Source organism: Streptomyces sp. NPDC058375, assembly GCF_042723425.1.
Classification (GTDB): Bacteria; Actinomycetota; Actinomycetes; order Streptomycetales; family Streptomycetaceae; genus Streptomyces; species Streptomyces durocortorensis.
Map to the genome: position 1 here is coordinate 1 of NZ_JBHXJG010000013.1, position 51550 is coordinate 51550.

Annotated in this window: 39 protein-coding genes; 17 read left to right on the top strand and 22 right to left on the bottom strand. The window is 71.9% G+C overall.

All coding sequences use genetic code 11. The annotated features are described in order from the left end of the window. Positions 1 to 28 precede the first annotated feature (28 nt). The 7 genes from ACFWM7_RS04175 to ACFWM7_RS04205 form a co-directional block, all read right to left on the bottom strand. The gene (locus ACFWM7_RS04175) at positions 29 to 2659 is read right to left on the bottom strand and encodes an amino acid adenylation domain-containing protein (protein WP_383254855.1); all 2631 of its coding nucleotides are present in this window, start codon (positions 2657 to 2659) and stop codon (positions 29 to 31) included. A 37-nt stretch (positions 2660 to 2696) separates the two neighbouring features. Further along, positions 2697 to 3545, bottom strand: a complete 849-nt coding sequence (locus tag ACFWM7_RS04180; protein WP_383254936.1) for an SDR family oxidoreductase — start codon at positions 3543 to 3545, stop codon at positions 2697 to 2699. A gap of 116 nt (positions 3546 to 3661) precedes the next feature. Further along, positions 3662 to 4402, bottom strand: coding sequence for a thioesterase II family protein (locus tag ACFWM7_RS04185; RefSeq protein ID WP_383254858.1), 741 nt, complete (start codon positions 4400 to 4402; stop codon positions 3662 to 3664). A gap of 64 nt (positions 4403 to 4466) precedes the next feature. Further along, positions 4467 to 5768 (bottom strand): M18 family aminopeptidase, encoded by a 1302-nt coding sequence (locus ACFWM7_RS04190; RefSeq protein ID WP_383254861.1) that lies wholly within the window; start codon positions 5766 to 5768, stop codon positions 4467 to 4469. Beyond that, the gene (locus ACFWM7_RS04195) at positions 5765 to 11557 is read right to left on the bottom strand and encodes a MupA/Atu3671 family FMN-dependent luciferase-like monooxygenase (RefSeq protein ID WP_383254864.1); all 5793 of its coding nucleotides are present in this window, start codon (positions 11555 to 11557) and stop codon (positions 5765 to 5767) included. The genes ACFWM7_RS04190 and ACFWM7_RS04195 overlap by 4 nt, the downstream gene beginning before the upstream one ends. Beyond that, positions 11554 to 14682: a type I polyketide synthase gene (locus ACFWM7_RS04200; RefSeq protein WP_383254866.1), complete on the bottom strand. Its 3129-nt coding sequence runs from the start codon at positions 14680 to 14682 to the stop codon at positions 11554 to 11556. The genes ACFWM7_RS04195 and ACFWM7_RS04200 overlap by 4 nt, the downstream gene beginning before the upstream one ends. Further along, positions 14627 to 16009, bottom strand: a complete 1383-nt coding sequence (locus ACFWM7_RS04205) for an MFS transporter (protein ID WP_383254937.1) — start codon at positions 16007 to 16009, stop codon at positions 14627 to 14629. Before ACFWM7_RS04205 ends, ACFWM7_RS04200 begins: the two co-directional genes overlap by 56 nt. 82 nt (positions 16010 to 16091) lie before the next feature. Here ACFWM7_RS04205 and ACFWM7_RS04210 point away from each other — a divergent pair, with 82 nt between their 5' ends. Further along, a complete protein-coding gene (locus tag ACFWM7_RS04210; protein WP_383254869.1) occupies positions 16092 to 17093 on the top strand; it encodes a LuxR C-terminal-related transcriptional regulator in 1002 nt (333 codons plus the stop codon). A 56-nt stretch (positions 17094 to 17149) separates the two neighbouring features. Here the strand turns inward: ACFWM7_RS04210 and ACFWM7_RS04215 are convergent, their stop codons facing one another. Then, complete coding sequence (locus tag ACFWM7_RS04215) at positions 17150 to 18820, bottom strand: fumarate hydratase (protein WP_006127248.1); 1671 nt, start codon at positions 18818 to 18820, stop codon at positions 17150 to 17152. A 179-nt stretch (positions 18821 to 18999) separates the two neighbouring features. Here ACFWM7_RS04215 and ACFWM7_RS04220 point away from each other — a divergent pair, with 179 nt between their 5' ends. Both ACFWM7_RS04220 and ACFWM7_RS04225 read left to right on the top strand, forming a co-directional pair. Further along, positions 19000 to 19695 carry a DUF1707 domain-containing protein gene (locus ACFWM7_RS04220; protein ID WP_383254873.1) on the top strand — a complete coding sequence of 232 codons (696 nt, stop codon included), beginning with the start codon at positions 19000 to 19002 and terminating at the stop codon, positions 19693 to 19695. A gap of 165 nt (positions 19696 to 19860) precedes the next feature. After that, the gene (locus ACFWM7_RS04225; RefSeq protein ID WP_096627193.1) at positions 19861 to 20232 is read left to right on the top strand and encodes a WhiB family transcriptional regulator; all 372 of its coding nucleotides are present in this window, start codon (positions 19861 to 19863) and stop codon (positions 20230 to 20232) included. A gap of 123 nt (positions 20233 to 20355) precedes the next feature. On the opposite strand, the gene glpX is transcribed toward ACFWM7_RS04225, so the two are convergent. Next, positions 20356 to 21387: a class II fructose-bisphosphatase gene (glpX, locus tag ACFWM7_RS04230; RefSeq protein ID WP_010063347.1), complete on the bottom strand. Its 1032-nt coding sequence runs from the start codon at positions 21385 to 21387 to the stop codon at positions 20356 to 20358. A 158-nt stretch (positions 21388 to 21545) separates the two neighbouring features. On the opposite strand from glpX, the gene ACFWM7_RS04235 reads away from it, so the two are divergent. Continuing rightward, complete coding sequence (locus ACFWM7_RS04235) at positions 21546 to 22094, top strand: DUF4245 domain-containing protein (protein WP_383254877.1); 549 nt, start codon at positions 21546 to 21548, stop codon at positions 22092 to 22094. 80 nt (positions 22095 to 22174) lie between these two features. Here the strand turns inward: ACFWM7_RS04235 and ACFWM7_RS04240 are convergent, their stop codons facing one another. From ACFWM7_RS04240 to ACFWM7_RS04255, 4 genes are all read right to left on the bottom strand, one after another. Further along, positions 22175 to 22765: a malonic semialdehyde reductase gene (locus ACFWM7_RS04240; RefSeq protein ID WP_030580134.1), complete on the bottom strand. Its 591-nt coding sequence runs from the start codon at positions 22763 to 22765 to the stop codon at positions 22175 to 22177. A gap of 195 nt (positions 22766 to 22960) precedes the next feature. Continuing rightward, positions 22961 to 23206: an exodeoxyribonuclease VII small subunit gene (locus tag ACFWM7_RS04245; protein ID WP_383254880.1), complete on the bottom strand. Its 246-nt coding sequence runs from the start codon at positions 23204 to 23206 to the stop codon at positions 22961 to 22963. 66 nt (positions 23207 to 23272) lie between these two features. Beyond that, positions 23273 to 24496, bottom strand: a complete 1224-nt coding sequence (gene xseA / locus ACFWM7_RS04250) for an exodeoxyribonuclease VII large subunit (RefSeq protein ID WP_383254883.1) — start codon at positions 24494 to 24496, stop codon at positions 23273 to 23275. 380 nt (positions 24497 to 24876) lie between these two features. After that, complete coding sequence (locus ACFWM7_RS04255; RefSeq protein ID WP_383254890.1) at positions 24877 to 26313, bottom strand: APC family permease; 1437 nt, start codon at positions 26311 to 26313, stop codon at positions 24877 to 24879. Positions 26314 to 26406: 93 nt separating this feature from the next. Between ACFWM7_RS04255 and ACFWM7_RS04260 the strand changes: the two genes are divergently transcribed. Together ACFWM7_RS04260 and ppgK are read left to right on the top strand one after the other, a co-directional pair. Beyond that, on the top strand, positions 26407 to 27396 hold the full coding sequence (locus ACFWM7_RS04260) for a 4-hydroxy-3-methylbut-2-enyl diphosphate reductase (RefSeq protein ID WP_383254893.1): 990 nt from the start codon (positions 26407 to 26409) through the stop codon (positions 27394 to 27396). Between the two features lie 38 nt (positions 27397 to 27434). Continuing rightward, complete coding sequence (gene ppgK / locus ACFWM7_RS04265) at positions 27435 to 28187, top strand: polyphosphate--glucose phosphotransferase (RefSeq protein WP_383254895.1); 753 nt, start codon at positions 27435 to 27437, stop codon at positions 28185 to 28187. A 67-nt stretch (positions 28188 to 28254) separates the two neighbouring features. Here the strand turns inward: ppgK and ACFWM7_RS04270 are convergent, their stop codons facing one another. Continuing rightward, on the bottom strand, positions 28255 to 28821 hold the full coding sequence (locus ACFWM7_RS04270) for a DUF6542 domain-containing protein (RefSeq protein WP_383254939.1): 567 nt from the start codon (positions 28819 to 28821) through the stop codon (positions 28255 to 28257). A 340-nt stretch (positions 28822 to 29161) separates the two neighbouring features. On the opposite strand from ACFWM7_RS04270, the gene ychF reads away from it, so the two are divergent. The 3 genes from ychF to ACFWM7_RS04285 all read left to right on the top strand — a co-directional run bounded on the left by ychF (position 29162) and on the right by ACFWM7_RS04285 (position 31443). Then, entirely contained in the window at positions 29162 to 30250 is a 1089-nt protein-coding gene (gene ychF, locus ACFWM7_RS04275; RefSeq protein ID WP_383254897.1) for a redox-regulated ATPase YchF, read from the top strand. Between the two features lie 528 nt (positions 30251 to 30778). After that, on the top strand, positions 30779 to 31030 hold the full coding sequence (locus ACFWM7_RS04280; protein WP_383254900.1) for a type II toxin-antitoxin system VapB family antitoxin: 252 nt from the start codon (positions 30779 to 30781) through the stop codon (positions 31028 to 31030). Beyond that, entirely contained in the window at positions 31027 to 31443 is a 417-nt protein-coding gene (locus ACFWM7_RS04285; protein ID WP_383254903.1) for a PIN domain nuclease, read from the top strand. Before ACFWM7_RS04280 ends, ACFWM7_RS04285 begins: the two co-directional genes overlap by 4 nt. Before the next feature lie 486 nt (positions 31444 to 31929). Here the strand turns inward: ACFWM7_RS04285 and ACFWM7_RS04290 are convergent, their stop codons facing one another. The 5 genes from ACFWM7_RS04290 to ACFWM7_RS04310 form a co-directional block, all read right to left on the bottom strand. Next, complete coding sequence (locus ACFWM7_RS04290; RefSeq protein WP_383254906.1) at positions 31930 to 32715, bottom strand: ArsR/SmtB family transcription factor; 786 nt, start codon at positions 32713 to 32715, stop codon at positions 31930 to 31932. Positions 32716 to 32822: 107 nt separating this feature from the next. After that, on the bottom strand, positions 32823 to 34028 hold the full coding sequence (locus tag ACFWM7_RS04295; RefSeq protein ID WP_383254913.1) for an ABC transporter permease: 1206 nt from the start codon (positions 34026 to 34028) through the stop codon (positions 32823 to 32825). Between the two features lie 56 nt (positions 34029 to 34084). After that, on the bottom strand, positions 34085 to 34798 hold the full coding sequence (locus ACFWM7_RS04300; protein WP_383254915.1) for an ABC transporter ATP-binding protein: 714 nt from the start codon (positions 34796 to 34798) through the stop codon (positions 34085 to 34087). Beyond that, positions 34795 to 36108, bottom strand: a complete 1314-nt coding sequence (locus ACFWM7_RS04305; protein WP_383254917.1) for a peptidoglycan-binding protein — start codon at positions 36106 to 36108, stop codon at positions 34795 to 34797. The genes ACFWM7_RS04300 and ACFWM7_RS04305 overlap by 4 nt, the downstream gene beginning before the upstream one ends. Positions 36109 to 36193: 85 nt before the next feature. Further along, positions 36194 to 36787 carry a hypothetical protein gene (locus ACFWM7_RS04310; RefSeq protein ID WP_383254918.1) on the bottom strand — a complete coding sequence of 198 codons (594 nt, stop codon included), beginning with the start codon at positions 36785 to 36787 and terminating at the stop codon, positions 36194 to 36196. 110 nt (positions 36788 to 36897) lie between these two features. Between ACFWM7_RS04310 and ACFWM7_RS04315 the strand changes: the two genes are divergently transcribed. Next, positions 36898 to 37638, top strand: a complete 741-nt coding sequence (locus ACFWM7_RS04315) for a response regulator transcription factor (RefSeq protein ID WP_383254920.1) — start codon at positions 36898 to 36900, stop codon at positions 37636 to 37638. Position 37639: 1 nt separating this feature from the next. Next, a complete protein-coding gene (locus ACFWM7_RS04320) occupies positions 37640 to 39454 on the top strand; it encodes a sensor histidine kinase (RefSeq protein ID WP_383254922.1) in 1815 nt (604 codons plus the stop codon). An 88-nt stretch (positions 39455 to 39542) separates the two neighbouring features. On the opposite strand, the gene ACFWM7_RS04325 is transcribed toward ACFWM7_RS04320, so the two are convergent. Beyond that, positions 39543 to 39848 carry a winged helix-turn-helix transcriptional regulator gene (locus ACFWM7_RS04325; RefSeq protein WP_383254941.1) on the bottom strand — a complete coding sequence of 102 codons (306 nt, stop codon included), beginning with the start codon at positions 39846 to 39848 and terminating at the stop codon, positions 39543 to 39545. A gap of 175 nt (positions 39849 to 40023) precedes the next feature. On the opposite strand from ACFWM7_RS04325, the gene ACFWM7_RS04330 reads away from it, so the two are divergent. From ACFWM7_RS04330 to ACFWM7_RS04350, 5 genes are all read left to right on the top strand, one after another. After that, positions 40024 to 40863, top strand: coding sequence for an SDR family oxidoreductase (locus ACFWM7_RS04330; RefSeq protein WP_383254943.1), 840 nt, complete (start codon positions 40024 to 40026; stop codon positions 40861 to 40863). A 289-nt stretch (positions 40864 to 41152) separates the two neighbouring features. Then, the gene (locus ACFWM7_RS04335) at positions 41153 to 41590 is read left to right on the top strand and encodes an NfeD family protein (protein ID WP_383254925.1); all 438 of its coding nucleotides are present in this window, start codon (positions 41153 to 41155) and stop codon (positions 41588 to 41590) included. 67 nt (positions 41591 to 41657) lie between these two features. Continuing rightward, positions 41658 to 42773, top strand: coding sequence for an SPFH domain-containing protein (locus tag ACFWM7_RS04340; RefSeq protein WP_383254927.1), 1116 nt, complete (start codon positions 41658 to 41660; stop codon positions 42771 to 42773). A 260-nt stretch (positions 42774 to 43033) separates the two neighbouring features. Then, on the top strand, positions 43034 to 44296 hold the full coding sequence (locus ACFWM7_RS04345; protein WP_383254929.1) for a hypothetical protein: 1263 nt from the start codon (positions 43034 to 43036) through the stop codon (positions 44294 to 44296). Further along, positions 44286 to 45272 carry a hypothetical protein gene (locus tag ACFWM7_RS04350; RefSeq protein ID WP_383254934.1) on the top strand — a complete coding sequence of 329 codons (987 nt, stop codon included), beginning with the start codon at positions 44286 to 44288 and terminating at the stop codon, positions 45270 to 45272. Before ACFWM7_RS04345 ends, ACFWM7_RS04350 begins: the two co-directional genes overlap by 11 nt. A 96-nt stretch (positions 45273 to 45368) precedes the next feature. Here the strand turns inward: ACFWM7_RS04350 and ACFWM7_RS04355 are convergent, their stop codons facing one another. Next, the gene (locus ACFWM7_RS04355) at positions 45369 to 48017 is read right to left on the bottom strand and encodes a glycosyl hydrolase family 65 protein (RefSeq protein ID WP_383254945.1); all 2649 of its coding nucleotides are present in this window, start codon (positions 48015 to 48017) and stop codon (positions 45369 to 45371) included. Positions 48018 to 48538: 521 nt separating this feature from the next. Next, entirely contained in the window at positions 48539 to 49660 is a 1122-nt protein-coding gene (locus tag ACFWM7_RS04360) for a threonine synthase (RefSeq protein ID WP_383254947.1), read from the bottom strand. A 229-nt stretch (positions 49661 to 49889) separates the two neighbouring features. On the opposite strand from ACFWM7_RS04360, the gene ACFWM7_RS04365 reads away from it, so the two are divergent. Beyond that, entirely contained in the window at positions 49890 to 51479 is a 1590-nt protein-coding gene (locus ACFWM7_RS04365; protein ID WP_383254935.1) for a S8 family peptidase, read from the top strand. Positions 51480 to 51550 lie beyond the last annotated feature (71 nt).

Genomic DNA, 51550 nt, shown 5'->3' on the forward strand with positions numbered 1-51550 from the left:
GCCGCGGTGATCCCCGGCCGCCCCCTCGTCAGGTCTCAAGGGCCAGCGCCTCGGACAGCGCCCCCAGCGTCGGAGTCAGATACAGCTGGCGCAGCGGAACCTCGGGCAGCCCGCGCTCCCGGGCGAGCGTGCCGATCCGGATCGCGTACAGCGAATTGCCGCCCAGGTCCCAGAAGTCGTCGTCCGGGCCGACCGTCTCGACACCGAGCACGTCCCGCCAGATGGAGGCGAGGACGGCGTCCGGGGCGGTCTCGCGGGACGCTCCGTGAGGCGCTGCGGCCTGTGCGGGGGCCGGCGCCTCGGCCTGTGCGGCGGCAGGCGCCGCGGCCTGACTGCGCTGTGCTCCGGGTACGGGCAGCCGGGCCGGGTCCAGCTTGCCGTTCGCGGTGAGGGGGAGCGCGGGCAGCACGGTCACCGTCGCGGGCGCCATGTGCGCGGGCAGCAGCCGGGCCGCCCGCTCCCGTACGGGCCCGGGGTCCTCGCCCGCCCCAGGTGCCGGAACCACGTACGCGTCGATCCGCACGGCCGCCGCGTCCCCGCCCCCGCCGCCCGTCACGGTGACCGCAGCCGCCGACACCGCCGGGTCCTCCAGCAGCACGTGCCGGATCTCGCCGGGCTCGATCCGGAAGCCCCGCACCTTGACCTGGTCGTCGATCCGGCCCAGGTGTTCCAACGTTCCGTCGGGGAGCAGCCGCCCCAGATCGCCGCTGCGGTAGAGCCGCCGCCCCGCCGGGTCCAGGGGGTCCGGGACGAAGCGTTCGGCGGTCAGGTCGGGCCGGTTCAGATAGCCGAGCGCCACGCCCGCCCCGCCCACCACGATCTCCCCGGGCACACCCGGCGGCACCGGCCGCCCGCGTGCGTCCAGTACCCGGACCGACCAGCCGGGCAGGGGCCGCCCCACGGACCGGGATCCGGCGAGCGCGTCGCGCCGGGTCACCGTGGCCGCCGTGACATGGACGGTGGTCTCGGTGATCCCGTACATGTTGACCAGCCGGCAGCGGTCCTCCGGGTGCCGGTCGAACCAGCCCAGCAGCGGGCGGGCGTCGAGTGGTTCGCCGCCCAGCACCACCAGCCGGACGCTCACGGGGTCCTGCGCGGTCCGGTCGGCTGCCGCGAGCTGGGTGAACGCGGACGGGGTCTGGCTCAGCACGCTCACCCGCGCCCGTACCAGCAGGGCGTGGAAGTCCTCCGGCGAGCGCGTGGTCCAGTGGTCCACGACCACCAGCCGGCCGCCCGTCAGCAGCGCCCCCCAGATCTCCCACACCGAGAAGTCGAACGCCGCGGAGTGGAAGCACGTCCAGGTGTCGTCGGGGGAGAGGCCGAAGTCGTCGCGGACGGCGTCGACCAGGGCGGTCACGTTGGCGTGCGGGACGAGGACCCCCTTGGGGCGGCCGGTCGAGCCCGAGGTGTGGATGACGTACGCGGGTGAGCCGGGCTCCCCGCGTGGTGCGGTGGGGCGGGGCGGGTGGCCGGTGAGGGCTGCCGGGTCCGTGACCGTCAGCCGGACTCCGGCGTCCCGCGCGGTGCGCTCCCGCCGCTCCGCCGGATGCTCCGGATCCAACGGTACGTGGACCGCGTCCGCCTTCAGCACGGCGAGCATCGCCGCCACGAGGTCCGTCGAGCGGGGCAGGCAGAGGCCGACGAGGTCACCGGGGCGGACACCGTGGGCGTACAGACCATCGGCCAACACCTCGGCGCGGCGGTCGAGTTCGGCGTACGAGAGCGTGGTGGGCCCGGCGGTGAGGGCGGGGGCGTCGGGGCGGGCGGCAAGCTGGGCGGCGAAGGCGTCGTCGATGCGGAGGGGGGAGGCCGGGGGCGCGGGGCGGGCTCCGAGGGCCAGTTGTGCCGCCGACTCGGTCTCGGTCAGCGGATTCAGCTCTGACAGTGGTGTGTTGGGTGGGAAGGCAAGCAACTGTCCTTTCACGTACTCCACTTGATGGGCCGGGGCCGGGGCCGGCGCTGGGAGCCGGTCCGGCGTGTTGGGCAGTGCGGCGGCCCCGCCCTCGTCTCCCGGCACCAGCCACGTCGTCGGCGGCTCCTCGCCCTCCGCCGGGGCGGCCGGCTCGGTGGCCAGCAGCTCCGCGACCGTACGGCCGGGCGACAGGTCCGCCGCGAACACCGCGTACCCGTCGAGCGCCCCCAGCGCGTACGGTGGCCGGTCCCGCGCCGGTACGGGGACGGCGACGCGCACCGAGGACTCGCCCGTGTACCGGCCGACCGTCACCGCGAGCGCCGAGGCGAGGCGCCGGGTCTCCTCGTCGAGGCGCAGGTCGGGGGGGAGCGGCCCGGCGAGCGGTGTCACCGCGTCCGGGGCCAGGTCGCCCCGCACCACCTGGGCGACGAGCCGCAGCGAGTGGGCGTCGAGCGCGGACGCGTCGGCGGTCAGGACGACCTCGGCCCGGTGGCCCTCGCCCGCGTACCGCAGCAGCACCGCGCGCAGTCGGTGGCCGGGGGCGAGCGGGCGGCGGGCCTCGGCCTCGCGCCGCCGGGCCGCCGCGTCGGATGCGGCGGGGGCCGGCACGAACTCCGTCCACAGCCGGGGGCGGCGGCGGTCCCCGGGCCACCACAGCTCCGCCGCCGTGGTGAGGGCGTCGGCGAGGGCCGTGTCGGAGACGGTCGGCGGCAGGCTCACCGTCAGGGCGTGATGGGCAGGCGGCACGTGCGCAACTCCTCGTAGGGGACAGCGAAAACGGGCGTCAGCGGGCGGTGAACCCACCGTCCACGGTGACCACGCTGCCGGTCACCTGCCGGGACTCGTCCGTCGCCAGCCAGAGCACCGCGGCCGCCACGTCCTCCGGCTCCACCAGCGCGTTCATCGGCTGGTCCCGGACGAAGGCCGTCTCGTGCTCGGCGACCGGCACCTCCAGCGAGCGGGCGATCTCCGCCAGCATCCGGCCCTCCATCGCCCCGTCGTCCCGCACCGAGCCCGGACAGACCGCGTTGACCCGGACCTTGCGGGGCGCGTAGTCCAGGGCCACCGCCTTCGTCAGGCCGACCAGCCCGTGCTTGGCCGCGACGTACCCCGCGAAGTGCCGGTAGCCCACCAGACCGGCCGTCGAGGCGACGTTGACGATCGAGCCGGATCCCTGGGCGACCATCCGGGCCCCCACCGCGCGGATCGCCCGCCACGCGCCGCCCAGGTCCACATCGATCATCAACTGCCACTCGGCCTCGGTGATCTCGTGCGCCGGACGGCCCGAAGGGGCGGCGATGCCCGCGTTGTTGACCAGCACGTCGATCCGCCCGAAGCGCTCCTCCGCTGCCTCCGCCGCCTCCTGGAGCGCCGCCAGGTCCCGGACGTCGGCCTGCCGGGTCAGCACGGCGGACCCGGCCTCGCGGCAGAGCTCCGCGGTGTGCGCGAGCTGCGAGGCCGAGCCGAGCGGATACGGCACCCCGGGCAGCTCGCCCGCCACGTCCAGCAGCACCAGGCCCGCGCCCTCGCGGGCGAACGCCAGGGCGCAGGCCCGGCCGAGACCGCGCGCCGCACCCGTGATCACCGCCGTACGTCCGGCCAACCGCCCCGCGCCACCAGTACCGCCGGTCACCGGTCCCGTGCCCGCACCGTCGCCGGTCACCGGTCCCGTGCCCGCACCGCCGCCGGTCACCGGTCCCGTGCCCGCACCGCCGCCGGTCACCGGTCCCGTGCCCGCACCGCCGCCCGTCACCAGCCCCTCGCCGCGCGTATCTCGGCGGCCACCAGCTCCAGCACCGCGTCCGGTCGTTCGGCGAGATACATGTGCCCGCCGGGCGGTTCGGCCACCGTCAGCTTCCCCGTCGTCGCCCGGCCCCACTCGGCCGCCTCCGCCGCCCCGACCAGGGTGTCCTCCCGCCCCCGTACCGAGACGACGGGCACGCTCAGGGGCCGGTCCGTGGACGGGGTGTACGTCTCGTGGAGCCGGACGTCGGCCCGGAGCGCCGGCAGCAGCAGCTCCCGCATCTCCGGGTTCGCCAGCGCCGGGTGGTCGTACCCGGCGAACGCCCGGACCCGGGCGGCGAACTCCTCGTCCGGCAGCCCGTCCGCCCGGTCCGTGCGCGGCGTCCAGGGCCCGGGCGCGCCGCTGACGACGAGCGCGGCGAGGCGGACCGGCCCGCCCGACCGCTCGATCCGGTGCGCCAGCTCGTACGCGAGCACCGCGCCCATGCTGTGCCCGAACAGGACGACCTGGCCGCCGCCCCCGGCTCCGTTCTCACCGTCGAGCGCCACCGTCACCTGCGCGTACGCGTCGTCGACGGCCGGGGCCGCCGAGGTGTACGCGGGCTCGGGGAACCTCTTCTCGCGGCCCGGCAGGGAGACCGGGAGGATCCGCATCCCCTCCGGCGCCCGTTTCTGCCAGGGCGTGAAGAAGGAGGGGCCCGCCCCGGCGAAGGGCAGGCAGATGAGGACGGTGTCTTCGTCGGCCACGGTCGTTCCTGTTCTCTATTCTCTGCAACCGGCTCTTCTGCCGGACTCTTCTGCCGGAGTTCGGTCAGTCCCCGACCATGATCGTTGTGAGGATCGCGGCGAGATAGCCCGGGTCGCGCACCCCGCACAGCTCGCGCGCCGAGTGCATCGACAGGCCGGGCACCCCGACGTCCACCGTGGTGACGCCGAGCCGGGCCGCCGTGAGCGGGCCGATGGACGTACCGCAGGGCATCGCGTTGTTGGAGACGAACGGCTGCCAGGGAGCCCCGGCCCGCTCGGCGGCGGCCGTGAACACCGCGATCCCGGTGGAGTCGGTGGCGTACCGCTGGTTCACGTTCACCTTCACCGTCGGGCCGCCGTTGGGCAGCGGACGGTGGTCGGGGTCGTGCCGCTCGGAGTAGTTCGGGTGCACCGCGTGCGCCATGTCGGCGGAGACGCAGAACGCGCCCGCCAACGCCCGCGACCAGTCTTCCTCGCTGCCGCCGCGCGCCGACACCGACCGGGACAGGATCCGCTCCAGCAGCGGGCTCTGCGCACCCGTCTCGGAGCCGCTGCCGACCTCCTCGTGGTCGAAGGCGGCCAGCACGGGGACGAACGCGGGCTGCGTGGGCCCTGTCGCCGCGTCCACCAGCGCGGTCACCCCGGCGTGCACCGAGACCTGGTTGTCCAGCCGCGACGCCACCACGAACTCCCGGTCCACGCCCAGGTATCCGGGCGGCTGGATGTCGTGGAGGCTCAGGTCCCAGCCCAGCACGTCCGCCGGGTCCTCCCCGGCGGCCGCCGCGACCCGGCGCAGCAGCTCGCCCTCCTGCGGGTCGCCCAGCGCCCAGATCGGCGCGATGTGCCGCTGCCGGTCCAGCGCCACGCCCTCGTTCACCGAACGGTCCAAGTGGATCGCCAACTGAGGTACCCGCAACAGGGGTTCGTCGATCTGGACGAGCCGGCTGCGCGGGACGCCGCCGGGTCCGCGCAGCGCGAGCCGCCCGGAGATGCCCAGGTCCCGGTCGAGCCAGGTGTTCAGCGGCACCCCGCCGTAGATCTCCACCCCGATCTGCCGCCACCCCGAAGTCCCGGTGTCCGGGGCCGGTTTGATCCGCAGGTTCGGGGAGTCGGTGTGGGTGCCGACGATCCGGAACGGGGTGTGGGCGGGCGCGCCCTCGGGGACGTACCAGGCGACCAGCGCACCGGCGCGGCTGACGAAGCATCCGCCGGTCGCCCCGGTCCAGTCGTCCGTGCCGCGCAGTTCACGGAACCCGGCCTTCTCCAGACGCTGGGCGGCGCTCGCCACCACGTGGTACGGGGACGGGCTGGCGGCGATGAAGGAGAGCAGGTCGTCGGTGTGGCTGCGGTGGGGGGCCGGAGTCATACGGCGTCCGCCTTTCCGGTGTTCGGCAGTGACTGGGAGGGTGACGGTCCGCCGGGCTGGTCGGGCCCGGCGCTGGCGCCCTGGGCGGGGCCCCCGGAGCCTTGGCCCGAGGACCCCTGCGAGGGGCGCTCCCCGAGGAGTTCCCGCACCGGCCGGTCGGGCCGGGCGCAGAACTCCGCGAGCAGGTCGGTGTACGACGCGAGAAGGTCGTGGGCGGTCGTGTGGTCCCACAGGTCGGTGGAGAATTCCAGGAACGTTCGGTAACCCTTCGCGGCGTCCCGGCGCGGCGCAAGCCCGAAGCACAACTCGCTGCGGGAAAGCGGCGGTGCCAGATCGGCCACCTCGACCCGCAGCCCGGGAATCTCGATGTCCGTGTCGACGGAGTTCTGGAACGCCAGGACGTGCGGCACCCGGTCGGGGACGCTGACAGCGCCCGCGTCCCGCATCGCCTGCATGATGCGCGCCGTGGGCAGCACATGCGCCATGGCGCCGAGCGCACCCGCGCCCGTACGGACCGCAAGCTCCGCGCACGTCTCCTCAAGATTGGCTGAATCCAGTCGTACGCGGACCATCACCGCCGTGGACGTCATCGCCACGAGCGACTCCGACGCGGTGCCCTCGCGGTTGGCGTACGGGACGCTCAGCAAGGTGTCCTCCTCGCCCGACAGCCGGGTCAGGAACACCCCGAGCGCGGCCGCGGCGACGGCGAACGGAGTGGTCCGCCGTTCGGCGGCGAGCTTCTCCACCGCCGCCCGCACCGCACCCGACGCGACCCCGCGCACGGTGTCACCGTGTCCGCTGAGCTTCTGCGGACGCGGCCGGTCGGTCGGTACGGGGACGGCGGACGGCACCCCGTCCAGATAGGCGGCGCAGAACGCGGCCCGCTCCTCCTCGGCCCCGGGATCGTGGTGCTCGCGCTGCCACCGGGCGTACCCGGGCGCCTGCATCGCCGGATCGGGCAGACCGTGCGGGACGCCCGCTGCGGCCGCCGTGTACAGCGCGGCGATCTCCGCGAGCAGCACGGACAGCGACCAGCCGTCCGCGCACACGTGGTGCAGGACGAACATCAGCTCCCACCGGTCCTCCTCGACCCGCAGCAGCCGCACCCGGGGCACCAGGGGCCGCCCCAGGTCGAAGGGGGCCGCGGCGTCCGCCCGGCACAGGGTGTCCGCCCGGGGGCGCCGCTCACCGGCGGGCAGCGCCGTCAGATCCTCCACCGGCAACGCCACCGGCCCCGTCGCCACGACCTCCTGCCACCAGGGCCCGTCCGGCGCGTCCTCCTGGACGAACCGGGTGCGCAGCGCGTCGTGCCGGGCGATCACCTCGGACACGGCGGACCGCAGGGCCGCCGGATCCAGCGCCCCGGTGAACGTGATCCGCGTGGGGACGTTCCACACGGCGGGGTCGGGCATGGCGTGGTGCCCGGCGATCATCCGGGCCTGCTGGTCGCTGACGGGGGCGCGGTCGACGACGACGATGGCGGATGCGGCGTCCTCGGCCGTTGTCGCTGTCGCCGCCGTTGCCGCTGTCCCGGGCGCTTCGTCGCCGGCCAGTTGCCGGGTCATCGCCCGCAGAGTGGCGTCGGCGAAGAAGTCCGCCAGCGGGTAGTCGACGCCGAGGGTGTCCCGGACCCGGTTGACGAGTCGGATCGCGGCGATCGAGTTGCCGCCCAGGTCGAAGAAGTTGCTGTCGGCGGGGAAGCCGCGCAGATCGAGGACGGATTCCCAGACCTCGCGCAGGGCGGTGGCGACATCTGCGGCAGGCACCCCGGGCACCCCAGGCACCCCGGGCACCCCGGGCGGCGGGTCCGTCACAGCGTCCAACTGCTCGTCCAGCTCCGCGAGATACCCCTCCGCCGTCGTCGCGTCGAACAGATCCGAGTCGTAGCGCAGTCGCAGCCGCAGACTTCCGTCCGGGGCGTGGGTGGCCATCAGCGCCAGCTCCAGCGGCGCCGACTCCGTCCCGGCCGCCACCGCCTCCGCACGCAGTCCGGGCAGATCGATTCCGGCCAGCGCCGCGCGGTCCAGATCGACCGAAACGGTCACCATCGGGCGCCGGTTCCCCGGGTCCGGACGGACGGCGGCGAGCAGCGCGTCCAGGTCCACCCCGCTGTGCTCCTCCGCCGCGAACAGCGCCCGACCGGTGGCCCGTACGGCCTCCGGGAGCGGGGTGTCGTCCGTCGCGGACAGCGACAGCGGCAGCAGGGCCACATGGAAGCCCACCGTGTCCGCCGTCTCCGGGCGCCGCCGCCCGAACGTCGTGCCCAGCAGGAACGCGTCCTGCCCCGACCGCCGCCGCAGCACCGACTGCCAGGCCGTGCACAGCGTGGCGAACAGGGTCACGCCCTGCTGCCCGCTCCACTCCCGCAGCCGGTCCGCCCGCTCCCGGCCGACGGTCCGGGCCACCGCCCCTCCGCGCCCCGCCACCCGGCGGCCGCGCGGCCGGTCCGTCGGCAGGGTCAGCACCGGCGGACGCTCGCCCAGCAGCTCGCGCCACCAGACCAGGTCGGCCGGGTCGTGCGGCGGCTCGGGCGCCCCGACGGTCGTCCCGGCGGGCCGCTCGAAGACCGGCGGGCGTCCGTCGCGGGCGGCCGCGTACAGCTCCCGGAGGTCCCCGGCGATCAGCGCGGCCGAGTGCGCGTCCGTGATGATGTGGTGCATCCCGAGGACCAGGACATGATCGTCCTCGGCCAGCCGGAGCAGCCGGGGCGTGAACAGCGGCCCTGTGGCCAGGTCGTAGGCACGGTGGCTCTCCTCGGACAGCAGCGCCTCGATCGCCTCGTCCGGGTTCTGCCCCCGGGCGTCGGACACCGCCAACGGAACGGTCGGCCCGCCCCGGACGACCTGGACGACGCCCGCCTCGGCGTCGCCGCGGAACACCGTCCGCAGCCCCGGGTGCCGCTCGACCAGACCGTCGACCGCCGCCCGCAGCGTCGCCACGTCCAGCGGACCGCGCAGCCGTACGGCCTGGGTCTCGTTGTACGCCGCCGGGTTCTCCATCAACTGCGCGGCCAGCCACAGCCGTCGCTGCGCCGAGGTGGCGGGCGCGACGGTCTCCCGAGCCCGGGTCTCCTGGGTGTCCGGGGCGTCCTGGGCTCGGCCGTCCCCGGCCCGGCCGATCCGCTCCCGGGTCCGGCGACGCAGCACCTCCAGCCGCTCAAGCCCCGACCGCAGGCGCTCCCGGTCCATCCCGAAGTCGACCAGCGCGGCGATCTCGTCCACCCCGGCCCCGTGCAGCGCCGCCACGAACGGGGCGACGCTGTCCGGCGTACCGATCAGGGCCCGCTGGTCGCAGTAGCGGTCGTAGGCCCGGCGGAAAAGATAGTCCAGGTCCTCCTCGCCCGCCGCCGCCACGTCCTCGCGCCGCTGTCCCGCCGCCGTCGCGGCCGAGCGCATCAGCAGCGAGGACCGCAGGTAGCGCACCATCGGCTCCAGGGCGTCCGCCCGCGCGGTGGCGTGGTCGTCGGCGAGATACGTGTGCACCAGCACCGTCACCCGCCCGGCGTCCGGGGCGAGCCCGCACGCCGCCCGCGTACGCCGGTAGTGCGCGATGTTCGCGGCCAGCTCGTCCACGGTCTGGCTCATCAGGTTGGTGACGACCCCCAGCCCGCGCCGGGCCGCCTCCTCGTACGAGGCCCGCTGCCCGGAGGTCGCCAGGAAGAACGGCGGCTCCTCCTGCACCGGACGCGGGCGGACCCGGATCTCCGCCTCCGCGCCCTCGCCCGTGCGCCGCCGCACCGCCTCCCCGCGCCACAGCCGGCGCACCTCGTCGAGGTGGTCGAAGGCGATCCGCCGCCGGTCCGCGAACCGGTCCGGGTGCAGGGCGAAGTCCCGGGCGTGCCAGCCCGTCGCGCAGCCGATGCCGACCCGGCCGCCGGAGAGGTTGTCGACCACCGACCACTCCTCGGCGACCCGCACCGGATCGTGCAGCGGCAGGACCACCGAGCCCGCGTTGATCCGGACGCGTTCGGTCTCCCGGGCGACGGCGGAGGCGAGCACGGCCGGGTTCGGGAAGAGTCCGCCGAAGGAGTCGAAGTGCCGCTCGGGCAGCCAGACGGAGGAGAACCCGTGCTCGTCGGCGAAGCGCGCGGTCTCGAAGAGGGTGTCGTACGCCTCCGGCGTGCCGGTCCCGGCCGCGCCGGTGGTCTCCTCCGCCTCCGGGTAGTCGCCGAAGAAGTAGACGCCGAAGTCGGGTGCGGGGCGCGGGACGGCCGGGCGGGCCACGGCGGCCGGGCGGGGCGTGGACCGGGCGAAGAACCCACCGTCACGCAGCTCGCGCAGCGACCCCTCCACCGCCTCGGCGACCCGGTTCACGTCCTCCTCCGTGTGGGCGGTGGAGAGATAGAAGCTGCGCCACTCCCACACGTACACGCCGCGCAGTTGGAGGTGGTGGTAGAGCAACTCCAGGTCCGCGCGGTGCCTGAAGCGGAACATCGACCCGAAGTGGGCCAGCTCCAGCGGGAATTCTTCGTCGCGGAAGAAGGTGTTGAGCCGGTCCGCGAGCGCCTGCGTGCGGGCGTTCAGTCCGCTCTGGAGCCCGGGGCCCTGCTCGGTGAGGTGGGTGAGCACCGCGCGGGCCGCCGCCATCGACAGCGGGTGCTGCATGTACGTGCCGCCGATGAACGTGGTCTCGCGCGAGGGCCCGCCGGGCTCCCCGTACCGCCAGAACCCGCCGTCCACCCCGTCGAGCAGATCCGCCCGCCCGGCCACCGCACCGATCGGGAAGCCCCCGCCGAGCGCTTTGCCGTACGTGGCGAGGTCCGGCACCACGCCGAAGTGCTCCTGGGCGCCGCGCTGGTGGGGGCGCAGTCCGGTCAGCATCTCGTCGAAGAGCAGCACGATGCCCCGCCGGGAGGTGAGTTCACGCAGCGAGCGCACGAACTCCACCGGTCGCAGGCCCGGGTTGCGGCACTGCACGGGCTCGACGAGCACGGCCGCGATCGTGTCACCGAGGGCGTCGATCGTCTCCAGGGCCTCCTGGCTGCCGTACTCCAGCACGATCAGCTCCGCCACCGCGCTGGCGGGGATGCCCCGCGAGACGGGCACGGCATGCTGACCGGGGCCGCCGGGGCGGCCGAGGACGGAGTCGATGTGCCCGTGGTACGAGCCCCGGAACATGACGATCTTCTCGCGCCCGGTCGCGGCCCGCGCCAGCCGGATCGCCGCCGAGTTCGCCTCCGTACCGGACGAGGCGAAGGCGACCCGCTCCATGCCGGTCAGCGCGGCGAGCAGGGCCGCCGACTCGCCGGTGTCGGGGGACCGGGGGCCGAAACGCAGCCCGTCGGCCAGGTGGCGGCGCACGGCCTCGGTGACCGGCTCCGCCTCATGGCCCAGCAGCAGCGAGCCGAAGCCCATGGTGATGTCGGTGTACGCGTTGCCGTCCACGTCGACCAGCCGGGAGCCGTGCGCCGAGCGGGCCGCGATCGGGTACAGCATCTCCTTGGTGGCGTCCCGGAACCCCACGACGGCCCGGCTGTCGGCGAGCGCCGAACGGTGCTGCTGGGCCAGCTCCTTGGAGGTGCGGGTGCGCTCGGTGAACCGCCGGATCAGGGAGGCGGTGTGGGCCCGCTGGGACTCGTCGGCCCCTGCCCCGGCCATCCCGCCCGCCGCGTCCACGACGAGCCGGGGGCCGTGGGCGGTCTCCCCGGCGGCGGGCTTCGCGTCCTGTGCCGGGAGCCGGCCGCGGGCTGCCGCGAGCTGGGCGGTGAGCGCACGCGACAGCTCCGCCGCCCTGGCCACGGCGTCGGCGGCGGCTGCCGCCTCGGCGGGTGCGGGTATCCCGGCGCTCATCGCGCGTCCGTCCCGGTGGTGCGGGCGGTCAGCAGCGCGACGGCTTCGGAGAGCTGGGTGAGCATCGCCGCCTGGGTCTCGGCCAGTTGACGTACCTGCTCGGACAGGGCGGCGACCTCGGCCCGAGTGGCGTAGACGGGTTCGTCGGCCACAGACGCCTCCGCGACCTCTGAGGCTGCTGGCCGAGCCTTCCGCCCGGCTATCAGCGCGGCCGTCAGCCGGGGCGTGCCCGCCTCCTCCAGGACCTCTCGCATGCTGATCTCCGTGCCGAACTCGGCCTCCAACTGCCGCACCATCCCGATGAGCTGGAGCGAGTCCGCGCCGAGCCCGACGAAGGTGCGGTCGGCCGCGACCTCGTCGGGCCGGTGGCCGAGATGGCGTGCGGTCAGCTCCATCACCCTGTCCAGTACGGCCTGTTCGGTCATGCGGTCCTCCGTGGAGCGTGGGGATGGGTGAGCGTAGGGTGCGGGGCCCCGCCAGTGGGAGCGGCGCTGGAAGGGGTACGTGGGCAGCCGGACGCGCCGGCCGCCGCAGCCGTCGAGCAGCGCGGCCCAGTTCACACCGGCCCCGGAGCAGTGCAGCGCGGCCACCGCCCGCTCCCAGTCGCGCGTCGGCACGCAGACCGCGTCCGGCATCGACCGCCGCACCAGCCCCGTCAGCACGGCGGACGGCCCCAGCTCCAGCAGCAGGGGGTACGGGGTCAACTCCCGTAGGACGGCGGCGAAGTCGGCCGTACGGCGGGCCTGCGCGACCAGATAGACGGCGTCCGGCCACCACCCGGCGGGGCGGACCGTGCCGTCGATGCCGTCGACGAACTCCGTGTGCAGCGGGCGCGGTTCCACCTTGTCGGCCAGCACCCGGAACTCCTCCAGCGCCGGGTCGAGCAGCGCCGTGTGGAACGCCCGGTCCACCGCCAGCACTTCGTACGCCTCGTCCCGCGCCGCCAGCAGCGCCCGTACCGCGTCCACCGCCTCCGGGGAGCCGCCCAGCACATGGTGCGTGGCGCCGTTGACCACGGCGAGCTCAAGACCGGGGACGGCGGCGAGCAGCTCCCGCACCCGGGCCCGGGGGACGAACGCGGAGACCATCGCGCCGGGGGCGGACCGTTCCTGCATCAGCCGCCCGCGCCCGCAGACCAGCCGCATCGCGTCCTCGGTGTCCAGCGCCCCGGCCACGCAGAGCGCCGCGTACGCACCGACGCTGTGTCCGGCGACCCGGGCCGGGGCGACCCCGAGCCGCTCCCACAGCCGGGCCTGGGCGAGCTGGAGGGCGAACAGGGCGGGCTGCGCGAAGGCGGTGTCCCACCGTGCGGGGCCCTGCCCGCCGACGGCCCGGTCCAGGAAGTCGTCCCGGCCCGTCTCCTCCGCGTACACCCGGGCGCAGGTCTCCAGCACCTCGGCCACCACCGGGAAGCGCGCGGCGAGTTCGGCGCCCATGCCCGGATGCCCGCCGCCCTGGCCGCTGAACAGGAACACCGGCTGCCGTACGGCTCCGACGACCCCGGTCGTGTACGCCTCGCCCGCCGGGGCCCCGGAAAGGAACGCCTCCAGCCCGGCCACCGGGTCCGCAGCCGTGACCACCAGCCGGTGCGGCAGGAGCCGCCGCCCGAGCGCGGTCGTGGTCAGCAGATCGGCGGGGGAGGGGCGAGCTCCGCCCGCCAGGTGGTCCCGCAGGGCGGTGGCGTACGCCCGCAGAGCGTCCCCGTCGGCGGCCGACAGCGGCAGCAGCGCGGGCACGGGGGTCGTCGACGGTGCGGCGGAGGCGGGTACGGCCTCTGGTGCCTGTTCCAGGATCACATGAGCGTTCGTACCGCCCATCCCGATGGAGTGCACACCGGCTCGCCGCACCCCCGCCAGCGGCCAGGCCCCCTCCCGTACCGGCAGCAGGAACGGGCTGTCGGCCACCGCCAGCGCGGGGTTGGGCCGGGCGAAGTTCACCAGCGGCGGGACGATCCCGTGCCGCAGCACCTCGACGGCCTTGATCAGCCCCGCAAGACCCGCCGCACTGTCCAGGTGGCCGATGGCCGGCTTCGTCGAGCCGAGCGCGCAGAACCCGGTCCGGTCGGTGTGCGCGCGGAACGCCTCGGTCAGGGCGGCGAACTCGATCGGGTCGCCCTTGAGCGTGCCCGTGCCGTGCGCCTCCACATAGCCGATCGACGCAGCGTCCACGTCCGCCGCGCGCAGCGCCCCGAGCACCGCGTCCCGCTGCCCGGCGACCCCGGGAGCGGCGAACCCCCGTTTGTCCGCACCGTCGTTGGTGACCGCCGAGCCCAGGATCACCGCGTGCACGGTGTCGCCGTCGGCCAGCGCCCGCTCCAGCGGCTTCAGGAGGACCGCGGCTGCCCCGTTCCCGCCGACCGTGCCGTCCGCGTCCGCGTCGAACGCCCGGACCGTGCCGGTAGGGGAGAGGGTGGAGCCCTTCACCGGGACCTGGCCGCTGACCTGCGGCAGATGCAGGGCGGCCGAGCCGACCAGCATCAGGTCCGCGTCCCCGACGCGCAGCGCCTGGCAGGCCAGATGCACCGAGACGAGGGCGCTGGAACAGGCCGTGGACACGGTCAGCGCGGGCCCCGTCAGACCGAGCCGGAAGGCGGTCCGGGTGGCCGTGAAGTCGGTGTAGTTGCCGACCTGGACCTGCTTGGCGGTCATCCAGTCGCCCGAGCCGGCCTCCGCCGCCAGGTTCGCCGCCAGATAGCTGTGCAGCGAGTACAGGCGATAGCCGGAACTGCCGTACACCCCGATCCGCACGGAGCCGCTGTCGCCGCCCGCGTACCGTACGGAGTCCTCGCCGCGGCCCTCGCCACCCGCGTACCCCCCGTCCTCCAAGGCGTGGAAGCAGCACTCCAGGAACAGCCGCTGCTGCGGATCGGTGAGTTCCGCCTCCCGCCCGCTCATCTGGAAGAACCCGGCGTCGAAACCGTCCACATCCGCCAGGAGCGCGCTCGCCCCGCCGAACCCCGGCTGCTCGTACGCCGCCGCCGGAACTCCCGCCGCGGCGAACTCGGCCCGGGTGAACCGCCGTACGCGGCTCGTGCCCGTCCGGATGTCGCGCCAGTACGCCTCGGGGGTGTCAGCCCCGGGAAACCTCAGCGCCGTCCCGATCACCGCGATCCGGTCGTCCTTCAACGGCTTCTTCCTTTCGCAGCCCCACACGCCCCGTATCCCCCGCCCGTCCCGCGCGCCGCAGCGCCGCCACCCTCAGCAGGAACACCACGGCGACGACGATGGCGGCGCCGTGGGACCAGCCCACCACGGCCAGCGGGGAGAACCGGTCGAGGGCCGCCGCCACCAGGATCATGCCGACGCCGAAACCGAGGTTCTCGAAAGTGGCCGAAAGACCGAAGGCGTGACCGCGCAACGTGGCCGGAAGTGTCTGGAGATGCGAGGTGTACGCGACCTCGGTGAGGCCGTCCGCGGCCCCCGCGATCAGCGCGATCACCGCCGTGACCGCCAGCGGGAACCCGGCGAACGCCGCGATGAACGCCGCCGACATCACCACCGTGCCGTAGCCGAATCCGAGCGCCCCCACCGAGCGGCCGGTGCGCTGGGCGTACCGCTGGATCACCTGCTGGGCGCCGATGTTGCCGAGCGCCCACACGCACCAGAACGCACTGACGAACACCGCCGGATTTGATGCGTCCAGCGAGGTGGAGTAGATCGGCAGCGCGGCGTTGTGGGACGAGGAGCCGAACGCGTCGACCCCGCGCAGGGCCACCATCAGCCCCAGACCGGGGGCGGCTGCGAGCGCGAGGAAGGCCACCGGCCGCCAGCGCGGCCCGCTCTTCTCGGCCTTCTCGGGTTTCCCCGCATCGACGCCCGCCCCCTTGCCGCCCGCGATCGGCAGCAGGGCCACCGTCACCGCGCACACCACGAACGTCGCCATGTCGAGCAGGAAGGCGGCGGTGTACCCGACGAGGGACACCACCACACCCGCCGAGGCGAACCCCGCCACCATGGCCAGCGAACGACCGGTGATCGAGAGGGAGTTCGCCCAGGCCCTCCGGTCCTCGCCGACCATCTCCGGGATCGAACTGCGCAACGCGACCATGAACAGCGTTCCGCAGGCCCCGATCACCACCGAGACGGCCATCAGCGCCCCGGTCACCAGAGATTCCGGCGCCAGGATGAGCAGCAGCATCACGGCACCTTGGCCGACATTCGCCCACAGCATGATGCTTTTCGCGCTGAACCGGGCGAGCAGACCGCCCACGACCAGACCGGCGACAAATCCGGAGGCCAGCCGCACCGCCATGAACAGCCCCATGGCCAGCGCCCGGCCCGTCGTCTCGTAGACGAAGAGATTGAGCGCCACCATATTCAGGAATGTGCCGTACGAAGAGACCGCGTATCCGGCCACGAGGAATCGGAAACGGCGCTCGGAGACCGCGGTCTCCCGGGTCTTTTGCGATCCGCCGTCCGGCTCGTCCGCCTTCGGCCCGTCCGCGCTCCCGATTTCAGATGTCACCGACACATACTCGTCGAGCGCGGGTGCCGGGCGGAGTGCTCCCGATTGCACAAAGGTAATCTGCATCCTTGTGAAGGACGATCATTCCCCCTCACCGGTATGTGATTGCCGTGAATCACCCTCGGACCGGTCGATACCGGAACAACCCTGCGAGGCGGCGCTCGCGACCTATCGCCGTGCGCTGACGCAGGGCAGCCTCCCGGCCGCCGCCGCACCCCCCTGTCTGCTCTCCCTGCACCTGCTGGTCGCCGACCGGGACTCGCCCGGCCACCTCATCCCCGTACCGCCGGAGACGGCCTCGTTCGCCGCGCTCGCCCCGATCGAGGAGGCGATCCTCCAGCAGCGCCGCACCCTGCGTTCCGCCCGCGCCACCCTCGCCGCGTTCGAGGGCCTCTACGCCGAGGTGCACCGGCCCGAACGCCCCGCCCTCACCCGGCTCTCCGGCGAGGCCGTCATCAGCAAGGCCCTGGACGCCGGGGTCAGCGGCTGCCGCTCCGAGGTCCGCACCGCCCACCCCGGCGGCGGACGCCCGGCCCACGTCCTGGAGCAGTCGCTCCCGCGCGACCTGAACAACCTGCGGCGCGGCATCCGGCAGCGCACCCTCTACCAGCACACCGTCCGCTCCGACCGCACCACGCTCGCCTACATCGAGCAGGTGACCGCCGAAGGAGCCGAGATCAGGACGCTGGCCGAGGTCATGGACCGGTTCATCGTCTTCGACCGGGACCTCGCCTTCATCCCGTTCTCCGACGAACCGCACACCGCCCTGCGCGTCCGCCACCCGTCACTGGTCCGCTTCCTGGTCCGCCACTTCGACGAGGCGTGGTCCCGCGCGGTCCCCGTACGCCCCGAACGTGCCCCGCTGCGCACCCCCGTCGTCACCTCGGACCTCCAGCGCGCGATCCTCCAGGCCGTCGTCAACGGCGAGACGGACGCCGCCATCGCCCGCCGGATCGGCATGAGCCGCCGCAGCGTCGCCGAGCACATGCGCAAGGTCTCCGAGCAGCTGGGCAGCAACAGCCGGGCCCAACTCGGCTACCTGGTCGCGACATCGGGCCTGCTGGACGACTGAGAGACGCCGCAGGGGGCTTACCCGTACGGGCAAGCCCCCTGCGTACGCGTCACGGGTCAGGCCAGACCCGGCCCCCGCACCGGAATACTGGTGAACGTCGGAGCCGGGGCGGGCTCCGTGAAGAAGTCGTTGCCCTTGTCGTCGACGACGATGAACGCGGGGAAGTCCTCGACCTCGATCTTCCAGACCGCCTCCATGCCGAGCTCCTCGTACTCGACGACCTCGACCTTCTTGATGCAGTCCTGGGCGAGACGGGCCGCCGGGCCGCCGATCGAGCCGAGGTAGAAGCCGCCGTGGGAGCCGCAGGCGTCGGTGACCTGTTTGCTGCGGTTGCCCTTCGCGAGCATCACCTTCGAGCCGCCCGCCGCCTGGAACTGCTCCACGTACGAGTCCATCCGGCCGGCCGTGGTCGGGCCGAAGGAGCCGGAGGCGTACCCCTCGGGCGTCTTCGCCGGGCCCGCGTAGTAGACCGGGTGGTCCTTCAGGTACTGCGGCATCTCCTCGCCCGCGTCCAGCCGCTCCTTGATCTTGGCGTGCGCGATGTCACGCGCCACGACCAGCGGGCCGGTCAGCGAGAGCCGGGTCTTGACCGGGTACTTGGTCAGCTCGGCCAGCACCTCGTCCATCGGCCGGTTGAGGTCGATCTCCACGACGTCCCCGCCGGCCTCGTCGAGGTGCTCGTCGGTGGTGTCGGGCAGGAAGCGCGCCGGATCCTTCTCCAGCTGCTCCAGGAAGACGCCCTCGGCGGTGATCTTCGCGGTGGCCTGGCGGTCCGCCGAGCAGGACACGGCGATCGCGACGGGCAGCGAGGCGCCGTGCCGGGGCAGGCGCACCACGCGCACGTCGTGGCAGAAGTACTTGCCGCCGAACTGCGCGCCGATGCCGATCTTCTGCGTCAGCTCGAAGACCTTCTCCTCCAGCTCCTTGTCCCGGAAGCCGTGCCCGGTGGGGGAGCCCTCGGCGGGCAGCTCGTCCAGGTAGTGCGCGGAGGCGTACTTGGCGGTCTTCAGCGCGAACTCCGCCGACGTGCCGCCGACCACGATCGCCAGGTGGTACGGCGGGCAGGCCGCAGTACCCAGCGAACGGATCTTCTCCTCCAGGAACTTCATCATGGAGGCCTCGTTCAGGACGGCCTTCGTCTCCTGGTAGAGGAACGACTTGTTGGCCGAGCCGCCGCCCTTCGCCATGAACAGGAACTTGTACGCGCCGCCGTCGGTGGCGTACAGCTCGATCTGGGCCGGGAGGTTGGAGCCGGTGTTCTTCTCGTCCCACATGGTCAGCGGGGCCATCTGCGAGTAGCGCAGGTTGAGCTTGGTGTACGCGTCGTAGATCCCGTGCGACAGGGCCTCCTCGTCCCCGCCCTCGGTCAGCACGTTCTGCCCGCGCTTGCCCATGACGATCGCCGTGCCGGTGTCCTGGCACATCGGCAGGACGCCCGCGGCGGCGATGTTCGCGTTCTTCAGGAGGTCCAGCGCCACGAACTTGTCGTTCGAGGACGCCTCCGGGTCGTCGACGATCCGCCGCAGCTGCGCCAGGTGGGCGGGGCGCAGATAGTGCGAGATGTCGTGCATCGCCTCGGCGGCCAGCGTGCGCAGCGCCTCCGGCTCGACCTTGAGGAACGTACGCCCGTCGGCCTCGAAGGTGGAGACACCCTCGGCGGTCACCAGACGGTACGGCGTGGTGTCCTCCCCCAGGGGGAGCAGATCGGAGTACGCAAACTCTGCCATGACGGCCATTCCTCACTCGGCGACAGCGGCTGACCTCCCTCGGGCAGCGCATCCACCAGGGTAGAGCGCCGGCTTCGGGCGAATCCTGTGAGGTAAGGCTCACCTGGACGCCTCCCCGGCGCGGGGCGCGCCGGTTGGAGGGGTAGTCGCGATCTATCGCGTTTGGGTACGCTGGGTCGGTGGACCTAGAGAAGCAGCCCCAGCAGCCCCTCGCGCCGGCCGCCCCACCGCCCGCCGACGTCCTGAACGGCGACGACATCCGCGCCTCCGACGCCGACCGCGACCGGATCGCGGACATCCTGCGGGAGGCGATGGCCGAGGGCCGGCTGACGGCGGACGAGCACGCGGAGCGGATCGACCTGGTCTACCGGGCCAAGACCGTCGGCGAACTCCAGCCGCTGGTCCGGGACCTGCCCGCGTCCGCCGGTTCCACGCCCCGCCCCGGTGCGCAGCAGCCGTACGCCTACGGCCCCGAAGGCCCCGACGGGCCCGCGGAGAATCTCGTCGCGGTCTTCAGCGGCGCCTCCCGCAAGGGCCGTTGGCGGGTCGGCGGCCGGACGAACGCCTTCGCGCTCTTCGGCAGCGTGGAGATCGATCTGACCGAGGCGCTTTTCGGCCAACGCCTCACCGTCATCAATGCGACGTCCATCTTCGGCAGTGTCGACGTCCGGGTGCCGGAGAACATTTCCCTGCGCGGAAACGGCACGGGCGTCTTCGGCACCTTCGACGTACGGACGCTCGAATCGGTCGACCCGGAAGCGCCGGTCGTCGTGGTGAACGGCTATTCCGTGTTCGGGTCCGTGGAAGCGCGGCCGAAGCGTGGCAAGTTCGTCGCGGACCTCCAGAGGCGGCTGCGCAAACATCTCGGCCACTGAATACGGCACGGCGGACGCCCTCCGTTAATCGGCCAGAATGCCGCGGGGGCGCATTGCGGTGCGTCGCGCGCCGGTGCCACTCAGTGCATAGGCGTACGCACAGCGGGTAGGGAGTGCTGCATCGACTCTCGCTCGCGAAGCCGTAGCCGTCGTCAGGAGTAGCCCGTGCTGCAACCGCCGCATCAGCCTCTGCAGGTCGCCGCCGTTCCGGCCCAGCGGACCCCCGCCCGGGAGGACGATGCGGGCCCCTGGCATTCCGAGGCGGCCTGCCGCCGGGACGAGGCGGGCCTCTTCTTCGCCCCGTCGAAGGAACCGACCGCCGCCCGGCTGGCCCGCGAGGAGGCCGCCAAGCGGGTCTGCGCCCGGTGTCCGGTCATGGTGGAGTGCCGGGAGCACGCGCTGATGCAGCCCGAGCCGTACGGGGTGTGGGGCGGGCTCACCGCCGCGGAGCGCCGGGTGGCGCTGGCCCGGCGGCGACGGCGGGACATCGAGCTCACGGCCGCGACGACGGCCGAGCACATAGCCGCGGCCGGCTGAGCGCGTACACGTAACGAAGCGCGTACACGTGAACGTAGCGCGTACACGTGAACGAAGGGGGTGCGGCGAGCGAATCGGCTCCCCGCACCCCCTTCGTGCGCTCTGCGCGCCCCGGGCTACCGGCTACTTCGCGCGGTCGAAGTCGATGGCGCTGTAGGCGCGCAGCTTCGACAGCCGGTGGGTCGAGGAGATCGACCGGATCGTGCCGGACTTGGAGCGCATCACGATCGACTCGGTGGTCGCCGTCTCCGCGCGGTACCGCACACCGCGCATCAGCTCACCGTCGGTGATCCCCGTCGCCACGAAGAACACGTTGTCGCCGCTGACCAGGTCGTCGGTCGACAGCACCCGGTCCAGATCGTGGCCCGCGTCCAGCGCCTTCTGCCGCTCCGCCTCGTCCTTGGGCCAGAGCTTGCCCTGGATGACGCCGCCGAGGCACTTTATGGCGCACGCCGAGATGATGCCCTCGGGCGTTCCGCCCACGCCCATCAGCAGGTCGACGCCGGTGCCCTCGCGGGCCGCCATGATCGAGCCCGCGACGTCGCCGTCGGAGATGAACTTGATCCGCGCCCCGGTCTCCCGGATCTCCTTGACGATGCCCTCGTGGCGGGGCCGGTCGAGGATGACGACGGTGACGTCCTCGGGCGTGGAGTTCTTCGCCCGCGCCACGCGCCGGATGTTCACCGCCACGGGCGCGTTGATGTCGACGAAGTCCGCCGCCTCGGGCCCCGTGACCAGCTTGTCCATGTAGAAGACCGCAGACGGGTCGAACATCGCGCCGCGGTCGGCGGCCGCCAGCACGGCGATGGCGTTCGGCATGCCCTTGGCGTTGAGCGTGGTGCCGTCGATCGGGTCGACCGCGATGTCGACCTCGGCGCCGGTGCCGTCGCCGACCCGCTCGCCGTTGAACAGCATGGGGGCTTCGTCCTTCTCGCCCTCACCGATGACGACGACGCCGTTCATCGAGACGGTCGAGACGAGGGTCCGCATGGCCTTCACGGCGGCGCCGTCGGCGCCGATCTTGTCGCCGCGGCCCACCCAGCGCCCGGCCGCCATGGCAGCGGCCTCGGTGACCCGGACCAACTCCAGGGCCAGGTTGCGGTCGGGGGCCTCCGGGGAGACCTCCAGTTGGGACGGCAGATGATGCTCGGACATCGGAGCGCACCTTTCTGTACGGCGACGACCGGATATGAGGGTGCTGTGACTCTATCGGTAGGTCGATAAAATGAGCAGAGCGGGTCACGCATGAGCACCCCCGGAGTCGCAGCCGTGACGGGCACCCTGCGGCCGGGTGTGTCAGGCCGCGTGCCACCATGGATCCCGTGGCAAGCAAGCGAGGCAAGCAGACAGTCCGGGACATGTTCCTGTCGACTTTGGTGATCGCCGCCTGCGCGGGGGTCATATACCTCTTCATTCCGAAGGACGAGCACGCCGACCCGATCAAGGCGGTCGACTTCACCGTGGAGCTGGCGACGGTACGGACCGCCGCCCCCTACCCGGTGGCCGCGCCGGAGGGCCTGCCGGAGAAGTGGAAGGCGACATCCGTCCGGTACGACGACGTCGCGGGCAAGGCCTGGCACCTGGGCTTCCTCGACCCGGACCGCAGGTACGTCGCGGTCGAGCAGTCCACCGCCGCCGCGGGTACGTACGTCCCCGAGGTCAGCCAGAAGGCCAAGGACACCGGGCGCACCGAGACGGTCGCGGGCAAGGAGTGGCAGGTCTGGGAGGGCGAGAAGTACGACGCCCTCGTCCTGCCGGGGAAGGGCCACACCACGGTGGTGACCGGCTCGGCGCCGAGGGAGAGCCTGGTCGAGATGGCCGAGGCGCTGAAGACGACGCCGCCCGCCGCGCCGGCTTCCTGACGCGGCCCGCTCCGCATCCGCTCACGCGAAGGGGCCCCGGAACACCAGGTGTTCCGGGGCTCCTTCGCGCGTGACGGGACTCAGACGGTCGTGACGACCTCGTCGAAGGAGAGGCGCGGGCTGCGCGGGAACCAGGCGTCCTCGCCCGGCTTGCCGATGTTGACGACCATCAGCGGGGCGTGGTCGTCGTCCAGGAACTCCTTCTGGATGCCCGCGGCGTCGTAGCCGGTCATCGGGCCCGCGGCCAGGCCGGCGGCGCGGACGCCGATGATGAAGTAGGCGGCCTGGAGCGCGGCGTTGAGGCCGGCGGCCGACTCACGGACCGGGCGCTCCGCGAAGAACATGTCCTTGGCCTGCGGGAAGTGGGGGAGCAGCGCCGGGAGCTCCTCGTGGAACTCGTTGTCGGCGGCCAGGATCGCGACCAGCGGGGCGGTGGCGGTCTTCGGGCGGTTGCCCTCGGCCATGTGCTGCACCAGGCGCTCGCGACCCTCGGCGGAGCGGACCAGGACGACGCGCAGCGGCGACTGGTTGAAGGCGGTCGGGCCGAACTTGACCAGGTCGTAGATCGCCTGGACCTGCTCGTCGGTCACCGGCTCGTCGGTGAAGGTGTTGGCGGTGCGGGCCTCGCGGAAGAGGAGGTCCTGGGCGGCGGGGTCGAGAACGAGGGACATCTGGTGCAAACCTTCCGAACGAACACGGTGGGGAGGGTTCGAAGGTACGTCAGAGATAGGTTAACTTTCAACTATCGTCGATGCCGAGTGATCCATTGCACACCATTGTATAATGCATCTACTTGGGTGAGGCTCTCGGCTCAGCCTTCGTCGGCGTCCTCGTGGGGTCGTCGTCGGCGTGCTGCGGTGCCCGCCTCAGCCCTCGTCGCCGCCGTCGTCCTGCGGGCGGGCCAGGGCAGCGTCCAGCCGGGCGCGGGCTCCCTCCAGCCAGTGCCGGCAGACCTTCGCCAGCTCCTCGCCCCGCTCCCACAGGGCCAGCGACTCCTCCAGCGTCGTGCCGCCCGCCTCCAGCCGGCGCACGACCTCGATCAGCTCGTCCCGCGCCTGCTCGTACCCGAGCGTGCCCGTGGCGGCAGCCGCCGCCGTACCGTCGTCCGTCATGTGATCCACCCTAAATGTGAGCTGCTACGTCATCGTGGGAACGGCTGGGGCCACTGGTCGGCCGACTCACCCGTCCCCGCCCCGGTCCACCAGCACCGTGAACTCGCCCTCCGCCACCCGCGCCCGCAGCGGCTCGCCGGGCGCCCCCGCCTCGTCGGGGGAGCGCACCACATGGCCGTCGGGCCGCTGGAGCACCGCGTAACCTCGCTCCAGGGTCGCGGCGGGCGACAGCGAGACGACCCGGGCGAGCGTGTGCGACAGCTCGGAGTCGGCCCGGTCCAGCAGATGGCCCAGCACCCGGCGGCTGCGCCCGAGGAGCGCGTCCACCTCGGCCTCGCGCTCGTCCACCAGCCGTTGGGGCCGCTCCATCGCGGGGCGGCCCAGCGCGTGGGCGAGCCCCCGCTCCTCGCGGTCCAGCAGCCCCCGTACGGTCCGCAGCGCCCGGTCCCGCAACTGCTGCACCCGGTCCAGCTCCTCGCCCACGTCCGGGACGACCTTCTTGGCCGCGTCCGTGGGCGTGGAGGCGCGCAGATCGGCGACGAGGTCCAGCAGCGGGGAGTCCGGCTCATGGCCGATCGCGGAGACCACCGGCGTACGGCAGGCGGCCACGGCCCGGATCAACTGCTCGTCGGAGAACGGCAGCAGATCCTCCACACTCCCGCCGCCCCGGGCCACCACGATCACGTCGACCTCGTCCAGCGCGTCCAGTTCCTCGACCGCCTGTACGACCTGGGCGACCGCGTTCACCCCCTGCACGGCGGTGTTACGGACCTCGAAGCGCACGGCGGGCCAGCGGCGGCGGGCGTTCTCCAGGACATCGCGCTCGGCGGCGGAGGCCCGCCCGCAGACCAGCCCGATGAGCTGCGGCAGGAAGGGGAGCGGCTGCTTCCGGTCCAGCGCGAAGAGCCCCTCGGCGGCGAGCGACTTCTTCAGCTGCTCCAGCCGCACGAGCAGCTCGCCGATGCCGACCGGCCGTATGTCGGTGGCCCGCAGCGACAGCTGCCCCCGGGGCGCGTACCACTCGGGCTTGGCGAGGACGACGACGCGCGCGCCCTCGGTCACCACATCGGCGATCCGGTCGAAGACCTGCCGGAAACAGGTGACGCTCACCGAGATGTCGTGCGACGGATCGCGCAGCGTCAGGAAGACGACCCCGGCCCCCGGCCGCCGCGACAGCTGGGTGATCTGCCCCTCCACCCAGATGGCGCCGAGCCGGTCGATCCACCCCCCGATGAGCCGGGACACCTCACCGACGGGCAGCGGCGCTTCCGCGGACGTGTTGAGAGCCATACGGGCGAGCGTATCGGCCACCACCGACAGGACCCCCGCTTCCGCGCGGAGGACCACGGCCGGACGCGGCCCACGGAGCTGACCACGGCGCGCGCCCAGGGGCAGGGCCCGCCCGGCCGACGCCGTACCGAACAGCGGCTGACCACGGCCGACGACCGTACCGAACAGCGGCTGACCACGGCGCGCCAGGAGGACCGGGCCCCGCCCGGCCGACGACCGTACGGGAAACAACGAGGCTCACCCCCGCGCGACGAGGACAGGCCCCGCTCGCCCCGGGACCGCACGGAACGGAACCCGTGGCTCACCCCCGCGCGCCAACGAGGACATGGCCCCGCTCGCCCCACGACCGTACGGAACGGAAACGGAACGGGCCCCGGGGCTCACCCCCGCGCGCCGCCCGCGCCCTCCCCGCCACCCGGTCCCTCCGCGCCGGCCCGGCGGCCCGTCCCCTGCACCGCCAGCACCACGAACCCCACCCCGAGCCAGCAGACGCCCACCACCTGGGCGGAGGTCGTCGCCTCCACGATGACCGCGACCAGCACCCCCGCACCGACCACCGGGACCAGGACATGCCGCCACCACACAGGCGGGCCCGCCATCCGGCGTACGGCGAACCAGCCGACCACCGACGCGTGCAGCAGGATGAACGCCGTCAGCGCGCCGATGTCCACCACCGAGACCAGGTGGTCCAGCCCGTCGTCGCGCCGGGCCGCCCACACGGCCGCCACCAGCGTCACGATCGCCGCGCCCAGGATCGCCACGCGCGGCACGCCCGACTTCGGGTCGACCTTCGCGAGGAGGTGCGGCAGCCGCCGCTCCCGGGCCATCGCGAAGACGAGCCGCCCGGCGGCGGCCTGCCCCGCCAGCGCGGCGAACGCGGCCCCGATCGCCTTGCTCACCGCCACCAGATCGTGCAGCCAGGTCCCCACCGAGGCGTCCACCGCGTCGTAGAACGCCGACCCCTGCGCCGCCGGGTCCGCCGCCAGCTCCGCCGAGCTCACCGGCTCCAGCAGCGCCGCCAGGTACGACTGGGCCACGAACAGGACACCGGCCAGCACCAGACAGAACAGCACCGCCCGCGCCACCTTCTGCGAGCCGCCCGTCACCTCCTCGGCGAACGAGGCGATGGCGTCGAAGCCCAGATACGACAGCACGGCGATCGACACGGCCCCCAGCACCGCCGCCATGGAGAACCCGGCGTCCCCGGTCAGCGGCGTCAGCCAGCCGCGCTGCGCCCCGTCGCGTACGAGGACGACCACGGCGGAGACCACGAAGACCAGCAGCACCACGATCTCCATGGCCAGCACGGCGAAGCCGACCCGTGCGGCCGCCCGTACGCCCCACAGGTTGAGCAGGGTGGTCACGAGGACCGCGATCGCGGTCCACACCCACCGCGAGACCTCCGGGACGAGCGCGTTCATCGCGATCCCGGAGAAGAGATAGGCGACGGCCGGGATCAGCAGATAGTCGAGCATCGCCATCCACCCGGCGATGAACCCCGGCCCTTCCCCGAGCCCCTTGCGGGCATACGTGAAGACCGAACCGGCGAAGGGGGCGACCCGCACCATCTGGGCGTAACTGAACGCGGTGAAGCCCATGACCACGGTGGCCACGATGTAGACGAGGGCGACCGCACCGTCGGACTTCGCGTCCAGGGTGCCGAACACGCCGACGGGGGCCATCGGGGCGATGAAGAGGAGCCCGTAGACGACGAGATCCCGGAACCCGAGCGTCCGCCGCAACCCGCCCGGCCCCGCACTGCTGCCCGAACCGCTCCTCGCACCGCTCCCGGAACCGCTCTCCGACACCGAGGTCACCACCCCTCCATCACCATCAGCGACTGATTGCACATACACCGCGACCAGTGTCCCGATCGGGCCGTCCTCGCGCCTGTTCGCCACGGCCTTACGATGGGACGCATGACTGCAACGCCTGCCCGCCGTGTCCTGCTCGCCGCTCCCCGTGGCTACTGCGCGGGCGTGGACCGTGCCGTGATCGCCGTCGAGAAGGCCCTGGAGCAGTACGGGGCCCCTATCTACGTCCGCCACGAGATCGTGCACAACAAGTACGTCGTGCAGACCCTGGAGAAGAAGGGTGCGATCTTCGTGGACGTCACCGCGGAGGTCCCCGAGGGCTCCATCGTGATGTTCTCCGCGCACGGAGTCGCGCCCACCGTCCACGCGGAGGCCGCCGAGCGCAAGCTCGCCACCATCGACGCGACCTGCCCGCTGGTCACCAAGGTCCACAAGGAAGCCGTCCGGTACGCCAAGGAGGACTACGACATCCTCCTGATCGGACACGAGGGCCACGAGGAGGTCATCGGCACCTCCGGCGAGGCGCCCGACCACATCACCCTGGTCGACGGCCCCGAGGACGTGGCGAACGTCGAGGTCCGCGACGAGTCGAAGGTCGTCTGGCTCTCCCAGACCACCCTGTCCGTCGACGAGACGATGGAGACGGTCGGAGCCCTCAAGTCGAAGTTCCCCAACCTCCTCTCGCCGCCCAGCGACGACATCTGCTATGCCACGCAGAACCGCCAGATCGCGGTGAAGAAGCTGGCCGAGGACGCCGAGCTGGTCATTGTGGTCGGCTCCAAGAACTCCTCGAACTCCATCCGCATGGTCGAGGTCGCCCTCGACGCCGGTGCCGACGCCGCGTACCTGGTCGACTTCGCGAGCGAGATCGACGAGGCATGGCTGGAGGGCGTGACCACGGTCGGCCTGACCTCGGGCGCGTCCGTTCCCGACGTCCTGGTCGACGGCGTCCTGGAGTGGCTCGCGGAGCGCGGTTACGCGGACGTGGAGACGGTGAAGACGGCCGACGAGTCGATCACCTTCTCCCTCCCCAAGGAGCTCCGCCGCGACCTGCGCGCCGAGGCCGCCGCCCTTTCCGCCGAGTAGCCGCGCAAGGGGCCCGGCCTGCCCGTACGGTGGATGCCATGGAGATCTTCGGCGTGGACATCGGCGGATCAGGGATCAAGGGCGCTCCCGTGGACCTGGACCGCGGAGACCTGGCGCAGGAGCGCCACAAAGTGCTGACACCGCACCCGGCCACGCCCAAGGGCGTGGCCGACGGCGTGGCCGAGGTCGTCGGCCACTTCGACTGGTCGGGCCCCGTCGGCATCACGTTCCCGGGGGTCGTCACGGACGGCATCACCCGCACCGCGGCCAATGTCGACAAGGGCTGGGTGGACACGGACGCGCGGGCACTGCTGGGCGAGCGCATCGGTCAGCCCGTCACGATCCTGAACGACGCGGACGCGGCCGGGGTCGCCGAGATGACCTTCGGCGCGGGCAAGGGCCGTACGGGCACGGTCATCCTGCTGACGTTCGGTACGGGCATCGGCAGCGCGGTCTTCACCGACGGCAAGCTCGTCCCCAACACCGAGCTGGGACACCTGGAACTGCACGGCCACGACGCGGAGAAGCACGCCTCCACGAAGGCCAAGGAGGACGAGGACCTGAGCTGGCAGCACTGGGCGCACCGGGTCCAGAAATACCTGCTGCACGTGGAGATGCTGTTCTCGCCGGAGCTGTTCATCATCGGCGGCGGGGTGAGCCGCAAGGCGGAGAAGTTCCTGCCGCTGATCGAGAAGGTCCGGGCCGAGATGGTCCCGGCGCAGCTTCAGAACAACGCGGGCATCGTGGGAGCGGCGATGGCGGCGGCGGGCTCGGAGCCCGGCAGGAGCTGAGCGGTGCGGCCGGGACCGCCGCTGAGAGAGGGCGCGGAGCCGCAGCCGCCGTGCCCGCCCCGGCCCATCAGGGCCGCTGAGGGCGCGGAGCCGCAGCCGCCGTGCCCGCCCCGGTCCGTACGGGCTTCCCGGCAGTGGCAGCGGCCGCTGCCCGGGGCGCCCGCTCATCGGCAGGCCCGGCGGGGCCGCGTCCCTGGGCCAGGACGTACCGCCGCCGGGCCCGCATCAGCCGCACCTTGCGTACGGAGGCGATGAGGCCCGCGACGAGCGTTCCCCCGTACAGCCAGCCGGCGTGCACGGCGAGGGCGGTGACCAGCCCCATGACCTGCCCGCCGAAGCCCTCGGACCCCCCGGCGATCGGGAACACCCCCACGGCGAAGGCGATCGGCACGCTGATCGGCGCGGTGACGAGGTCGGCGGGCCGGACCCAGAGGGCGGTGAGCGCGCTGACGGGCAGGAAGAGCAGCCCGTACACGAGCTCCGAGCTGTCGAACAGCAGCCGGTCGACACAGGCGAGCACGAACATCGTGAGGGCGGCGAACAGCCCGGCGCCGATCCCGGTGAGCCGCGGGTTGGGGAATCGCCGCAAGGCGAGGACGACGGGCGGCACGCTGCGCACCCGTACCCGGTACACGGCAGAGCTCTCACCGGCGGGACCGCCCGGCGCGGGCGGGGCGGGCGCGGCCTGCGGGGGCTGCCGGCGCTGCGGGGGACGTGTCCTGTGCTGCTCCACCTGCACAACGTAGGTCGCGGGGGGCGGGGAATCAGGCGTTGGACACGCGCTTTGGCCGACCTTGGGGTTGCGTTCGATGCCACACGGCCGAAAGCCGCACTGTTCGGGCCCATGGGGCAGGCCCGTAGACTGGAGAATCGGTCCACTCCGGGCCCCGGCTGCCCCGGCCCGCAACGCCGAGCCGCCGAGCCGGAGGCCTCTGCCCCTTGCTCTCCCCGCCTCACTCCAGGAAGTCGCCAAAGTGTCGCTCACGATCGGAATCGTCGGCCTGCCGAATGTCGGCAAGTCGACCCTGTTCAACGCCCTGACCAAGAACGACGTGCTGGCGGCCAACTACCCGTTCGCCACGATCGAGCCGAACGTCGGTGTGGTCGGCGTCCCGGACCCGCGCCTGAACAAGCTCGCGGAGATCTTCAGCTCCCAGCGGCTCCTCCCGGCGACGGTGGACTTCGTCGACATCGCCGGCATCGTCCGGGGCGCTTCGGAGGGCGAGGGCCTGGGGAACAAGTTCCTGGCGAACATCCGCGAGTCCGACGCGATCTGCCAGGTCATCCGGGCCTTCAAGGACGAGAACGTCGTCCACGTCGACGGCAAGGTCTCGCCGAAGGACGACATCGAGACGATCAACACCGAGTTGATCCTCGCCGACCTCCAGTCCGTCGAGAAGGCCGTCCCGCGCCTGACCAAGGAGTCTCGCCTCCAGAAGGAGAAGGTCGCGGTCCTCGCCGCGGTCGAGGAGGCGAAGCAGATCCTGGAGACCGGCCAGACGCTCTTCGCCGCGGGCATCACGGCGTCCACCGAGAAGGGCCGGCTCCTCCACGAGCTGCACCTGCTCACCGTCAAGCCGTTCCTGTACGTCTTCAACGTCGACGAGGACGAGCTGGTCGACGAGGACTTCAAGAACGAGCAGCGCGCCCTGGTCGCCCCCGCCGAGGCGATCTTCCTGAACGCCAAGATCGAGTCCGAGTTGATCGAGCTCGACGACGACGAGGCCCTCGAACTGCTCCAGTCCATGGGCCAGGAAGAGCCCGGCCTCGCCACCCTCGGCCGCGTCGGCTTCGAGACCCTGGGCCTCCAGACCTACCTCACGGCAGGCCCGAAGGAAGCCCGGGCGTGGACCATCAAGAAGGGCGCCACGGCCCCGGAGGCGGCCGGTGTCATCCACACCGACTTCCAGAAGGGCTTCATCAAGGCGGAGATCGTCTCCTTCGCCGACCTGGTCGAGACGGGCTCGGTCGCCGAGGCCCGCGCCAAGGGCAAGGCCCGCATGGAGGGCAAGGACTACGTCATGCAGGACGGGGACGTGGTGGAGTTCCGGTTCAATGTGTAGTGGCTGACGTATCACCACGTTGCTGATCTGGCAAACATGCAGTTCAGGAGGGGCTCGACTCTTCGGAGTCGGGCCCTTTGCTTTTTCCGGTGCTGGGATGGTGCTGATCTACCTGACCCCTCGTCACCTGCCGTCATCCCTTGTCATTCGTACCGTGCTGGGTTTGCGCTGGGACGCGGATGCGCCGCCGGTGCCAGGCTCCACTCTGATGAGCCCTCCCGAGACTACGAGCCGATCGTCGCGGGGAGCGCAGTCTGCCGTGCCAGGGTTCGTTCTTGCCGGCTTCCCATGTCTTGCGGAGTGGCCGCTCCGGCAACATGGCGTCGATTCGTTCGCCGAGTCCCAGGTCAGGGAGTTCGTACAGGGTCTCGTCCAGGGTTGCTCGCCGATCGGAAAGCTGATCAACCAGTCCTGGTCGTGCTCCCGGCTCTGATCAAGGCACCCTCGACGCGCTCCAGCATTTTGATGCCATTTCTTACTCCCAATTGATATCGTTGTTGGAGCGTCGAGCTGTGAAGGGGACAACTGATGGCCAGGACTGTGATCGATCTGGACGAGGAGATCGTCGAGCAGGCGATGCGGGTGTACGGGGTGAAGACGAAGGCCGCCGCAGTGCGGGCGGCCATGGAGGAGGGGGTGAGGCTGCGGCTGCGCCGGGAGCTGTTCGACGCCATTGACGATGGTGAGTTTGATGACGTGTTCGCGGAGATCCGGTCGCAGACGGGGCCGCGGAATCCGGACGGCTCACTTAAGCGCGAAGGCGGGGCTTCGGCGGCGTGAAGGGGCGCTACCTCATCGACAAGTCCGCGCTGGCCCGCCGGGGCAAACCGGCAGTGCGGGCGCGGCTGGATGCACTGGACCGCGATGGACTCCTAGCAGTGTGCGCCCCGACCGAGTATGAGGTTCTGTACTCGGCGCGTGGAAAGCCCGAGGCGCTGCGCCTGCGTACCCTGCTCCGTGGGTTCGACTACTTGCCCTGCAACGACGAGGAGTTCGAGCAGGCGCTCGCGATCCAGGCGCTGGCGCTGAACGCTGGCTTTCACCGGGCGCTGTCGCTGGCCGACGTCCTCATCGCGGCAACCGCAGAACGGCATGGGGCCACGGTCCTGCACTACGACGGCGACTTCGACATGATCGCCTCGGTGAGCGGGGGGCAAGCCGAGTGGGTCGTGGAGCCCGGCACCGCCGACTGAGCCGGGAACGCGCATGCCGTGCCAGGGCATGCCTCGACGGGTGAGGGCAAGGGCTGCCCGTCGTCAGCCGGATCGTTGTGGATCTGCTCAATGGTGCGGTTCGAGAACTGCGGCTGAAACTCAGGTCAGAGCTTCGAGCATCCGTGCACCGGCGCCCGCATAGTTAGGTAGCTTTTTCGGCGTCGAATCTTCTTGTACTTTGTCGAGATTCCCGTGCTGGGATGGTGCTGGGACGCGCCCGCATATCCGCAGGTCAAACCGGTTGTGGTGGAGTTCCGCTTCAACGTCTAAAACGTTCGGCAGAAGGCCGTCTGACCTGCGGAGGGGCGGGTTGGGCGGCCTTTGTGGTCCGCCCGGAGTCCGTAGCGTGCTGGACCCTGCGGCACGCCCGCCGCGACCGGAGTGCCGCAGGCGCCGCGCGCCGTTACGCGGAGCGCCCGCACATGGTCACCGCAGACCGAGATCTGCGGTGTCCCAGCGAAAAGGTCAGTCCTTTTCGAGGATCGTCTTGAGCTCGGAGAGCATCGCGGTCCAGCCGCCGCTTACGCCCTCGAGCATCTTGGAGTCGGCTGAGGTGAAGCCGTCGTGGGTGATGGTCAGCTTCACGCCCATCTCCGGCTCCTCGGCGGGCTCGATGTCGAAGGCGACCTTCGACCGCTCCCTGGCCGCTTCGGTGAACTCCGCGTCGCTCATGCCGAACATCTCCTGGTGCATCGGCTGCAGCGTGTGCCAGGTGTACGCGAGCCGCTTGCCGGGCTCCGACTCGGTGACGACCTGGCCGAGGTCCTGCGGCTCGCCGCCGTCCTCGACCGGCCAGAGCACCTTGGAGCCGAGCTGCCAGTCGGAGGACGGCGCGTAGCCGCCGTGGTACTGCTTCAGGAACTCCGGGCTGGTCAACCCCTGCCAGAGCCTCTCGGGCGTGGTGTGGATGTAGATCGTGTAGACGTACGCGGGCTTGGTCATCGCCGTTCCTTCCAGGGCGTGCTTCAGATTGCCGAGCGCTGCCATCCGGCCCCGCTCGTACTGACCGATCCAGCGATCGGCGATGTCGTGGATGGGCACGGGATTGAGGTAGTGCAAACGCTCTCGGCCGCGCGGGACCGCCGTGACCAGGCCCGCCCCCTGTAGCACCGCCAGGTGCTTGGAAACGGCCTGCCTGGTCGTCTCCAGCCCGGCGCACAGCTCGCGCAGACTCTGCCCGTCCCGCTCGTTCAGCCGGTCCAGCAGCCTTCTGCGGCTCGCGTCCGCGAGCGCTTTGAACACCTCGTCCATGCCCTCCACCCCCTCACCACCAAAATGGCAACCATTTGGTTGCCTGTCAATCGGCGGGGTCCGTGAGGTCCGCAGCAACAATCGCGGGCCTCACCGTCCCCTGGTGGTCACGCGGCGGACAGGGCTTCGGTCGGGGGGAGCCGTGAGGCGCGTACGGCGGGGAAGACGCCGGCGAGGACACCGACGACGATCGCACCGCCGAGGCCGCCTGCCGCCGCGGGAAGCGGGATGACCAGCGGCCATGTCCTGTACGCGGCGTAGCCCACGGTGGCCAGGGTGCCGAGGACGACACCCGCGAAGCCCCCGAGAACGGACAGGGCCACGGACTCGGTGAGGAACTGGCTGCGGATCTGGCCCCGGCTGGCGCCGAGGGCGCGTCGCAGGCCGATCTCGCGGCGGCGTTCGAGGACGGAGATCACCATGGTGTTGGCGACACCGATCCCGCCGACGAGCAGGGCTACCGACGCCAGGCCGACGAAGAGGCCGGAGAAGGTGGCTTGTGCCGAGCGTTTCGCGGCGAGCGCGTCCGAGGGGCGGCTGACCTTGACCAGGCCGGGGTTCTCCGGTGCGATGGTCTCGGGCAGTACCTCGCGCACGTCCTCCATGGCCGCCTCCTCTGCTTCGACGAAGAGCTGGGTCGGGCGGCCGTCGAAGCCCAGGGCGTCGCGCGCGGCGTCCCAGCCCACCAGGACCGCGCGGTCGATGTCGGGCGCGAGAGGGATGCTGCGCAGGATGCCGACGACGCTGAACCAGCGGTTTCCGAGGAGGATCTGCGGAGGCGGCTCACCGGGCACGAGGTCCAGGTGGCCGAGGCGCGCCGCCGCGTGCGAGCCGAGCACGACCGTGGGAAACCGCTCTGTCGCCTCCGTCAAGTACGTGCCGGATCGCACGTGCGCGTTGAGTACCTCGGGGAGGTTGCGCCTCGCGGCCAGGACCATCAGACCTGCGGCGTTCCTGCTGTCGAGCCGGTCCGAACGGCGCACCTTCGTCCGGGTGTTGGCAACATCGGTGACGGCCCTGACGGGGCCGATGCGGGACACCATCGCGGCAGCCTCTTGCGGGAAGGCCACCGTTTCGCCCGGCGCGGCGAGAGAGGAGTCGGCCACGGCTTTGAGCCGGTTGGTGCCCAGGGCCGTCAACTCCGCTTCCAACGCACGTTGGCTGGACGCCGGAATGCCGGTGACGACGATCATCGTGGCGATGCCGATGGAGATGCCGAGGGCGGAGAGCGCGGCTCGCACCCGGCGGGTGCGGATACCGATCATGCCCAGGAGCAGCAGGTCGGACAGGGCCAGCCTGACAGGCCGGGGCAAGGACGGAGAGGGGGGCTCGGAGGAGGAGCGAGTGGCGGAGGGGCCGGGGCGTGCGTTCATGACGTCACCGCTCGGGCGTCGTCCTGGGCACCTGGGGCCGCACCGGTGTCGGCGACGATGTGTCCGTCGAGGATCTCCACCCGGCGGGGCAGCCGACGGGCGATGTCGCGGTCGTGGGTGATGAGCGCGATGGTGGTGCCCCCCTGGTTGAGCTGGTTGAGGAGTTGGAGCACGGACTGTCCGTTCGCGGTGTCGAGTGCGCCGGTCGGTTCGTCGGCCAGCACGAGCGAGGGCCGGTGGACCAGGGCCCGGGCGATGGCGACCCGCTGGCGTTCACCTCCCGAGAGCTGGTGGGGCAGGTGCTCGAACCGGTGGGCGAGGCCGACCCGGTCCAGCGCGGCCTGTGCCGAGCGCCGTCGCCTGCGCTTCGGCACACCGGCGTAGAGCAGTCCGGTGGCGACGTTCTCGGTGGCGGTGAGCCCCTCGGACAGGTGGAAGTGCTGGAAGACGAAGCCGAGTCGGCGTCCGCGCAGCGCGGACAGTTGCCGGTCGCCGAGGCCGGCGATGTCGTGGCCGTCGATCGCGACGCGACCGCTGGTGGGCGGGGCGAGCGTCCCCATGATGTTCAGCAGGGTGGACTTGCCCGAGCCGGAAGGGCCGACGACGGCGACGAACTCTCCGGGATGGATGTCCAGCGAGACTCCGTCGAGGGCTGTGACTCCGCCCGCGTAGGCGACGGTCACCTCCTGCAGAGAGAGGACCGCCGTCACGACGCGACCACCACCCGATCGCCCTCGGTTATGCCTTCCCCGGTGATCTCGACCTGCCCCTTGGCGAAGAGTCCCGTCGTGACGGGGGCCAGCCGCCCGTCCGCGTACTGCACCGCGTAACCGCCCTCGCGCAGCGCCAGCAACGCGGTGGCCGGGACGGTGAGCACGTTGCGGCGGGTCTCGTGGACGAACTCGGCCTGTACGGGCGTGGAGTCGAACTTCTTGGCCCGGGCCGGTTCGTCGAGCGTGACGATGACATCGACCTGGGGGGTTTGGCCGTCGCCCGGTTCACCCTGGGGGGACTCCGCGCTGTTGGCGATGGAAGCGACCTTGCCCCGGAGGTCGGTGCCGTCCGGGAGGCGGACGCGGACGCGGTCACCGCGCTTGATCGGACCGGCTTCGTCGGCATCCACCGGGATGGTCACGGCCTTGCCCGTCGGGGTGACCCGGAGCAGCGGCCCTTCGGCAGGCTGACCGACCTGGATCTGTGCGCTGTCCACCCGTACCGACCTCGGAAGCACGGCCGTGTCGGACACCTCGATGACCCCGTCGGCCGGTACCCCGAGGGCGGTCTGCCAGCGCTTGACCGCGTTGATCAGCGCCTGCGTGAGGACCGCGTCGCCCTGCCTGACCGTCACCCGCACGGGCGCGGCGGAGGCGTGACCCGGGGACGCTGACGCGGTCGGGCTGCGGCCGGCTTCGGGCTCTGCGGTACGGGTCTGCTCCGCCGCGGGGCCCTCCGCCGCGGGATCCCCCGGCGGGGGGTCCTCCGGCGGGTCTCCCGCCGGGCCGGTCGTGTCCCCGGCCGGCTCCGGCTGCACGAGGACCGTCTGACCGGGCGAGGGCTGGCTGCCGATGGAATAGCCCAGGTCCCGCAGGTTGTCTGCGAGCACACGGACGTCACGGCCGACGGTGTTGGGCGTGGCGAGCCTGCGGTACAGCGGCAGGTCGCCGTAGAGGACGGGCACGGGCCGGTCGTCGACGCGGTAGAGGGCCTTGCCCCGGGTGACCGTCGTGCCGTTCGGGGCGAGCCAGGTCACGGTGCCGCCGTCACCTGCGGCGCGTACGGTCGCCGGAACGCCGAACCCCAAGGTGCCGTCCAGGATCTGGCTGTTGCTGAGGTCGCCGCGGGTGACCGTGGCGGTCTGCGCGGACGGTTCCGGCTGCGTCCGTGCCGAGCCACCCCCGTCGCGGTTCCATACGAGGGCTCCCGCTGCTCCCGACATGAGCAGGGCCGCCACACACACGGAGACGAGAGTCCGCGTACGGGGGCGGCGCCCCCGGTGGGCGGCGTCGGTCCCGGCGGTCATGAGCGCCGCCCTCGGGCGGCATCCGACGTGGATGACATGGACGACATGGATGACGTGGACGCGCGCCTGTGTGGTCGATGGCACATCACTTGTAGGACTCCGAGTAGCAGGTGCGGTGAACTTCGTCCTTGTTCTTCACCTTCGGGTCGACCTTTCCGAACGTGAAGAATTCGTCGTCCCAATTACCGCTGACCTCGATTCCCTCGCGGTTCATACAGACCATCCACGCCTGCGTCTGTTCCGCGAACTTGGGATTGCCGTCCTTGGTGTACAGCGGATCGAGGTAGGGCTCCTTCGTCCCGCAGGCCGTGTACGCTGCCGCCGGCTGCCGCTTGACCAGGTCCTTGACGACTTCCGTATCGCCCTTCTTCGTCATCTGTACGCCCTCGGCCTTCAGACAGGCGTACCAGGCGTCGTGGATGTCGGCCTTCTCCTCTTCGGTCATGGACATGCTGATCATGACCCCCTTCTCCCCGGAGCCGGAGGACGCTCCGGAACCGTCCGCGTCGGAGGATCCCTCGGAGCCCTTCACTCCGGGCGTCTCCACGGAGGCGACCTGCGAGTCGGCCCCCTCGCCGGACGCGCCGCTTCCACCGTCCGAGCAGGCCGTGATCAGGCCGAGGCACACAGGAGCCGCGAGGAGGGCGAGCACCGGGCGCCGTATCGAATCTCGTTTCATGGCGTCGACTGTGGCAACGCCTCATCAGACCGCGGTCAGCGGAAAGTATCGGTTTTGTCAGACTCTCCTGACGTGGGCGGATGCCTTCCGGCCGCCCTTAGGATCGCCGGATGAACGACAAGGTGCTGATCGCCGAGGACGACCTGCGTCAGGCCGAGGTGCTGCGCATGTACCTGCGCGCCGAGGGATACGAGGTCTTCGTGGTCCACGACGGCCGCGCCGCCATCGATACCGTCCGACGACTGCGCCCTCAGCTCCTTGTGCTCGACGTGATGATGCCGAAGGTCGACGGCCTGGACGTGGCCCGCGTCCTGCGGCAGGAGACATCGATGCCCATGCTCATGCTGACCGCCCGCACGAGCGAGGACGATCTGCTGCTCGGGCTCGATCTGGGCGCCGACGACTACATGACGAAGCCCTACAGTCCACGCGAACTGACGGCTCGGATACGGACGCTGCTGCGGAGGGTCCAACGGGCAGCTCCCCAGGAGGACGGCGTCCTACGGGCCGGCCGGATCACCGTGGATCCCGTACGGCACGAGGTGCGCACGGGCGGCCGGCTGGTCGACTGCACGCCCGGCGAGTTCACCGTGCTGGCCACGATGGCTGCCGAGCCGGGGCGGGTGTTCACCCGGCAGCAACTTCTTGAGCGGACGCGCGGCTGGGACACCATGCCCACCGCCCGCACCATCGACATGTACATCATGAACCTGCGCAAGAAGCTGGAAGCCGATCCGCGCCGCCCCAAGCACCTGACAACCGTCCACGGCATCGGCTACAAGATGACCGCGGACCCGGCCGACGACACCTGGGCGACCCCGGCCCCGGCCCCGGCGACCGACGGTGGCTGACATGCGCCGACGCAGGGTGCCACTTCACCGCAGCCTCCTCGCCCGGCTGCTCGCCGCGTCCGTCCTCGTCGCCCTGTGCGCGGTGGCGGCAACGGCCTGGATCGCGGTCACCACCACCACGAGCGCGCTGCGCACCGAGCAGGGCCAGTCCCTCGCCGACGACATTCGGATCCACGACACGCTCATCGGCTACGCGGCCGGCCACCGGAGCTGGGACGGAGTCCAGGGGCTGGTCACCAGGCTCGCCGCCGACACCGGGCGGGCGATCACGCTCACCACTCCGTCGCGCACCCGGATCGCGGACTCCGGGCTCGCCCAGCGTCCGCTGCCGGCCCGCCCCTCGGCCCAGGTCGATCCCCTGCACCCGGACACCGCGCTGGCGGACGACCGCAGTTCCATCGACCCGCGAGCCGTCGGACCGTACCGCCTCACGAAGGAAGAACGTCGGCGTGTACGCGAGGCCGCGGAAAAGGCGATCTTGTGTCTGCGCGAGAGCGGCGCGGCCCCCCAGGTCGTCGAGTCGCCGAGCGGCCGGCTCGATTTCCGGTTCACCGATCCCGGCCTGGGACAGAAGGCGTCAGCGGTCTGCCAGCTGGCCATCCCCAGGGAGCCTCAGCCTTCCCAGCACGCGGTACTGCGGGAGCTGGCAGCACTCACCGCCACGTGCCTGAAGCTGAAGGAGCCGGACGTCATCAAGGTCGCGGACGACCTCACCTGGCAGATCGCGGGACCTGGCCAGGAGACGGTGACCGACACAGCGGCCCAGGCGTGTGTCGACGATTCGCGCCGCAAGCAGCTGCGCCCTCACGTCGCACCGCCCGCCCTGCTCTTCGTCGGCGCCCCTGGTGACCTGGACGAACCGATCGGGTTCACGCCGTCCGCCGCCACCATGGGCCGGATCGCTGCCGCCGCCGGCCTCGTTCTCGCCGTCGCCGTGGCGCTCACCGTCGCCATCGGGCTCCGGCTCATCCGCCCGCTGCGCTCGCTCATCGCCGCCGCCCAGCAGCCCGCCGAGCAGATCGTGCAGGTCCCGGTGCGGACCCACGACGAGATTGGACACCTCACCGCGGCCTTCAACGACCTCGCCGAACGCCGGCAACAGCTCGAAGAGCAGCGCAAGTCGATGGTCGCCGACGTGGCCCACGAACTGCGCAGCCCGCTGACCAACATCCGCAGCTGGCTGGAGGCGGCCGAGGACGGCCTCACTCCCACGGACCACCGCCTCCTCGCTCTCCTCCTCGACGAGGCGGTCCTGCTCCAGCGCGTCATCGACGACCTGACCGATCTGGCCGCAGCGGACGCCGGTGAGCTGACCCTGCACATCGAGCAGCTACGGACCGCCGATGTGCTCGACCGGGTCGTCTCCGCCCACCGCAGCACCGCAGAGCAGGCAGGTGTGCGACTGGACCAGCACGTCACCGGCGACACCCACGAGGCGTACGCCGACCCGATGCGACTCCAGCAGATCATCGGCAACCTGGTGAGCAACGCCGTACGCCACACCCCGAGCGGCGGCAGGGTCACGCTGCGCTCCCTCCGGGAGGAGCACGACATCCTCCTGGAGGTCGAGGACACCGGATCGGGCATCCCACCGGAGGAACTGCCGTACCTCTTCGACCGGTTCTGGCGCGCGGAGAAATCCCGCAGCCGCCGGACCGGAGGCAGCGGCCTCGGGTTGTCCATCGCCCGCAAGCTGGCAGAGGCCCACGGAGGATCGATCACCGCCCACAGCACCCTCGGCGAGGGCAGCACTTTCACCCTGCGCCTCCCGCACGCCTCCGAATGTGAGCAGAGACCCCCTTCGATGTCGTCCTGAACCTCGGCGGCACCACTCCTGAGGAGATCGCCGCCCTTGCCGGCCTGGTCGCCGACGGCGGCGCGTTGGTCAGCCCTCCCGAGGCGCTTCAACCGCTGCCACGCTGTTCCGCGCTGTGCGGCGAGAGCTGCCGCGTGATCCGGTCGAACAGCTCGGTGAGCGGCTCGCAGACGTCCCCGCCGAACGCGGTCAGCCCGTAAGTGACCTGGGGCGGCGTCGTCGGCTCGACCTCACGTCGGACCAGGCCGTCCTGAACCAGCGCGCGCAGCGTCTGGGCGAGCATCTTCTCGCTGATGCCCTGAATGCTCTCGCGCAGCTCATAGAACCGAAGGTCGTTGCGCCGCAAGGCGATCAGCACCCAGATGCCCCACCTGCTGGTCACATGGTCGACCATGTCGCGCGCCGCGCAGTCGGTGTGAAACACGTCATACCGCGCTCCGGTCCCGGCCTGTCTGTGCTGCACGCTTCCCGTCACGGCATGAGCTTACTTCAAGGTATGTCCTTATGAAAAGTAAGCCGAAGCTCCTAGCGTGAAGAAGGCCAAGACGTACTTCGACAAGGAGCTGACCGTGATTGTGGTGACCGGGGCTACGGGGAATATCGGCCGGCCGTTGACGCAGATGCTGGCCGAGACGGGCGAGCAGGTGACGGCTGTGTCACGGCGCGCCGCAGCGATGCCGGACGGGGTCCGCCATCTGTCGGCCGACCTGAACGAACCGGCCGGCCTCGCCTCCGCGGTGGCCGGGGCGAAGGCGTTGTTCCTGCTGTTGTCCGGCGACCTGCACGCAGCCGGAGCCAGCCCGGCGGACATCGTCGATCAGGCCGCGGCCGGCGGGGTCCGCCGGATCGTTCTGCTCTCCACGCTGGGCGTGGTGACCAGGCCCTTCGGGCAGACGCGGATCGCCATGCGCGCGCTGGAAGACGCGCTGCGGGAGTCCGGCCTGGAGTGGGCCATCCTGCGACCGGGCGGCTTCGCGTCCAACGCTCTGTGGTGGGCCGAGTCCGTTCGCGCGCAACAGGTCGTCGCCGCGCCCTTCGGCGACGTAGGGGTGCCGATCATTGACCCGGCGGACATCGCCGCGGTCGCGGCCGCCTGTCTGACGGACGAACGGCACACCGGCGGCATCTACGAGCTGACCGGCCCGGAAGTGATCACTCCGCGCCGGCAGGCGCAAGCCATCGCCGCCGCACTCGGCTCATCCGTGAGGTTTCACGAGCTCACCCGCGAGGAAGCCAAGGCCGCCATGACCCAGACCATGCCTGCGGAGCTCGCCGACGACACCCTGGACATCCTCGGTTCCCCCAGCCCGGCCGAGCAGCGCATCAGCCTGGATGTCCAGCGGGTCCTCGGCCGCGCCCCGCATCCGTTTGCCGACTGGGTCGCCCGCCACGTCGGCGCATTCCGCTGAAACTGGTCGATCGCCGCAACTTCCCTCGGTGTCATCGTGCCGCCCGCCGCCTGACAGCGGGGGGCGGGCGGCCGGGTGCCGTGTCCGGCCGGCCTGGACCGGAGGTGACCGTGGTGGGGGCCGCAGAGGCGCCGGGGGCGGTCGAGTCCGTCCCTGATCCGCTCCGGGGCGGGCATATGGGCCCGGGCTCGGTTCATGCGTCCCGATCGTAGATCGGGCAGGCCGGGCGGTTCCGGCCGGGGCCCGAAGGGGTACTACCTGAGTAGGTCCCCTTGGGGAGGCTGATTCGATGCCGTGGTTCGCATGGTTGCTCGCCGCCGCGGCGCTCGGCGCTGCGGAGTTCTTCACCCTGACGCTGGTCTTCGGGCTGCTGGCCGGCGCGGCACTGGTCGCTGCCGTCGTGGCCGGTGTGGGCGTCGGCCTGCTGGGTCAGCTCCTGGCGCTCGGACTGGCGGCGGCGGCCGGTCTCGCCCTCGTCCGCCCTGTCGCGATGCGGCAGCTCGCGCAGGGGCCCCTGACCCGTGAAGGCAGCGACGCGCTGATCGGCAAGCGGGCCGAGGTCATGCATGAGGTCACCGCCACCCACGGCCTGATCAAGCTCTCCGGTGAGGAGTGGACCGCTCGCGCTCTCGACGAAAGCCATGTGATCCCGGTGGGAGCGCTGGTGGACGTCATGGAGATCGAGGGCGCCACAGCCGTCGTGTATCCCCGTGAGCTCCTTCCGTGACCGGCCGAACACGCGGCGCTGAATCCGTGACGCCGCGCCCGTAGCGAGCAGCGATGGAGGAAGAAGCATGGATCCGCTGGTCATCCCTATCCTTGTGGCGGCGCTCGTCGTGGTGTTCCTCGTGGCCGCCACCGTGCGGATCGTTCCGCAGGCGCGCCGCTACAACATCGAGCGGTTCGGCCGGTACCGCAGAACGCTTCAGCCCGGCCTGAACTTCGTCCTGCCGGTGGCGGACCGCGTCAACACCAAGCTCGACGTGCGTGAACAGGTGTACTCGTCCGACCCCAAGCCGGTGATCACCGAGGACAACCTCGTGGTCAACATCGACACCGTGCTCTACTACCAGATCACCGATCCCCGGGCCGCGGCCTACGAGGTCGCCGACTATCTGCAGGCCATCGACCAGCTCACCGTGACCACCCTGCGGAACGTCATCGGCTCCATGGACCTGGAGGGGACGCTCACCTCCCGTGAGGAGATCAACGCCCGGCTCCGTGCCGTCCTCGACGACGCGACGGGCAAGTGGGGCATCCGGGTCAACCGCGTCGAGATCAAGGCCATCGATCCGCCGAACACCATCAAGGAGGCGATGGAGAAGCAGATGCGGGCCGAGCGGGACAAGCGCGCGGCCATCCTGCACGCCGAAGGTGAGCGGCAGGCCAAGATCCTCACCGCGGAGGGCACGAAGCAGAAGGACATCCTGGAGGCCCAGGGCACGCAGCAGGCCATGATCCTGCGGGCGGACGGCGAGTCGAAGGCCGTGGAGCTCGTCTTCCAGGCCGTCCACCGCAACAACGCCGACGCGAAGGTCCTGGCGTACAAGTACCTGGAGACCCTCCCGCACCTCGCCGGCAGCGACAACAACACCTTCTGGGTGATCCCGGGCGAGCTGACCGAGGCGATCCGTACCGTCACCAGCGCGTTCGGCGACCAGTCGTCCGGTACGAACCCGCCCCCGTCCGCGGAGCGCGCGGACGCGGCGGCCGCCGATGTCGCGGACAGCGACAAGGACGGCGTCGGAGCACCGGAGATCGAGCCGAACTCGACGCTCGCGCTGGACGCCGTCACCGCCGCCGACGAGGCCGCGAAGGAGGCCGCCGCAGCGGTGAGCGACGCGAAGGCCGAGGCGGAGGCCGCCGGGGAGACCCGGCTGCCGGGGCGGGGGCCGACCACCGGCGGTTGAGACGTTGAGCTGCTGAGCCGAGCCACGAAGCCACGGAGGGAGTCGCGGAGCCGCTCGGCCATCGAGCTGTCGAGCTGCTGCGCCGTGGAGCCGCTGAGCCGTCGGTCGGACGAGAGGCGTGACGAGCGGCGCTGCCGGGCCGGTGTCCCGGGGGGCTTCTGCGGCCTCTCGGACGTAAAAGTCTTTGTGCGGCTGTGCCCGTACGGCAGACTTGCTGCCGCAACTCACCTACAGCACAGGCGACTCGGGGGAATACGACGGTGAATCGCCGCCCGTCCATGCTGTTGGCCTCCTACGGGGCGTGGTGTCAGGCGATCGTCCTGTTCTTCCTCGACCCGTTGAAGCAGCAGGTCTCCGACGCCGTGCAGCCGGAGGCGACCGTGGGCGAGATCCGGCTGCTGGGGCTCTCGCTCGAAGGCTTCGCGGTCCGCGACCTGCACCACGTGCAGGGGTGGCTGCCGCAGGTGGTCTTCCTGCTGGTGAGCGGTCTGCTCACTTACGGCGTACTCCGCGGCAGTACCGGTATCAGGCCGAGGTTCGGGGCCGTTCTCGCCCTGGGGGGAGCCACGTTGCTCGCCGCGGGGGTGGCGATGCTGATCGGTCCGGCGCTGGATCCGGACGCCGCCGGTGCCGTGCCCACGTACCGTGAATGGGTCGTGCGGGCCCAGATCGGTGAAGTGCCCGGCGCGGCAGCCCAGTTCGCGCTGCTCACGCTGTGGCTGCAGGTCGCCCTCTGGCTCGTGGTGTGGCGCTACCGGGCCTGGCAACCTCTGCGGGCCTTCCTCGGGATCGGGGAGGACACCGACAGCCGCGCGGCCCAGCACGATAGCCGCGACGGCCACGAGAAGCGCGGCAGGTTGTCGCCGGTCTCCGTACGGGAGCGGCGTCGGCTCCTCTGCGCCGGGCTGATCCCGGCCGTGCTGCTCGCCGTCGCCGGGGGGCCGGTCCTGCGCCATAACCGGGTGAGGCATCTGTCCCAGGGGGCCCCGGGGTCTCCGGATGCCTCGGTCACCTTCGATCCGGACCTCTGGGACACCTACCGGCCGCCGGCCACGGTCGAGGAGTGGAGCGGTGTTCTCTATCCGGCGCTGCGCCTGCGCCCGCTCAGGACCGAACTGCTCGGCGGCTGGATCGCGACCCTGGTGGTCTGTGTCGTCTTCCTCCTGGTGCTGGCCGTGGCGCTCCGCACCCTGGCGCGGCGGGCGGCGGAGGTACGGCGGTGGCGCCCCGCGGCCCGAGTCGACCTGGTCATGAAGGGCTGGTATGCGACGGTCCTGGCGGCCGTCGTCGCCGCGTTCGTGGACGGCCGGCTGATGCGATGGTTCGCCCCGCGCGGCGAAAGCGGTGCGGCGGAGAAACATCTGGAGGTGGCCCTCGGCGACGCCGTCCGGTTCGGGGCGGCCTGGGGGTGGGCCACGGGGCTCGCGTTCCTGGGAGGGGTTCTGCTGATGATGCGACGTGCGGAGGCTTTCGCGGCCTCCCACCCCGATGAGCGCGAGGAGCAGCCGGTCGATGGCGAATAACCGACGGGGGGCCCGCAGGACGGGCGCGCTGACCCGGGCGAGCGTACGCCGGGGGAGCGGGCAGCACCCGCCGCGCCCCGAGGAGGAAGAGGCGGCGACGGGCCGGCTGCGGTTCGTGAAGAGCCCGACCACCTGGCTGCTGGGCATCCTGCTGGCCGTGGTGACCGTGACGTTCCAGGACGTCCTGACCGCGTCGGTGAAAACGATCCTGCCGCTGGACCGGGTGCCGGACCGGCTCTCCCCGCAGAACGCCATCGACGTGGTCGAGGTCAAGGACGTCAAGGACATCGGGTACTACGTGGTGCGCGACGCGGAGGGCGCCGGGAGTGCCACGGATCGGAAGATCATCGAAGAGATCTCGTCGGGCGGCCCCTGGCGGGAGGGCCGGAAGGCCGTCGACGCGGGGAACGCGGAGTGGATGATCACCGTGCAGGGCCGGGCCTCCCAGCAGGTCCGCATCACCGACATCGTGCCCGTACTGGAGGGAGGGAAGTGCGAGAAGCCGCTCAGCGGTAGCCTGGCGCACTTCCCCTCCCAGGGGGTCATGGACGTCATTCCGCTGGAGCTGGAGGTGGACGCCCCGCGCCCGCGCCTCAAGATCTCCGGCAACGGCGCCAAGGATGCCAAGCCGTTCTTCACCGGCCCCGAGGCCAAGCACATCACGTTGAACCAGAACGAGACCGAGGCGTTCATCGTCCACGCGACGGCCTCGACGGGCTATTGCCGCTGGCGGTACCGGGTGCACTACGAAGTCGGCGGCGGCACCGCGGAGACGACGATCAGCGGTCCCGGGGGCAAGCCCTTCGAGCTGACCGCGCGCATGACCGACCCGTCCGGCTACCGGAGGGTCTACTTCCCGTCCTTCGACTGCCTGCCCTCGGGGCCCCCTCCGGCGCAGCACTGGTACGAGCAGACCGGTGCGGAGTACGCCCGCGACCGGCGCAGCGGCAAGGTGCCGCCCTGCCCGAAGAGCTGAGGCGGGCCCTTGCCCCTGCCGGTACGAGGTGAGGCGGCCCCTCACCGGTATGGGGTGGGGCGGCGGCCGTCTGCCGGTAGGAGGTGAGGCGGCCCTCTACCGGTCCTCCGCCTCCACCCGCAGTTCCGTCACCCCCGCCGGCTTCTCCGGGTCCTGCGAGCGGACCGTCAGCCGTACCTTCCTGGCCGTGTCGCCCGCCAGGTACGGACGCCAGAAGCGGCCGTCCAGGGAGGTTTCCAACGTGGAGGAAGCGGGCGGTACGTCGCTCCAGCGCGGGGTCACCGCCGTGACCCGCAGCGGGCGCGCGCCCAGGTCCACCGCCAGGGAGCCCTCCGCGCCCTCCGGGGACCAGGACGTCGCCGGGCTCCCGTCCACCGCCGCCTCCGCGTACAGGCCCGGGGCCTCGGAGGTCGCCGTCACCGGGCGGCAGCGCGCCGCGTCGGCCGTCGGGGTCAGGTCGGGGCGGCGGGTGGGCAGGGTCAGCGTGGAGGCGAGGCGGCGCGGCCCCTCTTCGGTGTGGACCGTGAACGGGCTGCCCGAGGTCAGTCGGACCGTGGTCGTCCGGGGCCCGATCGCGACCTCGTACGCCGCGTCCCGGAACCGCAGGCCCTTCAGCGTGACGCCCTCGTGGAGCTGGGGCGGCAGCGTCGGGGCCAGGCGCACGCCGTCCTCGCGGAGCCTGAGCCCCGTCAGGCCGTGCGTGAACACCTGGAGGAAGCCGCCCTTCCCGGTCAGGAAGTCGTCGGCCGGGAAGCCGGACAGCGGGTCCTCCGCCCCCGCCTTGTCACCGCGCGCCTCGGAGAACAGGTCGTACGGGCCCCGCAGATACGGCCGTACCGCGCGCTGGAGGTACGTGTACGTCGAACAGCCCGGCTCCCCGATCTCCGCCGCGTCGATCGCGTGCACCGAGTCCGTCATCGCCGGGCCGTCCGGATCGGTGCGGGCCGCGTAGTAGTCGAGGGTGGCCGCCGCCGCGCCCGGCTCCATCGGCCACTCCAGCGGGTAGGTCAGCAGGACTGTGTCCGCCTGCTTGATCGTGGAGCCGTTGTACCCCGCGTACTGGAGGAAGACCTTCTTCTCCGTGTCGTACGGGATACGGAGTCCGTCCGCGACCGCGTTCCAGGCGGCGGGCGGGCGGCGGCCGAGGAGGCGGGCCGCGCGGGTCGCGTTGCGCAGGGCGGTGGCGGCGACGGCGTTGGTGAAGACGCCGTCGTCGACCCCGTTGCTGTACTCGTCGGGTCCCGCCACGTCGTTGATGGAGTAGCTGCCGTCCGCGTTCGCCGTGGCCCGGGACCGCCAGAAGTCGGCGATGCCCTTCAGCAGCGGCCAGCCGCGTGCCGCCAGCCAGTCGCGGTCGCCGGTGGCCAGGTAGAAGTGCCAGACGGCGAGCGAGACATCGCCCTGGAGGTGGTTCTGGGTCCGGCAGTGCGGCGGGTCCACACTGTGGCACTCGGAGTCCAGCCGGCCCCGGCTCGCGCTCGTCCAGGGGTAGAACAGGCCGTCGTGGCCCAGCTTCGCGGCGTTCGCGCGGGCCGCGCCGCGCGTGCGGTAGCGGTACTCGACGACCGAGCGGGCCAGCTCCGGGCGGGTGGCGAGCAGCCCGGGGAACATCCACGTCTCGGCGTCCCAGAACACCAGCCCCGCGTAGTTGTCGCTGGTCAGGCCAGCCGGGGCGATGCTGTTCGCGGACCCGCGCCGGGTGCTCGCCAGCAGCCCGTACTGGGCGGAGCGCAGCCAGCCCTGCAGCTCGCGGTCGCCCGGGACCAGGACGTCGGCGGACCAGGCCTCGCGCCAGGCCGCCTCGTTCGCCGCGAAGACCCGGTCCCAGCCGCGCCGCGCCGCCCGGTGCGCCGCCTCGCGGGCATCCTCGGCGGGGGCGGCGGAGGTGAGGGCGGTGTCGACGCCGACGTACTTCTCGAAGGTGTACGTCCGGCCCGCGCGGACCGGGGTCGCGTGCGGGGAAGAGGCGGGCCGCAGGGTCTCGACCACGCCCGCGCCGCGCCGCATCGCCTGGGCGAGCGCCCCCTCGACCCCGGTGCCGAGCGTGCGGAACGTGCCGTCCTCGCGCAGCGTGATCCGGCGTGCGCCCCGCTCGTCGAGCCGGCCGGTGACGGTCGCGGTGCCGCTCCAGCGCGGGGTCATCCGCAGGCGTACGGCTCCGGTGTGGACGTCCGCGCGGTTGGCCAGGACGTCGTAGGTGAGGTCGGTGGCCCGGCCGTCGGCGGTCGTCCAGCGCAGCGAGGTGCGGACGAGGCCGCAGGAGAGGAAGACGGTCTGGCGGTAGTGCGAGATCCGGCCGGCCGGGGTGCCCGTGCCGAGGGTCTCCTTGCCGACGCCCACGTCGACGGTCGTCCAGCTCGGCAGCGCGGCGACCACCTCGCGGCCCTCGGCGACGGGCTTGTCCGCCGCGTACAGCCCGGAGACGAACGCGCCGTCGTAGCGGGGGGTGTAGAGCGGCCAGCCGGTCTTCTCCCCGGTGCTCGCGTATCCGGCGCCGGTGGCGGGGACGCGGTGGCCGAGATAGCCGTTGCCGACGTACGGGTCATAGCCGTCGGCCTCTCCGAAGCGGGTGGAGGCCGGCGCCCAGGTCGGGTCGGAGGCGTCCCCGCAGGCGGGGGGACGCGCACCCGGGCCGGGGGACGCGGGGGAGTCGGCCGGGCGGCCCTCGCCCGGCAGCGGTACGGGGTCGGGCCCGGCGGCGGTGGCGGCGGGCGGCAGCGGGGCGATCAGGGCGGCCACGACCATGGGGGCGAGGGCGAGGGCGGAGACGCGCGGGAGGCTCACGGTACGAAGGTAGGGAGGCGGCCGCACGGTCGACCGCCACGGCGCGCGAAGGCCCCGCACCGGAGGCCCGGCTGCCCGCCGGATGGAGCAGATCCCGCCATCGGGGATGCCTGCACCGTCGGGCCACCGCCGCGTGCAGGCGCCCCGCACCGGTGGTCCGGCTGCCCCCTGGATGGAGCAGATTCCGCCATCGGGGATGCCTGCACCGTCGGGCCACCGCCGCGTGCAGGCGCCCCGCACCGGTGGTCCGGCTGCCCGCTGGATGGAGCAGATTCCGCCATCGGGGATGCCGGCACCGCCGGGCCGCGAACGCGGGACGCCCTGCGCCGCCGGGCCGGGGTGACCACCGTTCCGGGGTGCCCTGTGCCGCCTGGCCGGCGTAACCCGCCCTTACGGGAGGCCCTGCGCCGCCACCCCGGACGTCCTTGGCCGCCGGGCCGGCCCCTCCCTACCCCCGGACCGCCCACCACAGCCCGCCCGCCCTACCCCGCCATCCCCGACTTCAGCCCCGCCCCGCACAGCGGCACCACCACGCTGCCCGCCACGGTCTCGCCCCCTTCCCGTACCGCCGCCCAGCACGCCACGCCCGTCGTCTCGACGTAGAACCCGCGTGCTGCCAGGTCCTGCTGGGCCTCCCGGATGCGGTCCTCCGGCGCCGTCAGGAACGTGCCGCCCGAGGCCCGTACCGCTGCCAGGATCTGGCGGGCGCGCGGCGGGCGGGGGATCGCGATGCCTTCCGCGAGCGTGGGGGCGGCCGGGGTGCCGTCCTCGGCCGGAAGCAGGTCGTCCGCGCCCGCGTGGAAGGCCGCGGCCAGCGGGGAGACCGCCTCGGCCTGGACGGCGATCAGGCGGGGGCGGGTCTCGATCAGGCCCAGCGCGTGCAGTTCGGCGACCGCCAGCGCCGCGCCCAGCAGCAGGGTGCCGTTGCCGACCGGGACGGCCAGCGCGTCCGGCAGCCGGCCGCCGAGGTCCTCCCAGAGCTCGTACACGTACGTCTTCGTCCCATGCAGGAAGTACGGGTTGAAGACGTGCGAGGCGTAGAAGACCCCTGGTTCGTCGGCCGCCGCCCGGGCAGCCAGGGCTGTCGCCTCCCGACCGCCGGGGACGGTCACCAGGTGCGCGCCGTGGGCCCGGATCTGCTCGGTCTTCTTGGGCGATGTGCCCTCGGGGACGTACACCGTGCACGCGAGCCCGGCCCGCGCGCAGTACGCCGCGACCGACGTGCCCGCGTTGCCCGTGCTGTCCGCGACCACCCGGTCCGGGCCCAGCCGCCGGGCCAGCTCCGCGAGCATCACCGCGCCCCGGTCCTTGAAGGAAAGCGTCGGCATCAGATAGTCGAGCTTCGCCGAAACGGTGTCCGTGAGCCCTACGAGAGGGGTGCGGCCCTCGCCCAGAGAGATCGCCGAGGAGTCGAGCGGGAGGAAATCCTTGTAACGCCACAATGAATCGATCCGGGCGGAAAGCGCGTTCACCCCGATACCCCGCGCGGGGGTGAAATCGAGATCCCAGGGCCCCCGGCACACCGGACAACACCAGGTCAGCGCGGTGATCGCGGATCGCGTCCCATCCACTGGACAGTAATAGAACGTCATGTCCGCCAGCATGTCAGGCATATGGCAGGTGAAGGACGGGCGTATGAAACACCCCAAGGCACCCTTGTGAGTTCGCCATGGATCGGTCAATCTTTCGCTGGCAGCAGGGCATGCCGCTCACCGGACGACGCAGAACATGGGGCGTTCCGATGGCTGATTTGTCATGCCCCTGTCGGGAGTCGGTCGTGCGGCTCCGGCACCACCCCCCACCAGAGCACCGCCTATGAGGAGGACCCCTCACATGTCAGTGATGCGTCACACCCCCCATGCCCGTCGAAGACTCGCCGCGGCGACCGTCATAGCCACCGCAGCCGCCGTCGCCCTCGCCACCGCCGCCCTTCCGGCGACCGCGGCCGAGCGCGCACCCGAAGGCGTGATCCTGAACGCGGACGCTCCGGGAACCATCAGCGACAGCTACATCGTCACGCTGAAGGACTCGGCCGCGAAGTCGGACTCCGCCAAGGGCAAGGCCCTCGCGAAGGAATACGGCGCGAGCATCGAACGGACCTACCGCGCGGCCCTCAACGGCTACGCGGTCGAGGCGTCCGCCGCGGAGGCGAAGAAGTTCGCCGCCGACCCGGCCGTCGCGTCCGTCTCGCAGAACCGCACCTTCACGGTCTCCGCCACCCAGAACAACCCGCCCTCCTGGGGGCTCGACCGGATCGACCAGCGGAACCTCCCGCTGGACCAGCGCTACACCTACCCCGACAAGGCCGGCGAGGGCGTCACCGCCTACGTCATCGACACCGGGGTACGGATCAGCCACAGCGACTTCGGCGGCCGGGCCTTCAACGGCTACGACGCCGTGGACGACGACAACGTCTCGCAGGACGGCAACGGCCACGGCACGCACGTGGCGGGCACCGTCGCGGGCACGGCCCACGGCGTCGCCAAGAAGGCGAAGATCGTCGGCGTCCGCGTCCTGAACAACCAGGGCTCGGGCACCACCGCGGGGGTCGTCGCCGGCATCGACTGGGTGACGGCGAACGCCGTCAAGCCCGCCGTCGCCAACATGAGCCTCGGCGGCGGCGCCGACGCGGTCCTCGACGCGGCCGTGCGCCGCTCCATCGCCTCCGGCGTCACCTACGCCGTCGCGGCGGGCAACGAGTCGACCAACGCGAACACCAAGTCCCCGGCGCGCGTGACCGAGGCCATCACGGTCGGCTCGACGACCAGCACCGACGCCCGCTCCAGCTTCTCCAACTACGGCGCGGTCGTGGACATCTTCGCGCCCGGTTCCTCGATCACCTCGGCGTGGCACACCGGCGACAGCGCCACGAACACCATCTCCGGCACGTCGATGGCCAGCCCGCACGTCGCCGGCGCGGCCGCCCTCTACCTCGCCGACAACCCGGGCTCGACCCCCGCCCAGGTCTCCGCCGGCCTCGTCGCGGCCTCCACCCCCGGAGTCGTCGGCAACCCGGGCAGCGGCTCGCCGAACCGGCTGCTGTACGTCGGCGCGGGCGACACCAACCCGCCGGAGCCGGGCAAGAAGTTCGAGAACACCACCGGCTACGCGGTCAACGACAACGCCACCGTCGAGTCCCCGGTCACCGTCACCGGGATCAGCGGCAACGCCCCGGCCGCGCTCCAGGTCCCGGTGAACATCTCCCACACCTACATCGGTGACCTGAAGATCGACCTGGTCGCGCCCGACGGCTCGGTCTACAACCTGAAGGCGTACGGCTCGGGCGGCAGCGCCGACAACGTGGTCACCACGTACACGGTCAACGCCTCCTCCGAGGCCGCCAACGGCACCTGGAAGCTCCGGGTCAGCGACAACGCCCGCTACGACACGGGCCGGATCAACAGCTGGGCGCTCCAGTTCTGACCGGTCCCGCCCCGGCGGTGCACCACCGACCAGCGTGAGACAGCGTGAGAAGGGCCGGGACGGTCGCGTCG

Excerpts from the sequence above, each read along its gene's own strand:
- ACFWM7_RS04190 (WP_383254861.1), bottom strand. The coding sequence starts at position 5,768 with ATGACTCCGGCCCCCCACCGCAGCCACACCGACGACCTGCTCTCCTTC.
- ACFWM7_RS04195 (WP_383254864.1), bottom strand. The coding sequence starts at position 11,557 with ATGAGCGCCGGGATACCCGCACCCGCCGAGGCGGCAGCCGCCGCCGAC.
- ACFWM7_RS04215 (WP_006127248.1), bottom strand. The coding sequence starts at position 18,820 with ATGGCAGAGTTTGCGTACTCCGATCTGCTCCCCCTGGGGGAGGACACC.
- glpX (WP_010063347.1), bottom strand. The coding sequence starts at position 21,387 with ATGTCCGAGCATCATCTGCCGTCCCAACTGGAGGTCTCCCCGGAGGCC.
- ACFWM7_RS04235 (WP_383254877.1), top strand. The coding sequence starts at position 21,546 with ATGGATCCCGTGGCAAGCAAGCGAGGCAAGCAGACAGTCCGGGACATG.
- ACFWM7_RS04240 (WP_030580134.1), bottom strand. The coding sequence starts at position 22,765 with ATGTCCCTCGTTCTCGACCCCGCCGCCCAGGACCTCCTCTTCCGCGAG.
- ACFWM7_RS04245 (WP_383254880.1), bottom strand. The coding sequence starts at position 23,206 with ATGACGGACGACGGTACGGCGGCGGCTGCCGCCACGGGCACGCTCGGG.
- xseA (WP_383254883.1), bottom strand. The coding sequence starts at position 24,496 with ATGGCTCTCAACACGTCCGCGGAAGCGCCGCTGCCCGTCGGTGAGGTG.
- ACFWM7_RS04260 (WP_383254893.1), top strand. The coding sequence starts at position 26,407 with ATGGGACGCATGACTGCAACGCCTGCCCGCCGTGTCCTGCTCGCCGCT.
- ppgK (WP_383254895.1), top strand. The coding sequence starts at position 27,435 with ATGGAGATCTTCGGCGTGGACATCGGCGGATCAGGGATCAAGGGCGCT.
- ACFWM7_RS04280 (WP_383254900.1), top strand. The coding sequence starts at position 30,779 with ATGGCCAGGACTGTGATCGATCTGGACGAGGAGATCGTCGAGCAGGCG.
- ACFWM7_RS04290 (WP_383254906.1), bottom strand. The coding sequence starts at position 32,715 with ATGGACGAGGTGTTCAAAGCGCTCGCGGACGCGAGCCGCAGAAGGCTG.
- ACFWM7_RS04305 (WP_383254917.1), bottom strand. The coding sequence starts at position 36,108 with ATGACCGCCGGGACCGACGCCGCCCACCGGGGGCGCCGCCCCCGTACG.
- ACFWM7_RS04310 (WP_383254918.1), bottom strand. The coding sequence starts at position 36,787 with ATGAAACGAGATTCGATACGGCGCCCGGTGCTCGCCCTCCTCGCGGCT.
- ACFWM7_RS04315 (WP_383254920.1), top strand. The coding sequence starts at position 36,898 with ATGAACGACAAGGTGCTGATCGCCGAGGACGACCTGCGTCAGGCCGAG.
- ACFWM7_RS04320 (WP_383254922.1), top strand. The coding sequence starts at position 37,640 with ATGCGCCGACGCAGGGTGCCACTTCACCGCAGCCTCCTCGCCCGGCTG.
- ACFWM7_RS04325 (WP_383254941.1), bottom strand. The coding sequence starts at position 39,848 with ATGGTCGACCATGTGACCAGCAGGTGGGGCATCTGGGTGCTGATCGCC.
- ACFWM7_RS04335 (WP_383254925.1), top strand. The coding sequence starts at position 41,153 with ATGCCGTGGTTCGCATGGTTGCTCGCCGCCGCGGCGCTCGGCGCTGCG.
- ACFWM7_RS04340 (WP_383254927.1), top strand. The coding sequence starts at position 41,658 with ATGGATCCGCTGGTCATCCCTATCCTTGTGGCGGCGCTCGTCGTGGTG.
- ACFWM7_RS04350 (WP_383254934.1), top strand. The coding sequence starts at position 44,286 with ATGGCGAATAACCGACGGGGGGCCCGCAGGACGGGCGCGCTGACCCGG.
- ACFWM7_RS04355 (WP_383254945.1), bottom strand. The coding sequence starts at position 48,017 with ATGGTCGTGGCCGCCCTGATCGCCCCGCTGCCGCCCGCCGCCACCGCC.
- ACFWM7_RS04360 (WP_383254947.1), bottom strand. The coding sequence starts at position 49,660 with ATGCTGGCGGACATGACGTTCTATTACTGTCCAGTGGATGGGACGCGA.
- ACFWM7_RS04365 (WP_383254935.1), top strand. The coding sequence starts at position 49,890 with ATGTCAGTGATGCGTCACACCCCCCATGCCCGTCGAAGACTCGCCGCG.